Origin of the sequence: Parabacteroides caeci (assembly GCF_023656795.1) — a bacterium.
Lineage (GTDB): Bacteria > Bacteroidota > Bacteroidia > Bacteroidales > Tannerellaceae > Parabacteroides > Parabacteroides segnis.
In genome coordinates this window covers 1-57,671 of sequence record NZ_JAMOKT010000047.1, presented here as the reverse complement: position 1 = coordinate 57,671, position 57,671 = coordinate 1, and the positions used below count along the sequence as shown (strand labels likewise).

At 45.1% G+C, this 57,671-nt stretch carries 45 protein-coding genes and 3 tRNA genes (1 of these 48 running past the window's edge); 20 read left to right on the top strand and 28 right to left on the bottom strand.

Annotated elements, in window-relative coordinates; translation table 11 throughout:
- Positions 1 to 3,449: the 3' portion of a DUF1080 domain-containing protein gene (locus NBH15_RS20550; protein WP_186961575.1), read on the top strand. Its footprint begins 7 nt before the window's first position; the window shows 3,449 of its 3,456 coding nt (coding positions 8-3,456); its start codon lies off the left edge, out of view; it ends in the stop codon at positions 3,447 to 3,449.
- A 152-nt stretch (positions 3,450 to 3,601) separates the two neighbouring features.
- Positions 3,602 to 5,980 (top strand): sensor histidine kinase, encoded by a 2,379-nt coding sequence (locus NBH15_RS20545; protein ID WP_128134761.1) that lies wholly within the window; start codon positions 3,602 to 3,604, stop codon positions 5,978 to 5,980.
- Positions 5,981 to 5,989: 9 nt separating this feature from the next.
- Here NBH15_RS20545 and upp read toward each other — a convergent pair whose 3' ends face one another.
- The gene (gene upp, locus NBH15_RS20540; RefSeq protein WP_128134762.1) at positions 5,990 to 6,643 is read right to left on the bottom strand and encodes a uracil phosphoribosyltransferase; all 654 of its coding nucleotides are present in this window, start codon (positions 6,641 to 6,643) and stop codon (positions 5,990 to 5,992) included.
- A 341-nt stretch (positions 6,644 to 6,984) separates the two neighbouring features.
- Positions 6,985 to 7,275 carry an HU family DNA-binding protein gene (locus NBH15_RS20535; RefSeq protein WP_007652950.1) on the bottom strand — a complete coding sequence of 97 codons (291 nt, stop codon included), beginning with the start codon at positions 7,273 to 7,275 and terminating at the stop codon, positions 6,985 to 6,987.
- Between the two features lie 273 nt (positions 7,276 to 7,548).
- Between NBH15_RS20535 and NBH15_RS20530 the strand changes: the two genes are divergently transcribed.
- Genes NBH15_RS20530 through NBH15_RS20520 form a run of 3 tightly spaced genes read left to right on the top strand, consistent with a single transcriptional unit; the run spans position 7,549 to position 10,329 of the window.
- Positions 7,549 to 8,508, top strand: coding sequence for a hypothetical protein (locus tag NBH15_RS20530; RefSeq protein ID WP_128134763.1), 960 nt, complete (start codon positions 7,549 to 7,551; stop codon positions 8,506 to 8,508).
- Between the two features lie 40 nt (positions 8,509 to 8,548).
- On the top strand, positions 8,549 to 9,562 hold the full coding sequence (murB, locus tag NBH15_RS20525; RefSeq protein WP_128134764.1) for a UDP-N-acetylmuramate dehydrogenase: 1,014 nt from the start codon (positions 8,549 to 8,551) through the stop codon (positions 9,560 to 9,562).
- Positions 9,562 to 10,329, top strand: a complete 768-nt coding sequence (locus tag NBH15_RS20520; protein WP_128134765.1) for an MBL fold metallo-hydrolase — start codon at positions 9,562 to 9,564, stop codon at positions 10,327 to 10,329. Before murB ends, NBH15_RS20520 begins: the two co-directional genes overlap by 1 nt.
- Here the strand turns inward: NBH15_RS20520 and NBH15_RS20515 are convergent.
- The 7 genes from NBH15_RS20515 to gpmA form a co-directional block, all read right to left on the bottom strand.
- The gene (locus NBH15_RS20515; RefSeq protein WP_250823426.1) at positions 10,296 to 11,195 is read right to left on the bottom strand and encodes a hypothetical protein; all 900 of its coding nucleotides are present in this window, start codon (positions 11,193 to 11,195) and stop codon (positions 10,296 to 10,298) included. The genes NBH15_RS20520 and NBH15_RS20515 overlap by 34 nt on opposite strands.
- 3 nt (positions 11,196 to 11,198) lie before the next feature.
- Positions 11,199 to 11,840, bottom strand: coding sequence for an endonuclease III (gene nth, locus NBH15_RS20510; RefSeq protein WP_128134767.1), 642 nt, complete (start codon positions 11,838 to 11,840; stop codon positions 11,199 to 11,201).
- A 4-nt stretch (positions 11,841 to 11,844) separates the two neighbouring features.
- On the bottom strand, positions 11,845 to 12,231 hold the full coding sequence (gene crcB, locus NBH15_RS20505) for a fluoride efflux transporter CrcB (protein ID WP_007652957.1): 387 nt from the start codon (positions 12,229 to 12,231) through the stop codon (positions 11,845 to 11,847).
- 76 nt (positions 12,232 to 12,307) lie between these two features.
- The gene (gene pheS / locus NBH15_RS20500) at positions 12,308 to 13,327 is read right to left on the bottom strand and encodes a phenylalanine--tRNA ligase subunit alpha (RefSeq protein ID WP_128134768.1); all 1,020 of its coding nucleotides are present in this window, start codon (positions 13,325 to 13,327) and stop codon (positions 12,308 to 12,310) included.
- Positions 13,328 to 13,435: 108 nt separating this feature from the next.
- Positions 13,436 to 14,317 (bottom strand): DUF3078 domain-containing protein, encoded by an 882-nt coding sequence (locus NBH15_RS20495; RefSeq protein ID WP_128134769.1) that lies wholly within the window; start codon positions 14,315 to 14,317, stop codon positions 13,436 to 13,438.
- A 289-nt stretch (positions 14,318 to 14,606) separates the two neighbouring features.
- Entirely contained in the window at positions 14,607 to 15,167 is a 561-nt protein-coding gene (locus tag NBH15_RS20490; protein WP_443146953.1) for an RNA polymerase sigma-70 factor, read from the bottom strand.
- Positions 15,168 to 15,275: 108 nt separating this feature from the next.
- A complete protein-coding gene (gene gpmA, locus NBH15_RS20485; protein ID WP_007652964.1) occupies positions 15,276 to 16,028 on the bottom strand; it encodes a 2,3-diphosphoglycerate-dependent phosphoglycerate mutase in 753 nt (250 codons plus the stop codon).
- Positions 16,029 to 16,173: 145 nt separating this feature from the next.
- On the opposite strand from gpmA, the gene NBH15_RS20480 reads away from it, so the two are divergent.
- The 4 genes from NBH15_RS20480 to NBH15_RS20470 all read left to right on the top strand — a co-directional run bounded on the left by NBH15_RS20480 (position 16,174) and on the right by NBH15_RS20470 (position 22,387).
- The gene (locus tag NBH15_RS20480) at positions 16,174 to 17,202 is read left to right on the top strand and encodes a FecR family protein (RefSeq protein ID WP_046146769.1); all 1,029 of its coding nucleotides are present in this window, start codon (positions 16,174 to 16,176) and stop codon (positions 17,200 to 17,202) included.
- A 235-nt stretch (positions 17,203 to 17,437) separates the two neighbouring features.
- On the top strand, positions 17,438 to 17,575 hold the full coding sequence (locus tag NBH15_RS29565) for a hypothetical protein (protein ID WP_303228582.1): 138 nt from the start codon (positions 17,438 to 17,440) through the stop codon (positions 17,573 to 17,575).
- A 15-nt stretch (positions 17,576 to 17,590) separates the two neighbouring features.
- Positions 17,591 to 20,752, top strand: coding sequence for a TonB-dependent receptor (locus NBH15_RS20475; protein ID WP_443146955.1), 3,162 nt, complete (start codon positions 17,591 to 17,593; stop codon positions 20,750 to 20,752).
- A gap of 15 nt (positions 20,753 to 20,767) precedes the next feature.
- Positions 20,768 to 22,387, top strand: coding sequence for a SusD/RagB family nutrient-binding outer membrane lipoprotein (locus tag NBH15_RS20470; protein WP_007652968.1), 1,620 nt, complete (start codon positions 20,768 to 20,770; stop codon positions 22,385 to 22,387).
- A gap of 409 nt (positions 22,388 to 22,796) precedes the next feature.
- Here the strand turns inward: NBH15_RS20470 and NBH15_RS20465 are convergent, their stop codons facing one another.
- From NBH15_RS20465 to NBH15_RS20430, 8 genes are all read right to left on the bottom strand, one after another.
- Positions 22,797 to 23,405: a virulence RhuM family protein gene (locus NBH15_RS20465; RefSeq protein WP_007652969.1), complete on the bottom strand. Its 609-nt coding sequence runs from the start codon at positions 23,403 to 23,405 to the stop codon at positions 22,797 to 22,799.
- Positions 23,406 to 23,677: 272 nt separating this feature from the next.
- Positions 23,678 to 23,992: a hypothetical protein gene (locus NBH15_RS20460; RefSeq protein ID WP_250823425.1), complete on the bottom strand. Its 315-nt coding sequence runs from the start codon at positions 23,990 to 23,992 to the stop codon at positions 23,678 to 23,680.
- Positions 23,949 to 24,449 carry a hypothetical protein gene (locus tag NBH15_RS20455; RefSeq protein ID WP_250823424.1) on the bottom strand — a complete coding sequence of 167 codons (501 nt, stop codon included), beginning with the start codon at positions 24,447 to 24,449 and terminating at the stop codon, positions 23,949 to 23,951. Before NBH15_RS20455 ends, NBH15_RS20460 begins: the two co-directional genes overlap by 44 nt.
- A 183-nt stretch (positions 24,450 to 24,632) precedes the next feature.
- A complete protein-coding gene (locus NBH15_RS20450) occupies positions 24,633 to 27,065 on the bottom strand; it encodes a hypothetical protein (RefSeq protein WP_250823423.1) in 2,433 nt (810 codons plus the stop codon).
- Positions 27,066 to 27,099: 34 nt separating this feature from the next.
- Positions 27,100 to 28,032 carry a FimB/Mfa2 family fimbrial subunit gene (locus NBH15_RS20445; protein ID WP_187386436.1) on the bottom strand — a complete coding sequence of 311 codons (933 nt, stop codon included), beginning with the start codon at positions 28,030 to 28,032 and terminating at the stop codon, positions 27,100 to 27,102.
- A 2-nt stretch (positions 28,033 to 28,034) separates the two neighbouring features.
- Complete coding sequence (locus tag NBH15_RS20440; RefSeq protein ID WP_250823422.1) at positions 28,035 to 29,657, bottom strand: DUF3868 domain-containing protein; 1,623 nt, start codon at positions 29,655 to 29,657, stop codon at positions 28,035 to 28,037.
- 12 nt (positions 29,658 to 29,669) lie between these two features.
- The gene (locus NBH15_RS20435; RefSeq protein ID WP_044245647.1) at positions 29,670 to 30,230 is read right to left on the bottom strand and encodes a DUF3575 domain-containing protein; all 561 of its coding nucleotides are present in this window, start codon (positions 30,228 to 30,230) and stop codon (positions 29,670 to 29,672) included.
- A gap of 584 nt (positions 30,231 to 30,814) precedes the next feature.
- On the bottom strand, positions 30,815 to 32,068 hold the full coding sequence (locus NBH15_RS20430; protein ID WP_010799844.1) for a site-specific integrase: 1,254 nt from the start codon (positions 32,066 to 32,068) through the stop codon (positions 30,815 to 30,817).
- Positions 32,069 to 32,238: 170 nt separating this feature from the next.
- Between NBH15_RS20430 and nikR the strand changes: the two genes are divergently transcribed.
- The 4 genes from nikR to NBH15_RS20410 all read left to right on the top strand — a co-directional run bounded on the left by nikR (position 32,239) and on the right by NBH15_RS20410 (position 40,475).
- The gene (gene nikR / locus NBH15_RS20425) at positions 32,239 to 32,640 is read left to right on the top strand and encodes a nickel-responsive transcriptional regulator NikR (protein ID WP_007652978.1); all 402 of its coding nucleotides are present in this window, start codon (positions 32,239 to 32,241) and stop codon (positions 32,638 to 32,640) included.
- A gap of 93 nt (positions 32,641 to 32,733) precedes the next feature.
- The gene (locus NBH15_RS20420) at positions 32,734 to 34,644 is read left to right on the top strand and encodes a TonB-dependent receptor plug domain-containing protein (protein WP_122329419.1); all 1,911 of its coding nucleotides are present in this window, start codon (positions 32,734 to 32,736) and stop codon (positions 34,642 to 34,644) included.
- Positions 34,645 to 34,999: 355 nt separating this feature from the next.
- The gene (locus NBH15_RS20415) at positions 35,000 to 39,379 is read left to right on the top strand and encodes a T9SS type A sorting domain-containing protein (RefSeq protein WP_250823421.1); all 4,380 of its coding nucleotides are present in this window, start codon (positions 35,000 to 35,002) and stop codon (positions 39,377 to 39,379) included.
- Positions 39,380 to 39,389: 10 nt separating this feature from the next.
- A complete protein-coding gene (locus tag NBH15_RS20410) occupies positions 39,390 to 40,475 on the top strand; it encodes an outer membrane beta-barrel protein (protein ID WP_250823420.1) in 1,086 nt (361 codons plus the stop codon).
- A gap of 106 nt (positions 40,476 to 40,581) precedes the next feature.
- Here NBH15_RS20410 and NBH15_RS20405 read toward each other — a convergent pair whose 3' ends face one another.
- Positions 40,582 to 42,879 carry a cation:proton antiporter gene (locus NBH15_RS20405; RefSeq protein WP_250823419.1) on the bottom strand — a complete coding sequence of 766 codons (2,298 nt, stop codon included), beginning with the start codon at positions 42,877 to 42,879 and terminating at the stop codon, positions 40,582 to 40,584.
- Between the two features lie 102 nt (positions 42,880 to 42,981).
- Between NBH15_RS20405 and NBH15_RS20400 the strand changes: the two genes are divergently transcribed.
- Positions 42,982 to 45,000 (top strand): alpha amylase C-terminal domain-containing protein, encoded by a 2,019-nt coding sequence (locus tag NBH15_RS20400; RefSeq protein WP_007652994.1) that lies wholly within the window; start codon positions 42,982 to 42,984, stop codon positions 44,998 to 45,000.
- Positions 45,001 to 45,021: 21 nt separating this feature from the next.
- Positions 45,022 to 45,996, top strand: coding sequence for a type I phosphomannose isomerase catalytic subunit (locus tag NBH15_RS20395; RefSeq protein WP_010799839.1), 975 nt, complete (start codon positions 45,022 to 45,024; stop codon positions 45,994 to 45,996).
- A 184-nt stretch (positions 45,997 to 46,180) separates the two neighbouring features.
- Here NBH15_RS20395 and NBH15_RS20390 read toward each other — a convergent pair whose 3' ends face one another.
- Both NBH15_RS20390 and NBH15_RS20385 read right to left on the bottom strand, forming a co-directional pair.
- Entirely contained in the window at positions 46,181 to 47,113 is a 933-nt protein-coding gene (locus tag NBH15_RS20390; protein WP_250823418.1) for a ketopantoate reductase family protein, read from the bottom strand.
- A 79-nt stretch (positions 47,114 to 47,192) separates the two neighbouring features.
- Entirely contained in the window at positions 47,193 to 48,053 is an 861-nt protein-coding gene (locus NBH15_RS20385) for a pyridoxamine kinase (protein ID WP_250823417.1), read from the bottom strand.
- 396 nt (positions 48,054 to 48,449) lie between these two features.
- On the opposite strand from NBH15_RS20385, the gene NBH15_RS20380 reads away from it, so the two are divergent.
- Positions 48,450 to 48,653: a hypothetical protein gene (locus tag NBH15_RS20380; protein ID WP_229061568.1), complete on the top strand. Its 204-nt coding sequence runs from the start codon at positions 48,450 to 48,452 to the stop codon at positions 48,651 to 48,653.
- A gap of 176 nt (positions 48,654 to 48,829) precedes the next feature.
- On the opposite strand, the gene NBH15_RS20375 is transcribed toward NBH15_RS20380, so the two are convergent.
- From NBH15_RS20375 to NBH15_RS20350, 6 genes are all read right to left on the bottom strand, one after another.
- The gene (locus NBH15_RS20375; protein WP_250823416.1) at positions 48,830 to 49,063 is read right to left on the bottom strand and encodes a YecH family metal-binding protein; all 234 of its coding nucleotides are present in this window, start codon (positions 49,061 to 49,063) and stop codon (positions 48,830 to 48,832) included.
- 174 nt (positions 49,064 to 49,237) lie between these two features.
- Positions 49,238 to 49,310 (bottom strand) — tRNA-Lys (locus NBH15_RS20370).
- A gap of 19 nt (positions 49,311 to 49,329) precedes the next feature.
- Positions 49,330 to 49,402: transfer RNA gene (locus NBH15_RS20365), tRNA-Lys, on the bottom strand.
- Positions 49,403 to 49,517: 115 nt separating this feature from the next.
- Entirely contained in the window at positions 49,518 to 50,321 is an 804-nt protein-coding gene (locus NBH15_RS20360; protein ID WP_007653000.1) for an MBL fold metallo-hydrolase, read from the bottom strand.
- A 46-nt stretch (positions 50,322 to 50,367) separates the two neighbouring features.
- Positions 50,368 to 51,426, bottom strand: coding sequence for an asparaginase (locus tag NBH15_RS20355; RefSeq protein WP_443146954.1), 1,059 nt, complete (start codon positions 51,424 to 51,426; stop codon positions 50,368 to 50,370).
- 30 nt (positions 51,427 to 51,456) lie between these two features.
- A complete protein-coding gene (locus NBH15_RS20350) occupies positions 51,457 to 52,068 on the bottom strand; it encodes a trimeric intracellular cation channel family protein (protein WP_007653002.1) in 612 nt (203 codons plus the stop codon).
- A 160-nt stretch (positions 52,069 to 52,228) separates the two neighbouring features.
- Between NBH15_RS20350 and NBH15_RS20345 the strand changes: the two genes are divergently transcribed.
- Complete coding sequence (locus tag NBH15_RS20345) at positions 52,229 to 53,704, top strand: DUF3943 domain-containing protein (protein ID WP_129699100.1); 1,476 nt, start codon at positions 52,229 to 52,231, stop codon at positions 53,702 to 53,704.
- 75 nt (positions 53,705 to 53,779) lie between these two features.
- On the opposite strand, the gene NBH15_RS20340 is transcribed toward NBH15_RS20345, so the two are convergent.
- Positions 53,780 to 55,423 carry an ABC-F family ATP-binding cassette domain-containing protein gene (locus NBH15_RS20340; RefSeq protein WP_122329395.1) on the bottom strand — a complete coding sequence of 548 codons (1,644 nt, stop codon included), beginning with the start codon at positions 55,421 to 55,423 and terminating at the stop codon, positions 53,780 to 53,782.
- Positions 55,424 to 55,553: 130 nt separating this feature from the next.
- Between NBH15_RS20340 and NBH15_RS20335 the strand changes: the two genes are divergently transcribed.
- Entirely contained in the window at positions 55,554 to 56,102 is a 549-nt protein-coding gene (locus NBH15_RS20335) for a 30S ribosomal protein S16 (protein ID WP_007653006.1), read from the top strand.
- A 69-nt stretch (positions 56,103 to 56,171) separates the two neighbouring features.
- Here the strand turns inward: NBH15_RS20335 and trxA are convergent, their stop codons facing one another.
- Positions 56,172 to 56,645 (bottom strand): thioredoxin, encoded by a 474-nt coding sequence (gene trxA / locus NBH15_RS20330; RefSeq protein WP_010799832.1) that lies wholly within the window; start codon positions 56,643 to 56,645, stop codon positions 56,172 to 56,174.
- A 191-nt stretch (positions 56,646 to 56,836) separates the two neighbouring features.
- Here trxA and NBH15_RS20325 point away from each other — a divergent pair.
- Both NBH15_RS20325 and NBH15_RS20320 read left to right on the top strand, forming a co-directional pair.
- Positions 56,837 to 56,921 (top strand) — tRNA-Ser (locus NBH15_RS20325).
- A gap of 67 nt (positions 56,922 to 56,988) precedes the next feature.
- Entirely contained in the window at positions 56,989 to 57,564 is a 576-nt protein-coding gene (locus tag NBH15_RS20320) for a hypothetical protein (RefSeq protein ID WP_250823414.1), read from the top strand.
- Positions 57,565 to 57,671 lie beyond the last annotated feature (107 nt).

Here is a 57,671-nt window from a genome sequence, read left to right as displayed (position 1 = left end):
AAGCATATATATCGATTGCCAGCTTGCTATTATTCGGCAGCGTACTGATGGCCCAATCTCCGGCGAACCGTACAGCTAAAACAATTGCAGCTGACGTATTGGCACAGATGCCTGCTGAAAAACAGGCTGAATACAATAAAATGATCAATGACCTGAAAGGTACCGGCGAAGAAGGGGTACTGATGTTGGTCAACATGATAAATGCTCCCGGAAAGGGAAGCAATGCACAAGTGGATTACGCGTTGAGCGGCCTGACCCATTATGTGATGGCGAAAGGGGAAGAAAGCGCCCGTCTGGCTACGGCTAACGCTTATCTGAAGGCGCTTGATCTGGTGACTGAACGCGAAACGAAAGCATTTATCATCCGCCAGTTACAGATATTGGGACAGGATGAATGTATCGATGCGTTGTCGGCTTACCTGGGTGATGAAAGCCTGAGTGGCCCGGCTTCACGTGCACTGGCAGCTATCGGTTCTGAAAATGCCGGTAAAGCGTTGAAGGCTGGTCTGATGCGCCGTATGGGTACTCCGAAGACACAAAAAGATATCATCGTAGCGATCGGCGAAGCGCAGGTAGCTGATTCGGAAGAATTGCTGAAGGCGCTGCTGGGTTCGGGCGATGAAAATATGCAAAAGGCTGTCCTGCACTCATTAAGCCGTGTGGGAAGCAAGGCTTCCATCAAAGATATGGCTGAAGCTGCTGCCGCATCGGGTTACACAATGACCAAAACGAATGCGAACGAAGCCTATATCGCTTTATTGAAACGTGTTGCCGCACAGGGCGATGTGAAAGAAGTGGAAAAAGCGGCCAACGACCTGTTGAAGAAAGCTACCAAGGCTAATCAGACGCAGACCCGCGACGCTGCTTTGCAAATTCTTTTGTCACTGAAGAAAGAAAACAGTACCAAACTGCTGCTTTCCGCGTTGAAGGATGGCAATAAGGAATATCGGAATGCTGCATTGAACTTTGCTTCCGACTTTGCCAATAAGGAAGTTTATATCGAAGTCATGAAAGCGATGCAGAAGGCAAAACCGGAAGTGAAAGTGGATATTATCAACTGGATCGGCCGCGAAGCCAAATGCCCGTCAAAACATGATGTGATCAAGAGTTTGGAACTCCGTTTTGACCTGACTGCCATGCAGGTGCTGCTGGCTCAGTTGAAAGACAGCAACTTCGACGTAAAACAGGCAACCGTATGGACATTGGTGAAGATCGGTGACAAACAGGTGATACCTGTTCTTGCTGAACTGCTGACCAGCGATAATAAAGATGTAATCCTGCTGGGACAGGATGCCCTGGCTGCATTCAATGGTGATATCGACCAGGCTGTTGCCCGTGCCATTCCGTCTGCTACGGATGCCGGAAAGATTGCCGGTGCTGAGTTGCTGGCGATGCGTAAAGCGACTGCTAACCTGACTACAGTGCTCGAACTGATCAAGTCCGGTTCACCGGAAGTGAAAAAAGCTGCTTATACAGCGTTGAAAGATGTTGTGTCGGAAGGCGACCTGGTTAATCTGTGCGGTATGCTGGAAACAGCGGATGCATCGGCTGTTGCTCCAATCCAACAGGCTGTTATCTCTGCTATTTCTTCCATGTCTCCTGCGAAACAAAAAGAAACGATCACTCGCCGTATGCTTCAGGCTGGCGAGAGCAAGAAATATTTGTATTATATCGTTCTGGCAACAACCGGCGAGAAAGATGCGTTGGCTACTATCGTAGACGGTTTCCATAAGGGATCGGGCGCTGCTCGCGATGCTGCTTTCGAAGCGTTGTTGAACTGGAAAGGTATTGAGGCTGCCGACGAATTGTATGCTATCTGTAAAGATGCTTCTTCTTCCGCTTATTTGGATCGTGCTTTGAAAGCATATGTTAAGCTGGTTTCAAATCCTGCATTTACAGGTGAGAACCGTCTGCTGAGTTTGCGCAAAGCGATGGAAGTGGCAAAGACAGACGAACAGAAAAATATAATTCTGAAACAGGTTGAACGGACAGGCACCTTCCTGGGTATGCTCTATGCCGGCGAATTCCTGAATCAGAAACCTGTTCAGCAGGCTGCCGCCAATGCTGTTATGAATATAGCTTTGGGTAATAAGGAATATTATGGAGCCAATGTGCGTGAATTGCTGAATAAGGTAATGCAGGTACTCGACAATCCGGATGCCGGTTATCAGAAGGAAGCGATCAAGAAGCATCTGGCTGAAATGCCACAGGGAGAAGGTTTCATTTCTATCTTTAACGGCAAAGATTTGTCGGGCTGGAAAGGATTGGTACAGAACCCGATTGCCCGTGCGAAAATGAAACCGGCCCAGCTGGAGAAAGCTCAGGAAAAGGCTGACGAGATTATGCGCAGCGGCTGGAGTGTGAATGATGGCATGCTTGTCTTTAACGGTAAAGGTGATAACCTGTGTACGGATAAACAATATGGTGATTTTGAAATGTATGTAGACTGGATGCTTGATCCCGCAGGTCCTGAAGCCGATGCCGGTATTTATTTGCGCGGAACACCTCAGGTTCAGATCTGGGATACTTCACGTGTAAATGTGGGTGCCCAGGTAGGTTCAGGTGGTCTGTATAATAACTCGGTAAATGAAAGCAAGCCGTCTAAAGTGGCTGATAACAAGCTGGGTGAATGGAACAGTTTCTATATCAAGATGGTTGGCGACCGCGTAACAGTTATTCTGAACGGAGAGAAAGTGGTGGATGATGTGATCCTTGAAAACTATTGGGATCGCAAGCAGCCGATCTTCCCGATTGAACAGATCGAATTGCAGGCTCACGGCAGCAAGGTTTACTACCGTAATATATATGTAAAGGAACTGGAACGTAAAGAACCTTACAAATTATCTGCCGAAGAACAGAAAGAAGGTTTCAAACTATTGTTTGACGGAACAAATATGCATCAGTGGACCGGTAACACGGTAGATTATACGATGGAAGACGGTTGTATTTCCATGATACCGAGCAAGAGCTATGGTGGGAACCTGTATACAAAGGACGAATTCGGGAACTTTATTTATCGTTTCGAGTTCCAGCTTACACCGGGAGCCAATAACGGAGTCGGTATCCGCACTCCGATGGAAGGTGATGCCGCTTATGTAGGTATGGAAATCCAGATTCTGGATTGTGAACATCCGATCTATAAGAATATCACAAAATATCAGCATCATGGTTCTGTTTACGGTATCATTCCTACCAATGCCGATCATCACAAAGCGTTTAAGCCTGTCGGTGAATGGAATGAGGAAGAAATTGTTGCCAACGGCGACAATATCAAGGTAACGGTGAACGGTGTGGTGATACTGGAAGGTAACATCCGCGACGCTGTGAAGAACGGAACTCCTGATGGTAAGGAACATCCGGGCTTGTTCAATAAGAAAGGACATATCGGATTTCTGGGACATGGTTCTCCTGTGAAATTCCGTAATATCCGTATCAAAGAATTGAAATAACAGACTATATAGTCCGAAAGGAAGCGGGGATCGGTTTTTACTGGTCTCCGCTTTTTTGTGTGAATCTTTGAAAACCGTTGAATTTTAACAGTAATAAAATTGCTGATCTGATTTATTATAACGAATTTTGTGTGCTTACTAGTATTAAAAAAATGGATACAGCTCAATATAAGTTATTGCTGGACACGGCACAAGTCGGTTGGTGGGAGATTGACTTTGATAAGAGGATCTATATCTGTTCGGATTATCTGGTCAGTTTGTTGGAGCTGAAAGATAAAATTATCCCGACCAGAGATTTTCTTCAATTGATACGTGAAGATTACAGGGCCCGGATAGCCAATGAATTTGCTTATTTCAGGGAGGTCGGTATTTATGAACAAATATTTCCGATCAAGACTTGTTATGGTTTTAAGTTTGTACGTTCGAAAATTTGCAGGCGGGAGATCGAACCTTCCGGGCGTATCTATGTATTGGGCATTTTGCAGTTAGTACCTTATAGTGAAGAAGAAACGAATAAACCGGCAACGGAGGATAGCAGTCAGGTAGATGGTTTGTTAAGGCATTTAGGGAGTATTTCGCGTGCCTTACATTCTTTTATCCAGACAAACGATCTGGTTGAATCTATCCAGTTGGTGCTGACCGAAATTCTTTTTTCGATCGATACAAAGGGGCGTGCCTGTATTATGGAATATAGTGATGACAAGCAGACGCTTAGTTGTACATATGAAGTGTGCAGCCAAGGTGTTACGGCTGTCCGTCCCTCTTTACAGAACATACCTGTCTCAACGTTGAGCTGGTCGACGCGGAAAATACGGAATCTTTATCCGGTTATGATAAGCAATCTGAATGAGTTGCCGGCAGAAGCGGAATCTGAAAAAATGTATTTACAGAAGAGAGGAGTGCTTTCGTTTGTTCTGATTCCTTTGATCATAAAGAAAAAAGCTTTGGGATATATCGGGATCGATATTGTAGATAAATATCGCATATGGACGCTGGAAGACTATCAATGGCTTTCGTCCATCGCTAATATTATCAGTATTATTACGAAAATGGCGAGAATCAACGAGGCGCTCGACCATAGTGGAAAGTTGTTGCGTAATATTTATACGAATATACCGGTCGGCATAGAGTTGTATGATAAGGACGGATATCTTGTCGATATGAATAATAAGGATGTAGATATTTTTGGACTCGGTTCGAAAAAAGAGGCCCTAGGTGTTAACATCTTTGATAATCCTCAGATTCCCCCTGATGTGCTGGAAAAGATGAGAAAGAGGAAACCTGTCTCTTTCCGCCTGACTTATTCTTTTAGCGATATTATATCCAATGGGTATTATCCGACGAAGAAAAACGGAATTATAGACTTGATAACCAAGGTAAGTATGCTTTATGACAGTAAAGGTGAACTGATCAATTACCTATTCATTAATCTGGATAATACGGATAAAATGGTCGCTTATAACCGTATTGAGGAGTTTGAATATTTCTTCACCCTGGTTAGTCATTATGCGAAAGTAGGATATGCCAAATTCGATTTGCTGACACGCGAAGGATATGCCATCAGCCAGTGGTATCAAAATCTGGGGGAACAAGATGGCACGCCGTTGGAGCAGATTATTGGTGTATATAGCGCCGTGCATCCGGAAGACCGTAAAGTGATGATGGACTTCTTTGACCGGGTTAAGAGAGGAGAGGCAACCAGTATTCGCAAGGAATTACGTGTCAAGACGGATTCCGGTTGGAAGTGGATACGCGTAAATGTGATGCGTAATCCTCAGTCGAATGATCCGGATAAACTGGAAATGATCTGTGTGAATTACGATATCACGGAACTGAAAGAAACTGAACAACAGCGTGAAAAGGCAGAAGAACTGGATCGCTTGAAATCTGCTTTCCTGGCAAATATGAGCCATGAGATCCGAACTCCGCTGAATGCGATTGTCGGTTTTTCCACCTTACTGGTTGATACGGATGATAAAGAGGAGCAGTCGCAGTTTGTTGAGATTATCCAGAAGAATAACGGGCTTTTGTTGCAGTTGATCTCTGATGTGCTGGATTTGGCGAAGATAGAAGCGAATACAATTGAGTTCAAACCGAGTCGTATTGAACTTAAAGGTTTTTTGGATGATCTGGTGAAATCGCTGAGTATCAAACTTCATGAGGGGGTTGTGCTTGGCAGTCAGCCGGATTTGTCGCCTTGTACTTTTGATTTCGACCCTGTGCGCCTGAACCAGTTGTTTTCCAACTTCATAAACAATGCGATCAAGCACACGGATAAAGGTTCTATCATGTTGGGTTATGAAATAAAGCCTGATGAAGTTGTCTTTACGGTGACGGATACGGGAGAGGGGATGAGTGAAGAAGTGCAGGCCCATGTCTTCGATCGCTTCTATAAGGGAAATGACTTTAAGCAAGGTACAGGGCTGGGACTTTCTATCTGCAAAAGTATTGTCGAACAGCAGAAAGGAAAAATCGGAGTAAGTTCTGAGCCCGGAAAAGGTTCCTGCTTTTGGTTCTCCTTACCCCGATAAAATATTCTTTTATTCTTTTTCTCCGTAGGCAAGATCTCCGGCATCTCCCAGGCCGGGGATGATGTAGGAATGATCGTCCAGTTCGTCATCCAGTGCGGCGATCCAGATCGTTGTTTTGTCATCCGGCATTTTTCTTTGCAGATATTCCATTGCCTGTTTGCTGGCGATGATGGAGGCCACATGGATATGCGAAGGATGTCCTTTGGTCAACAATGCTTCATAGGCCAGTTCCATGGAACTTCCGGTGGCTAGCATCGGGTCGGTGATGATCAATGTTTTCTCTGTCAGTCTCGGGGATGCGATATATTCGATGTGAATATCAAAGTTCAGACGGTCTTTATATTTGCGATAGGCAGAGACAAAGGCATTTTCGGCATAATCGAGATAGCTTAAAAATCCCTGGTGATAAGGAAGTCCTGCACGTAATATAGTACTGATTACTATCCGGTCGTCGGGAGTATACATTGGTGCGATCCCTAAGGGAGTTTGAATATCTTTTTGGCTGTAGGCAAAATCTTTGCTGATCTCATAAGCCATGATTTCGCCGATGCGTTCAATGTTTCTACGAAAACGAAGGCTGTCCTTCTGGATATTTACATCTCTAAGTTCGGATACGAACTTGTTCAGTATGGAGTTTGACTCTCCGAGATTAACTATTTTCATGTGTATTATATTGTATATGCAGACTAAAATTTTCGGTGCCGAAATTAGATATAATTAGAGCATCATACAAATGTTTCTCTGTAAAATTCCAGGTATAGGGCAAAAGTTTCACATTCCGAAACAAGAGGTGCTGTTCGGATTCTAAAATTGCGATAATTGAATTGGGGACATGCTTGCGGTTGTTTAATTAGAACCTTGCGGTTTCGATATTCATTAAAAACACCCCTTTTTAGTGGATTTCTGTATGTATTTTTGCAGATATGATAAAGTAAACAGAAAAAGGAGGTGTAAAAAACTTCCTTCCTGCCGAAGCAAGAAGGAAGTTAAAGAAATAAATCATATTATTTTTTTTCGCCAGTGCCGTTCATAGCCTCCAGCAAGAATTTACCGGGTTTGAACTTTACCGTTGTTCTAGCTGGAATCTGTACCGGAGTACCCGTTTTAGGATTACGAGCCAGGCGACTAGTTTGCGGTCTAGGTATTAAAGTACCAAAACCGATAAGAGTGATTTCCTCTTTTTGCGACATTTTTTCGGTTACGATCTCGATGTAAGCATCTAATACTTTTTTTGCTTTTTGCTTTTGTAACCCTGCCTTATCTGCTAAGGCTTCGATAAGTTCTGCTTTGTTCATGAGTGTTTCTTTTTAATGATTATATACATTGCAAATGTAAGCATTGATTTTTTTATATGGTGTCTTTTTTCAGACAACAAAAATTGCTTGCATTTCTTATTAAACAATAGCTGTAGCCTTTTGTTACGATTTTAGAAACAAAAAACGTTAATTCACATTGGTTTGCGATAATCGAAACGAAGAAAGGCGTTAATGCTATTTGGCCACACTTTATTTTTATTGTATTGTGAGAAGAATATATGAGTAGAAATAGTAAATAACACACTAATAATTATGAAAGATGCATTGAATAACGGGCTGATAAAAGCCATGAGGGAACATCTCCCGGAGGAGACAAATTTGGCTAACTATATTATGGATATTATATCTATAGGTAAGGAAGCCGTTTATCGCCGGTTGCGTGGGGAGGTTCCGTTTACATTTTATGAAGTATCATTATTGTCTCAGAGTCTGGGGATTTCTCTGGACCAGATCGTCGGGACCAACCGGGCGGAAGGAGCCGTTTTTAATCTGAATGTCTCTAATAATATGAGTCAGATGGAAAGTTACCATGATATAATCAAGCGGTATCATAAATTATTTACTTTTGCCAAAGAAGACCCTAAGTCGATACTCAGTTCCGCATGTAATATCGTTCCGTTTACATTTTATTCTCCGTATGAGCGTCTGACCAAATTCCGTCTTTGTCGGTGGATGCATCAGAATAACGGGATGAAGATCACTGCAAGTATGTCGGATATCGTTGTGACGGAGAAAATACTGGAGTCCCAGCGTAAACTGATGCAGGAATGCCGTCAGGTTCCGTCTACCTATACGATTCTTGATAATAATATTTTTCAGTCGTTGGTTAGGGAGATCAAGTATTTTGCAGGGCTGAACATGCTGAGCGATGATGATATCGAAGTGATGAAACAGGAACTGAATCGTTTATTGGATGAAATGGAACAGATTGCAGCCCGCGGGGAATATCCGAATGGCAACAAAGTTTATTTGTATCTTTCCAATATCAATTTCGAGGCAACATATACATTCCTGGAAAAAGGGAGCTTCCAGTTGTGCATGTTCCGTCTTTATGCCATCAACTATATGGATTCGCAGCATCCGGAAATCTGCCGTGCCCAGAAAGAATGGATCCAGTCGTTGAAACGCTATTCTACTTTAATCTCGCAGAGCGGAGAGATACAGCGGATGATCTTTTTCACGAAACAACGTGAAATCGTAGATACCTTGTAAATAATTCTTACTTTTGTCCCGCAATAAATAAACAGATATTATGAGGATAGAAGAGAATTACTCCCTGGAGAAGCATAATACATTCCACCTGCCGGTTAAGACGCGGTGGTTTATGGAATATACGAATGAAGAAGAATTAGAACGGGTTTTACGGGACGAGTATTTTCAGGAGTGTTTGTCGCTGCATATCGGCAGCGGAAGCAATCTGCTGTTTATAAATGACTTCAACGGTATCATCCTGCACTCGGCCATCAAAGGTATCCGTGTGGAGAAGGAAACCGACGAACATATCTGGCTGCGTGTCGGTGCCGCCGAAAGGTGGGACGATGTTGTTGCTCATGCCGTTGCCAACGGGTGGGGAGGAATAGAAAATCTTTCCCTGATCCCGGGTGAAGCTGGTGCTGCCGCTATCCAGAACATCGGAGCCTACGGGGCGGAGATAAAAGATGTGATAGAAAGTGTGGAAACATACAACCAGTTGACTTTTGAAAAGCGGATATTTACGAACGAAGAATGCCAGTACGGCTATCGCAGCAGTTATTTCAAAAACGAACATAACGACCCGCACATTGTTACATATATAATAATACGGTTGGATAAACGCCCATCCTTTTCCATCAACTATGGAAACCTGAAGGAAGAGCTGGCTAAATATCCGGAAGTAACATTGGAAGCAATCCGCCGGGCCGTGATCACGATCCGTCAGGAGAAGCTGCCCGATCCGGACAAGCTGGGAAATGCCGGCAGTTTCTTTATGAATCCGGTTATTCCTGTTGCACAGTTTGAGAAACTGAAGGAGCAATATCCCGGTATGCCTTCTTATCCGGCTGGTGAGGGGAAAGTGAAAGTTCCTGCCGGCTGGTTGATCGAACAATGCGGCTTTAAAGGTAAATCGCATGGTCCGGTCGGTGTATATGAAAAACAGGCGCTGGTCCTGGTCAACCTGGGAGAAGCCCGGGGACACGAGATTGCTCTGGTGGCGGAAAGTATCCGTACTGCCGTAAAAGATCGTTTTGGCATCGAGATAATGCCTGAGGTTAAATATGTAGGATAATGAAAATTACATTTCTGGGAACGGGAACTTCAACCGGAGTTCCCGAAATAGGCTGTCAGTGTGAAGTTTGTACAAGCAAAGATCCCCGCGACTGGCGCCTGCGTACATCGGTATTAGTAGAAACAGAGGGGAAGCGTATCTTGCTGGACTGCGGACCGGATTTCCGCTGGCAAATGATACAAAGTAAAACATACCACTTGGACGCCGTCCTGATCTCACACGAACATTATGACCATGTCGGAGGACTGGATGACCTGCGTCCGTTCGGGCGGGAAGGAGACATACATCTATATACTGAAGAAAATGTGGCTGAAGCCATAGAGACGCGTATCCCGTATGTTTTCCGCGAAAATAGATATCCGGGTGTCCCCAATCTAAAAATCCACCGTGTAACGACAGAACCTTTTATTGCAGCCGGGATAGAGATAATTCCTATCCGGGTAATGCATGGAAAATTACCTATCCTGGGGTTTCGAATAGGGAATATGGCCTATCTGACCGACCTGAAATCTCTTCCGGAAGAAGAATATACCAAGCTGGAAGGATTGGATGTTTTGATTATTACTGCTTTGCGCTGGGATGAGCATCCGACGCATGAAAGTGTGGGAGAAGCATTAGAGCAGATCGGACGTATCCGTCCCAAAGAATCCTATCTGATTCATATGAGCCATCGGATCGGCTTGCAAAGCCAGGTAGAAAAAGAGTTGCCTCCGCATGTTCATTTGGCATATGATCAATTGGAAATTCCCAAACTGCAACCGGTATAATATACTTTCCCGTTTTCTTCATAAATCTGGCTGGAAATATGAAGTTGCGGGAAATGTTGTTCTAATCTGACCGACAGTGTATCGCCAATCGTCTTGAAAAGTGTGTCGGCTGGTTCATGATACGGCAGACTGCTAAAGTAACAGATATTCCCTTCGCTTTCAAAAAGGTCGGCTCCCAGCCATCTGTCGCTGATTCTCCATAGGGTAGAATCGTTCGCTTTCACATATAAGTCTAACAGTTTCGATTGTATCATCAGGTTAAGCGGAGCATTGCTGTCGAGTGTTTTACGGAGTAGCATTTGTTCCTTCGGCTGGTTGTTTTTCTGCTTTCTTTGTATGGCCGCTACTTCCTCCAGCAATTTCCTGCTGTAACTGGCAACCCATACGCCATTATGTTGGTAGTAGCCGAAAAAGCGGTTTCCGGCATCCGGACAATAGGTAAAAGTGATGCCTCCTTTGGTTTGCTGTTGAGGAGCGAATGATTTGAAAGCTGTTTTTAAAATATTTTCTTCTATATGTCGGGATATGCTTTTATCTGCTTTTACATACATTACAATACCCTGCGGATGGAATGAGAGATGTAATGAGGCAATTTCCGGATTCTTTCGGATGATAGTAAGATATATTTCAGGAATTTTAGAGGCGAATGCCTGGTAAACAGGCTCCTTGGTTAGTATTATCCGGGTAAAAACGGAAGGGCGGTTTACGGCAAGTATCGCTTCCGGTTCCGGTGCAGTCAGGGTATATAAATCTGTTTGCACCAGTTCTTTACTCTCTTTCATGTCACCGAAAAAGTAGTAGACTGCCGACAGCGTAGCGAGAGCAGTTAAGATGATGATTACTATTTCCCGCCTGTAAACTTTCATTTTTTAAATTTTTGCCTTCAGAAAATATTTGCACCAAGGCTTGAGTCCGCATTCCTCACATTTGGGTTTCCTGGCCACGCAGACGTATCGTCCGTGCAGGATCAGCCAGTGGTGAGCAATAGGTATCTGTTTCTCCGGGATGTTTTTCACCAGTTCTTTTTCTGTTTCGAGCGGTGTTTTGCTGTTGTTTGTCAATCCGATGCGGTTGGCAACGCGGAATACGTGGGTGTCTACGGCCATTGCCGGCTTGTTGTAGACAACGGAGGCGATCACATTGGCCGTTTTGCGTCCTACGCCGGGCAGCTTTTGCAGTTCATCTATATCAGAAGGGACTATGCCACCGAAATCAGCCATCAGCATTTTGGCCATTCCGACCAGATGTTTCGATTTATTGTTCGGGTAGGAGACACTACGGATATATTCAAATACGACCTCCGGTGTGGAAGCTGCCAGCACTTCTGCTGTCGGGAAATCCCTAAACAGAGCCGGTGTAATCATATTCACCCGTTTGTCGGTACACTGAGCCGATAGAATCACGGCAATAAGCAGTTGGTACGGATCGTCGTAATGAAGTTCCGTTTCTGCAACTGGTACGTTTGCTTCGAACCAGTCTAATACACCTTTATATCGTTCCTCTTTTTTCATTCTGTTATTTCATTAAAGATAATACATTTTTTCCGAGTAACAAACCCAGAAAAACGGCAATAAGTCCTAAAACGTTACTAGCCAGTATGTTTAAGAGTGCTAATTTATAATCACCGATTTTTATCAGTGACATAGTATCCAGTGCAAACGAAGAAAAAGTTGTGAATCCGCCAAACAGGCCGGTAAAAAGAAATGCCCTTGTGTTGGCTGAGAAGTTATAATTTTCGGCAAGACTCCAGCAGAAGCCGATCAGAAAAGAGCCGATTATATTAACGGATAGTATCCCAAAGGGAAAGGAGTACTGCAACGAACGCTGCACCCACATGGAAACTCCATAACGCAGTGCCGATCCGATTGCTCCTCCTGTAATTAAAATTAAAACCTTTATCATATTTCATCCTCCTTGTGTGTTTCCCCCGGGCTGGTTAAAGGCCCGGGGAAGATGGTAAATGATTTAGGTTTTCAATTTAATTGGCTGATTCGAATTGTTTCAGGAAACGAACATCGTTTTCTGAGAACATTCGTAGGTCTTTAACTTGGTATTTCAGATTTGTAATACGTTCGATACCCATTCCCAGTGCATATCCGGTATAAACATTGCTGTCGATACCGCAATTTTCGAGTACATTCGGGTCTACCATACCGCAACCGAGTATTTCTACCCAACCGGTATGTTTACAGAATGCACATCCTTTACCGCCACACAGGTTACAGGAAATATCCATCTCAGCAGATGGCTCTGTGAACGGGAAGTAGGAGGGACGTAAACGTATTTTCGTTTCCGGACCGAACATTTCTTTCGCAAAGAAAAGTAATGCCTGTTTCAGGTCGGCGAATGAGACATTCTTGTCGACATACAGGGCTTCTACCTGGTGGAAGAAACAGTGTGCGCGATAAGAAATAGCTTCATTACGATATACACGTCCGGGGCAGATGATGCGGATAGGAGGCTCCTGAGTCTCCATCACACGAGTCTGTACCGATGATGTATGTGTTCGCAATAACACGTCCGGATTATGTTGTATGAAGAACGTATCCTGCATATCACGTGCTGGATGGTCTTCGGCAAAATTCAAAGAAGAGAAAACATGCCAGTCGTCTTCGATTTCGGGACCTTCAGCGATGCTGAATCCCAGACGTCCGAAGATGTCGCAGATTTCCTTTTTAACGATTGAAAGCGGGTGGCGTGTGCCGAGTTCGATAGGATAAGATGTACGCGTCAGGTCGATGTCATCGTTTCCGGTCTGTACATTGTCGAAACCTTCTTTCAGTTCGTTGATTTTATTTTGAGTAGCTTCTTTCAGCTCGTTGAGGAATTTACCCACTTCACGCTTCTGATCAGCCGCAACGTTGCGGAAATCATTCATCAGCGCAGAAATTTCTCCTTTCTTGCTGAGGTATTTGATGCGTAAAGCTTCCAGCTCTTCGGCATTTGCAGCCTTCATATTCTCTACTTCCTGAAGCAGAGCCTTAATTTTATCGATCATTTCTAATCATATTTGTTTTCGACGTGCAAATTTACTCCTTTCTTTTGGATACTGCAACCGATTGCGGAAGGTTTTTTCTTAAAAACACAGGCAGTCTCCTTTCTATTCCTAAAAATTATAGGCAAGACCTACGCCGAGTATCTCTTTGAACTGTACTTTTGCCCCATGTTTCGTACCGTTGTCATCGAAGGTTTTCACGTCGTTATCGTATTTCAGTGTCGTGTTAAGCGTAGCCGACAGGAATTTGTTGATCTTCATACTAATGAGCATGTCCCAGTTGACATCGATGTTTCCGAACTGATTACTATACGGAGTGAAAAAATCGGCTGTAGTGATCAGGCTTACGTTCTCCATCACCGGCATTTCTGCACGGGCTTTGAGGTAAGCGCCACATTCGATCTTGAAACGGTCACCCGGATCGACACCGAATGCGCCCAGATCGGACAGGTAATCGTCCTCAACAAAAGTCATTTTTGCTGAAACGGGAGAGAGGTAGATCGAATAATTGCTTTTCGGGCGGTATTCCATACCCAGCGAGACGTTGGAATAGGCCGGCGCGAAAAAGTTGGAGATATAATGTTCCTTGTCCGGATAATTGTATCCTTTGGCAAACTGTGTGTTCAGGTCGCCCATTAGTGTATAGAACCAGACATTGTTCGTTGAATAGCCCAGCTGGGTGGAAAGTCCGATCTTATCGGTGCTCTTGCGCATCCCCTGCGATTTGGTTTTTGTCAGTCCGTAATCGAGAACCAGGTTGGTCACCCAGAGCCAGTTCCCGTTTTTATGTGTCAGCGAACCGTTCAGGTAGGCATTTCCGGCTACCGAGTTTTCGCCTCCGGCCGACCAGTTGGTCATTGCCGTTTGCGACAGGTTGAGGCCTGATACGCCTTTCAATACATATTTCCCTTCTTCGTAACCTTTATCGTCGGTTTGACTATATGCGATAGTTGCCAGTGAGGCAAATGCTATCATTAAAAATGTACGTTTCATATACTGTTATATTTTAAGTTGTTTTTTATAAAGAGGACACTTTATTATTTAAACATGATTCATTTATTTTTGTTTAAGGATGGATTAAGATTGTCCTGTCATATTCTCCGTTTTTCCGATTATCAAAATGACACTACCCAACCGGGTAAATCGGATTAATATACCGGGTAAAATAAAATACCCCAGCGGGTAATATTTTTTAACGTATCGTTTTGTTTAAAATGAGAAGCTATTTGCGTTAAAATGTAAATGATAGCTTTGTGGACAAAATGTCGATATTGCTATGTTGTCAATGTAAGAGAGCTAGAAAAAGCGGCATGTATTCTTTCAGTTCCGTGCGTAGTATTTTCAAAGACTGTGATATGCGGTAAGCGATAGTTTTGGGTGATACACCGGTACGCTCGGCTATTTCGTTGTAGGTTAGATGTCCGAAACGATTCATTTCGAATGCTTTCCGGTATTCTTCAGGGAGCTCCCTGATCGCCTTGGTTGCCAAGGCGATCAATTCTCCTTCTATGTAAAAATCCGGATCTTCGAATTGATTTTCAAATTTGGCATACAACTTTTCGTGTACCCGTTGTTTGATTTGATTGTGGGTTATATTATTCAGGCATTTATTTTTGACAATAGTAAACAGCAATGATTTGAGGGACATTTGAGGAACCAGCATCGCGCGGTTTTCCCAAAGCCACATCATCACTTCCTGTACGATTTCTTCCGTTTCCGTCTCGGCTACATATTGGGAGGCGAAGGCGCATAACCCTTTATAATATTGTTTGTAGACCGTATCGAATACACTCTCGTCACCGGCTTTAAGTCTATTTAAGGTCTCTTCATTGCTTGTTATCACTGATATGAATGTTTTGATATAGTGCAAACTTAAACAAATATTTTAAGAATTAACAATTAACGCCCGGGTTTTTGTGAAATATTTCCGGGCGTCAGCTATGATAAATAATTATTTCTTTGTTTTTTTCCCCTGGTTGGCAACTGCTTCCATCAGTTTTTTGATCTCTTCCGGATCCCCCAGGAAATAATCTTTTACAAGATTCAGGTCGTCATCGAATTCGAGTACGTAAGGGACGGCTGTCGGAAGATTCAGGTGTACGATCTCTTCATCCGGTATGTTACGTACATATTTAATAATACCTCTCAGGCTGTTGCCGTGGGCTGTCACTAAAATCTGGTCGGCAGTTTCGAGCGAAGGAAAAATGATGTCTTTCCAATAAGGGAGGATGCGTTCGACAGTATCTTTCAGTGATTCCGTACGTGGCAATTCGGCATCGGGTACATCTTTATAACGTATTTCGAATCGGGGGTTACGCGGATCGTCCTCTTTCAATGCATGCGGAGCCACATCGTAACTTCTGCGCCAGATCAGGACCTGTTCATCACCATATTTTTCGGCTGTCTCGCTTTTGTTGAGACCTTGTAAGGCTCCGTAATGTTTTTCATTCAAACGCCAGCTTTTCTCTACCGGAATCCAATCCTGGTCCATGCGGTCGAGTACGCAATTTAATGTTTTGACGGCACGTTTCAGGTAGGAGGTGTATGCTTTATCGAACACATATCCTTCTTTTCTTAGTAATTCACCTGCTTTATATGCTTCTTCAATCCCTTTTTCTGTCAGATCAACATCCGTCCAACCCGTAAACCGGTTTTCTTTGTTCCATGCGCTTTCGCCGTGGCGAAGTAAAACAATCTTTTTCATATGCTTTTTATTTATTATAACTATCTGTTTATTAGATAACAATCGAGAAGCAGGAAAAGATATTGAACTTTTTCTAAAAAAAATCACATTTTCGTTTAGTATATCTTTTTTCTGAATTGTATTAATTATAGAAACAGGAAAAAAGATGATAGTAGACGAAAACATACTGATAAAATATCTCGACGGAACATTGACTGACGAGGAACGTACCCGGGTTGACGACTGGGTTGCCGAGTCGACCGAGAACGAGAAACTACTGGAACAGGTCTATTTCACCTTGCAGGTGACTGACCGTTTGCGGGTAATGGAATCGGTCGATCCCGAAATGGCTTTGGTCCGTTTCAAATCGAGAGTACGTAAACAAAATAAAAAGGTTAGTTTCCGCCGCTCCCTACAGTTTATGCAAAGAGTTGCAGCGATACTGTTCATTCCGGTATTAGTTTTATCTGCCTATTTCTTTATGCAGACGGGTAAAGAGAAGGTGCGCATGGTAGAAGTGCGCACCAATCCCGGAGTGGTTTCGACTTTCGAATTGCCTGACGGATCGAAAGTTTGGTTGAATGCCGGAAGTTCTTTGAAGTATCCTGAAAATTTCTGGCCTGAGTGCCGGCTGGTTGAATTGACTGGGCAAGGTTATTTTGAAGTGACGAAGAATCCGGAAAAGCCTTTTATCGTGAAAGTCGATCCGGTCTATTCTGTGGAAGTGCTCGGAACGCGTTTCGATGTATCTGCCTATAATGATGACGATGTTGTTTCCACAACTTTGGTGGAAGGCTCTGTGAAATTGAATATAGCACAGGCAGGAGGTAAAATCGTTCATCAGATTCTGAAACCCGACGAGAAAGCGGATTTTACGAGGGTAGGTGGAAAATTATCTATCACTTCGGTCAACGCAGATAATAAGGTAGCCTGGCGTAATGGTGAGATCATTTTCAAGAATACTCCGATGGGGCAGGTCCTGAAGACGTTGCGACGCCATTATAATGTACAGTTTAACGTGAAAGACCGGGACGTGCTGAATGCCATCATTACCGCAAGGTTTAAAAATGAGCAATTGCCGCAGGTCATGGAATATATCAAGCTCGCCTCGGATATCAAGTTTAAGATCGATAAGCCGGTCATAACGAATGATAATCGTTTGGAAATGTCTGTTATAGAAATATCGAAAGAATAAATAATAGTGTAGAACCTTTTTAAATCAGAATGCCTATGTGGAAGTAAAAAAGAGTCCAAAAAAACATGCAGAAAGATGTTGACGCATCTTCCCGCATGTAAAAGTCCAAGCTGTTGACGCAGCTATAGTTAACTTTATATTAAATAATAAGCATCACAAAATTATGAATAAAATTGTAACCTTAGAAATTATCGGTAAGAAAAGTTATTCTCTCTTCCGAAAAATACCATTAGTTATGAGATTGAGCGTTGTATTCTTTTTCCTTAGTCTTGGTATCGCAGTAGCGGGTAATACGTATGCACAAAATGCTACGCTTTCGCTGGATATGTCGAACAGTACGATCGCCAGTGTGCTCGAAGCTGTTGAAAATTAAACGGACTTCTCGTTTATCTATGATGCCAACATTGTAAACACCAGCCGTAAAGTATCTGTAAAAGTAGACGAAAAGAACATTTTCGATGTGCTAAACAAACTGTTCGGTGATTCCGATATCGCTTATACGGTAGTAAACACAAAAATTATCCTTAATAAAAAGGAAGCGATCATGCAACAGGCCGGAAAGACGGTAACAGGTGTTGTTACTGATAAAACGGGCGAACCGATCATCGGTGCCAACGTGTTGCAAAAAGGTACAACCAACGGTACGATTACCGATATCGATGGTAAATTTACATTGACCGTTCCTCAAAATTCCGTTATCGTTATATCTTATATCGGATATAACCCGCAGGAAGTTAAATATGCCGGCCAGTCTTCTCTGAATGTACAATTGGCAGAAGATACCCAGAATATCGAAGAAGTGGTAGTCACGGCTTTGGGTATCAAAAAGAAAGAAGCCTCCCTTACTTATTCGACCCAGCAGGTGGGTGGCGATGAGCTGACACGTGCGAAAGACCCGAATATGATTAACGCTCTGGCTGGTAAGACAGCCGGTGTTCAGATCAACAAAAGTTCTTCCGGATTGGGTGGTTCAGCCAAAGTATCTATTCGTGGTAACCGTTCGGTAAGCGGAAACAACCAACCTTTATATGTAATCGATGGTGTACCGATGTTGAATAGCAGTAACGAACAGGCTGTCAGCGCAATCGGTGGTACGGCAGATGCCGGTAACCGTGATGGTGGCGATGGTATTTCCAACCTCAACCCGGACGATATCGAAAGCATGAGTATCCTGAAAGGTGCTTCCGCTGCCGCTCTTTACGGTTCGCAAGCAGCCAACGGTGTTATCCTGATCACAACGAAGAAAGGGAAAGCTGGCGTGCAGAAGATCACTTTCTCTTCCAACCTGACGGTCGATCATGCCATGAGTTTACCGGAATTTCAGAATGAATACGGGATGGATAAGGAAACGAAGACCAGTTGGGGACCGAAGGGGAGTCTGACCCCTTATGATAATGTCGGTGATTTCTTCCAGAATGGAGTGACCGCTATCAACTCCCTGTCTCTTACGACCGGTAACGAAAAGATGCAGACTTATTTCTCATATGCCAACACAACCGCAAAAGGTATCGTGGAGCATAATAAGATGCAGAAGCATAACCTGAATTTCCGCGAAACCGCCAGTTTCTTTGATGATTACCTGAAACTGGATGCGAACGTGAATTTACTGTCGCAGAGTATCAAGAACCGTCCGGCCTCCGGTGGTTATTACATGAACCCGTTGGTAGGTCTTTACCGTTTCCCGCGTGGCGAGAATATCGGTGAGTATCGCACGAACTTTGAAACTTTCAACGACACCCGCAATTTGATGGAACAAAACTGGTATACAGATGCCGAACGTGATATGGAACAGAATCCGTATTGGATCACTAACCGTATTAAAAGTAACGACAAACGTACCCGTGCCATCACTTCTTTGACGGCCAGCCTGAAGATTACAGATTGGTTGAGCCTGCAAGCTCGTGGAACAGTCGATTATACACACGATACATATAACCAGAAAATGTATGCATCGACTGCACCGGCTATTGCCGGATCGAACGGCCGTTATATAGACCTGAATCATACGGAAACGTTGTATTATGGAGACTTTATGGCTATGTTTAATAAGAAATGGGACGACTTTGCTTTGACAGGCGCTATCGGTGGTAGTATTAATAGTACGACAGTCAACTCCCTGAGGCTGGATTCAAAGACTGCTTCCCTGTATTATCCGAACCAGTTCTCGGTAGCTAACATCATCATGTCTACGGCTTCTTATATCGACCAGCAGATCGATCAGAAACGTGTGATGCAGTCTGTCTTTGCAACCGCCCAGCTGGGATGGAAAGAAAGTTTATATCTGGACCTGACCGCCCGTAACGACTGGTCGTCGACGCTGGCTTATACAAAACACAGCAGTTTCTTCTATCCGTCGGTTGGCTTGTCATGGATCATCAATAACTCGCTGACGATGCCGGAATGGATCAACTTCGGTAAGGTAAGAGGTTCATGGAGTAAAGTAGGTAATGACCTGCCTCTTTTCATCAGTAATCCGGTTGCTGGAAGCAACGACCTGATCGTGGCTGGCGGAGCTATCCAGACGAATTCAAAAGCTCCGTTCGATGAACTGAAACCTGAAATGAGTACTTCATGGGAAGTAGGTACGGAATGGAAATTCTTCGATTACCGTTTGGACTTCGATTTCACTTACTATAAGACAAACACGAAGAACCAGTTGTTTACTTTGCCTTCTTCTGCTGGTGCAGCTTATAAATATTACTATGTGAATGCCGGTAACATCCAGAATCAGGGTGTTGAAATCAGCTTGGGTATCACACCGGTAATGACAGAAGATTTCCGTTGGAAGACTTCATTCAACTTCTCAACGAATAAGAACAAAGTGATCGAACTTCATCCTGACCTGAAGACATTTGTCTATGGCGACGAAGGTTTCTCTTCCTCTTACTCCATGCGTCTTGTAGAAGGCGGTGCACTGGGTGATATCTATGGCAAGGCGTTCGAACGCGACGAAGCGACAGGCCAAATTGTTTTCTCGAAGGATGAGGATGGTGATTTGGTTCCTAACGTAGTCGGTTCGGGTAATACGGTCAAAGTAGGTAATAGCAATCCTGATTTTATGTTGGGCTGGGGAAATACCTTGACTTATAAAGGATTTAGCCTTTACTTCCTGATCGATGGCCGCTTTGGTGGCGATGTTTTGTCGCAGACACAGGCCGATATGGACCAGAAGGGTGTGAGCGTCGAATCAGCTGCAGCACGTAATGCCGGATTTGTAGACCTGGAAGGTACGCAAGTGAAACCGGATAAATTCTATACGGCTGTCAGCGGTCGTAACGGATGTACCGAATATTATATGTATAGTGCAACCAATATCCGCCTGCGCGAACTATCTTTAGGTTATACGTTCCCGAAGAGATTGCTGGAGAAAACGAAGGTTTTCCAGGATGTACAGTTGTCATTTGTCGGTCGTAACTTATTCTTCTTCCACAAATCGGCTCCTTTCGATCCGGATGCAGTCCTTTCAACGGGCAACGACAACCAGGGTATCGATGTATTCGGTATGCCGACTACCAGAAGCTTAGGTTTCAATGTTAAATTTACATTCTAATAAAGACAGTATATTATGAAAAAGAATTATAAATATATAGCCGCAATTTTTCTGGGTGGATTGATCGGTTTTTCAGCTTGTACGGATGATTTTGAATCTTATAATACGAACCAGGCCGGTTTCCCGGATAAATCGAAAGAGCAGGAGTTCAATAAATACGGTATTCCTCTGGGAGTAGTTCAGCAGGGTATTTATTTTAATTACGACTGGGGTGGTGGTAAGAACTGGCCGTTCCAGGTAATGCAGAACTTGGGTGCCGATATGTTTTCCGGTTATGTGCACGACTTCAATCCGTTTAATGAAGGGCGTGGGAACACAACCTATAATATGCAGGACGGATGGAACGGTTCGTTTTGGGAAAACACCTACGGATATATCATGACGGAGATTCAGAAATCCGAAGATCTGACGGAGAAAGATTATCCTTCTTTCTATGGTATTACCCAGATATTGAAGGTTGAACTGATGCACCGTGTATCTGATTTGTATGGTCCTATCGTCTATACACAGTTTGGTTCGAAGACTGGTTCCATGCCGGATACACAGGCTGAGGCTTATAAGGCATTCTTTGAAGACTTGGATGCCGGAATCGGCTTGATACGTGCCTATATGGAAGCAAATCCGGATGTGGAAAACTTTGCCAAATTTGATATCCTGATGCCGCAGGGCAAACGTACGTATGCCGAATGGATACGGTTTGCTAATTCGTTGCGCCTCCGTCTCGCTATCCGTATTGCCATGGCCGACCCCGTACTGGCAGCCTCAGAAGCCAAGAAAGCTTTGACGGATGCAGGAGGTTTGTTGGAAGAAGATAACGATATCGTGGCTGTTTCTACCGACGGAACCGGTTATAATAACCCGTTCGGTGAAATCAATAAAGGCTGGGGTGAAGTATTTCTGAATGCGAACATGGAATCTTATTTGGGTGGTTATGATGACCCCCGTTTGCCGAAGTATTTTGATAGAGCGGCTGGTGGCGAAGGCACTGAAATTGTTCCGGTGAAGGGAACTTATAAAGGAATCCGCCAGGGAACAGGGTTCAACCATAAAAATTACAGCAAGCATTCGAAAAGTACTATTTCACAGACGTCTAATGCTATCTTGATGACAGCAGCCGAGGTATGGTTTCTGCGTGCAGAGGCCGCTTTGAGAGGTTGGTCTTCCGAAAATCCGGGTTCTTGTTATGAAAACGGCGTTAAAGCCTCTTTTGCACAGTGGGGAGCTAAAGATGTTGCCGTATATCTGGAAAGTACGAAAACGCCGAAAGGCTATCAGGATGCTTTCAATGCTGCTTTCAATGTAGAAGCTATGAGCCAGGTAACTCCTGCATGGGACAACGCTGCTTCAAACGAAGAAAAACTTGAAAAGATTATTACCCAGAAATGGATTGCCTGCTATCCCGAAGGCTGTGAGGCTTGGGCCGAACAAAGGCGCACTGGTTATCCTAAGCTGTTCCCGGTTTTGGTGAACGACAGCCAGGGAACAATCGATACAAATCTGGGACCGCGCAGACTAAACTTCTTTGTCGGCATCCAAACAGCCAATCCCGAGCAGTATGCTGCTTTGACAAAGGCATTGGGTGGCGCCGACAATTGTGGAACCCGTCTATGGTGGGATACCGGAAGAAACTTTTAGATGATATACAGTTATTAGATTAAGGTAAGAGTATAAGATGATGGAAACGGAAGTCGTGGTATGAGCGGCTTCCGTTTTTTTAATGCTAATTCTTTATTACTTTCAGCCTCTACACGTATTTCGTAGAGGCCTTTTGTAAAAGCACATGTTATTATGGATAAATCTTTATCTAAACGAAAACAATAGGTTTTACCTAATAATTGTTCAGTAGCCACCTCCGCCCACGAAGCGGAACCAGATGTCGCCCTCGGGCGGAACCTGTCCGGGAAACTGTCCCGGGGTGGCTGTTTACACAAACGCACACAAAAAGCTGCGCAACCCCTTGCTGGGGGCTGCGTAACGATTGGTGCATCTGTCGTTAGGTTACAGATGCGATTCAGGGAAAAGAAATAAGAAGGGAGTTTCTGTTTTATAAATGATTTAGTAATTCTTTTATATCTAATTGTATTTTAGAGAAAGCGAACCATTTCTTTCCTAAATCTTTCAAGGAAGTACCGATATGGTAAAGTTCTTTTTCATCTATGATCAGGAAACGGTCGTGCGACTGTCTAAACAATTGGATGTCGATTGGATCATATTGAGCGTTGTGACGCTGCAAATCCAACGATAACTGTTTCGGTATCTGGTTTGTGTAAATAGTCACTTCTATTTTGTTTATGCGTTGATTAATAACATATCCTTTAAACATATATTCTTTAAGTACTTTGTTCGCCCATATCCTGAATTGAGTACCTCTTTGTGACTTTACTCGATAGCCAACAGAGATAATAACGTCGAGGCTATAGACCTTCACCGGTTTATCTGAATTTGCAATATGCAAAAAATGCATATTGCTTTTTTCATCCAACTCTTTTTCTTTGAAAATGTTTCCGATGTGTCTGGCTATAACTGATTGATCTCTTTGAAATAATTCTATCATTTGTGCCTGGGTCAGCCAAACGGTTTCATCTTCCATTCTAACCTCTAATTGTAAGGTGTTTTCAGATTGATAAACAATAATTTCTCCTTTGTCTTTCATAATTAATATGTTTTGATTGTTGAATTATGTAGGCAAAGGTATTGTTTTCAATTGATATAGAATACAAGTTGATTAAAATATTTTCAAAATAGAATCAGTTTAGTCTCATTGTTTTTACAACACTTGATTAGAAACAGATTTATCTTTTTCCTATCAATCCCATCATGTCAAAGATTGCTCAGGCGGAGCCTGCTTGCCGTTTTTGTTATTTGTTTTCTATTTATCAGTGATACAACGAACGTGTCCAATTGCATTCTGATTATTTTCAGTAGCTACATTCGCACCTCCTGAAAAAATCTCATCGTTTCAGAATCAGAACTGAAATAACTGGTCATAGAAGCATATGCTCCCGGGGTCAATACAAACAGATTCTTATTATACCAATCTTGCCATAGAGCAGATGATGATGGTAATGCATTTGTTCCGCTGGTTCCCAATATTGTTCTCCACTCGCTCGATGTCGGAATGCGCCAAGTTGCACCAGTCTGTTTGGAACAGATTGTTTTATCGACATCTTTTAGGGCTACACTATTTGCTGCATCTTCAGGAGCAATCAGATAATTGCCATATATATGCAGTTTTTCCATTGTAGTTCTTTGATGCTTTTACTGTTAATGTATAAGTAGACGTTAGATCTGTACTGGATGCATTGGCGATGGTAATAACTGTACTACCTTTATCCTTTAATGTAATGGTATACTTGTTGTTACTTTTTGAAATTGATGCCACACTTTCATTTGTCATCTTGACGTAATTAGAACCTCCGGGTGAGGAGACAGTAAATGTTGTAGTCGTCGAGTACGATTTACTAAAATTATCGAATGTCTTGGAACTTTCTGATAATTTAGGCGCTACAAATCCATTCGGAGTCACTGTAATATCTTTAGATGCTCCTCCTGCTATTTTATTGGTCAGTCGGATGGTAACAGATTTCATTATCGCGTTTATATTATTGCGTTGGGTGATTACAATATTTTTAGCACCGCTTCCAGTAGTTTGGTCTGTTGAGATGTCAAACCATTGATCGCCTTTGTTCCAATTCAATACAGTTGCCTTAACTCCTTCAGGAGAAGTGACGGATATGTTTGTATTTCCAGAGTTAGCCGCTTTTACATAGAGGTTTGATGCCTCAATTGTCGTAGCCGGTGCATTTACCGTATACGTAGTAGTAGCCTTTGTCTCGTCCGATTTGTTAGCAATCTGGAAAGTGGCAGAGTTACCGCTCTTTCAGGTGACTACATAGGTCTTTTCTACAGCATAATCATCGGCCGCCTCAACGGTAATGTCGCCTTCGATATTTTTGACGCAGGTACCACCCAGTGCATTTGCTTTGATGCTAACTTGCGATCCTTTCACCTGATACAATTTGATGTCAGTGCCCGTCATCGTGTTTTGGGTGGGCGAGTTGCTTCCGCTGACAAAAGTGACGGTGGGGACGGGGAATATCGGTGATACGGTGAAGACGGTGTTTTCGCCGCCAATCTTGTTTTTGAGTGTGACGGTCGCCTTTTTCGCTCCTCTCAGCTTTGCATTGTCTAACGAGAAGGTCAACTGGGTATTTTCATTGAGAGTTTTTGTGACGGGAGCGCCTTTTACTTTTAGCCATTCGGAACCTCTGTCGAAGTCCAAGCCGATCTCGATGCCCAGCATGGATTTACACCCGATAGAGAATTCGTTATTGTCCGAAATCTGCATATTGATGTTTCCCGGCGTGTCGCCTGCAGGTGCTTCGTAACTGTTTTTTCCATCATTCAGACTCGGATAGGTGAAGTCCGGTTTGAGAGTGGCATCGAGCAGTTGTACGACAATATCCGTTTTTAGATCGTTCGCTTTTTTATTGTAGAAAACGACAGTGCCTTTATCGTCAGTAACGCCGGTAACATCGCGGTCGTTGAGTGTAAAGGAATAGGTAGTTTCTGCTCCGCTTTGTTTGTAGACGGCGACATCGAGCCAGTCGGGTTTACTTTCCACCTCTGACCCGTCCGGGCAGGTAATACGCACATGTGCATTACTGCCGGTAATGCGGTAGAGGTTTACTAGCTTGTTTTCAGCATCGAAAGAGTTAGGGTTGTTATCGCCTACCTGCGGTGTTACGTTAGCCTGTGGTACAGAAACAGCTTCTACGAAGAAGGTAGTTTCCGAGCCGTTCATGGTGTTGGTGAAACGTAATACGGCACGTGGGTAACGTCCCAGGGTATAATCATCTTTGAGTGAGAAGGTATAATTATAATTCATTGAAGCCGCTTTGGTGGAAACGGCTGGTTCTGATATTTCCAGCCAGTCGTATTGCTGTGCGTCAATTCCGCCTACATATTTCTTATAAACTGTGAGATTAGCCGTGGCGGTAGTAGTCACGGTGAACTGGCTTTTGGGCTTAAGCGACATGCTGACCGAGCGCGTGTCAGGGTCGTATTTAGTGTCGTCCGTGAATTCGGCGGGAATTGTCACGTCGATTTCTCCCGAATCCTGGTCGGGTTTGAAATCGTCGATGCTACCGTCGTCTGTCCAGTCTGCCACGTAGAGTGTACAGTCGAGATGGTATTCGTCTGCTGCCGTGATGGCGATGGTGTAGCGGTGGTTGTTGGCAATCTCGAGGAAAGTCTGGTTGCCGTCCGCCGCTTGCTGTGTGAAGGGTATCTGGTAGGAAACCTCTTTGCTTTCTGATTCGTTGATCTTATACATACCTTTCAGAATTAAGAAACCTTTGTCTTTAAGTGGTGAAGGATAGGAGTAGAAGGCTCCTGCCTGTATCCCCTTGTTTGCATTTTCTCCGTAGAATCGTCGCTCCGGAGTTGTAATGAGTTCGTCTGGTTTCGCTTCGGGCATATCGCCGTAAGGTCGTATTGGGAATAAGTCCGAGCCGCGTCGTGCGTTGCCCATCGAGACTGTCTCGATGGTGAAGCGGGAACTTCCCGCTTCATTGATAATATCATAGCGTGCGACGAGTCGTGTGAGGCGTATTCCTGCCTGAACGCGTGCCGCGCTACCGAAATCGGTCAGGTCGAGCGGAGTTGTGAGTGCGCCTGTCATGGCCAGGGGTGTAGCCAGCGTATCGGCCTGAACCGTGCTTGTCAGCAGATGTGTATGCCAGGTGGCGAAGGTTGTTTCCAGCGGAGTGCCGACAGCCGTTACTTTTGTTTTATTATCGTCGGTAGTAGAGAGTTCGAGCGGGACGAATGCCGCATCGTCTACCGGCTGGCCTTCGTGTGCAGGGTCGACCAGTGTCGTGTTGTTGGCAATGCAATATAGTTTGACGAACAGTCCTTTCTTCACTTTCAGTAGGCCGGTTGTTTCTTTGGCGTCGGCATCGGTCGGCGTCAGTTGCAATTCCGAAGCTCCGGCAGGCAGGACAGCGTCTGGAGTGTTGCGGTAGGCGAACCGTTCCATGAAAGAGTAATCGCCGTTTTCCGTTTCGGAAGCGAACACATATACATCGAGGGCCGAGATGGCATTCTCTTCGGCGGTAGCGATTGTTTCTCCTTTGGTTTTCTCCCGGTCGAGTACCAGTTTGTTTTTTAAATTGAGCGTCACTTCCTGCCGTGTAATGGCATCGCTTCCGCCCTCCGGTGCAGGTTGTTCGCCTTTTTGTTGTACCTCTTCCGTACAGCTCCCCAGCAGTACGAACAAACAGGATAACATCATGTAATTAATCTTTTTCATTTCACTATATTTTTAATATTACGGTAACTTTCAATTATCCAATCGCTCCCCCTTCATCCCAGTCGGATGCCGTGGCCTGTGTTACAACGATCTTATTCTCATACACCGTGACCAGCAGATCGAACTCCTGTTCCATGTTTGTATCCATATCCATAGGCAGTTTGTTGAAAAACAGGTTCAGGTCGATATCCTTGACGATCTGCTCTCCGTCGCGCCAGAGGCTCCATAACTGATGGGTGGAGGAGGTGTAGCGGAAGGTGACGAATTCGCCGATCACTTCGCCCTCGTAGTTCATGGCGGCACGGGTTTCATGATAGGTGATCTTGTTGCCTATATAAGGTAAGGAATAAGTGCCGTCGCCCGAAGGCACGGGATTTGCTTCGCTGCCGTTGAAGCTGTAGAGGGCCGGAATACCTTTCAGCCGCATCCGGAAAATACCGTCTGCCGGTTCGTCGGTCATCCAGCGGACAGTAACGGTCATGGCGGCATGGGCGTGCGACAGGTATATCCGCCGGCGTTGGGCGGCTCCGTTCTTTACTTCGACGGTTGCGGTGCCGTAGTAAAGCCGGTCGGTGTTGCCGCGGTAACCCGGCGGGATACCTTGCTGCTCGGCGCTTAGTGTCATTTCGTTTATATTCATATTGCTTTTTGTCGTTATGATTTGTTCGTTTGTTCCTCCCAGATTTCCCCAAAGGACGAAGGTATAGGTGCCGTCTTTCAGTTCTCCCTGCCATCCGCTTATGCTGTCGCCCCTGAGGGTGATTTCGGAGAGCAGCTGCCCGTCGGCATCGAACAGGTATTGGCGGAGGTTGTCTACATAGGTAGGCAGCATATTTTGTGTACCGCTTCCGGCATACCAGTATTCGAGGCGCGTGTTGTACGGGCAGATGGCAGGCTCGTCGCCAAACGAACAGGCTGTCAGTACAATCGACAGTAATCCCCGGATAATATGTATGAACCGTTGCATGCTCATTTATACATTCCCTCCGCGATTTGTAAATTTCTTCTTGCTTTCCGCGGTTCTATGCCTACCGCTTTGCGGAACCAAAGGGCTGCACCTTCGGGATTACCTTCCATCAGGGTGAGCACGCCCATATTGTTCCAGGCACGGGGATCGGCTTCCACTTTTCGCAGGTAATTCCAGGCCGAGATCAGGTCGCCTGTCAGCATCACGGCAGAGGCGGCGTTGACATTGGCCGTTACATCGTCAGGGAAATGGAAGGCGGCTATCTCGTAAACCTCGCGGTACTGGTCGGTGCCGGGACGGTAGTAGCGTGCCGTTTCGTACATCTCTTCCAGGCTCAACAGGTCGGGATGGGTATAGATCAGTTCGGAGGCATCCTGGTGGTCTATCTCATTAATATTGTATTCTACCACAACTTCGATACGGCGCAGTTTCGGGAAGAAACGGCGCAGCATATCTTTGTAAGGCATTCCTCCCTGCAGGTCCATCAGTTGTTTTTCGCGACCGTTGAAGATGCCGTATTTCCTGATGATGCGGAGTACCGCATCGGCATAGGGCGGTTGGGTCTGCTGCAACAGCTCTTTCAAACCTTCCCAGTCTTCGGCTACCGACGATACTTCAATGCGGTGGCGCGGCAGGTCGTAAGCGTCGCGGATATAGCCGGCAAACAACCGTGAGCGTGCCTGTGCCAGACGTTCGTTTTCCCCATAAGGACCGTCGGGCGAGGAGTAGCCCCGTACCTGTATCCGCTCGAAAGTGGAGAAGCGATTGTTGGAAAGCGGCGAGAGGATACGGTCTATTTTATCGATTTCTTTCCTGTTGTCTTTGTAGTCCGGATATATGTCGTCTTTTCCCAGTGGGTAGTCGATATAGAGTATGGCACTTTCCGTATGGTGCTTGTCAGACCCTGTGAGATCGGGAGTGAGGAAAGAAACCATCGGAATGTAGAGGTCGAGATCGGAATTGCTCCATACTATTTTTTCAATATGTTGAGGAGCGGGAAGAACGGGCGTAGCGTGATTACCGGTTTTTGCAGGACGGACTGTATGGGGAAGTACGCGTTTCGTTATTGCTTTATTTTCATTCTGCTCCTTTGTGACGGTGGCTGTTTCTGTGTGAAGCGCCGATGCGAAAGGCAACCGGTATCTTAGTGTGTCGATGCCTAATGTTTGTGTATCGCAGCAATCTTTTAAATCCTGACGTAATAATAAAGACGACTGTTGCATCCAGGCAGCATAGGGAACCGTGATCAGATAATCTACTTTTTTACTACCGGCAGTGTGCCGGTTTTCAATGATTGTCAGGAAAGGAGCGGCCTGTCGGTTTTTGTTTGTCTGCAAGGCCTGTTCGCGTCTGTCGAACCGGTGGCGGCTTCCGCCTGTCAGTATGACGGCCGGAAGTTCAAGCGTACTTTGTTTGTTTTTTAATACCGGTGTGAAAGTAACGGCTGTATACGTATTCACCTGTACATCTTCCAGGTCCATTAGGATAGAAAGATGCAGGCTGTCGTTTTTCACCCAGGCGGAGCGCGGCACGATACGGATACCTTTTGTTGCCGCGGTTCCGGACAGGGGAAATAAAAGCATAACACCCAGTATTAATATTAATGTATATATCTGTCGTCTCATAAGCCGGAAATATTAACGTAAGAAATAGATGAATGAAATACCGATGCGGGTGGGACCAAAGTAGGTGCGGGTGTAACTGCCTTCGCGTTCGCCGCATTCGGCACAGCGCAGTTTGTCATATTTCATGTAAGCATAACCTGCCCCGATCATTGCTTCAATCCCCCAGCGTTCGCCGAATGCCCAGTGATAGCCATAGCTTACGCCTCCTCCATAGAGATCGCCACGTAATGTATATTCTTTTAGCCCTGAGATGAAGGGGATCTGCCCGATATTGAAATGACCGTAATGACCATGCATGCCGATGAAGTGTCCTTCGAATTTACGGCAGAACCAATAACGGGCTTCCGGCTGCAAAAGGTATAAATTCAGCTTCATGTCATCCGGATATTTCCAGGCGTTGTATGCTCCCCATAATTCAATGGTTATGTTGTGGGAAATACCCACTTCAACTCCGATATTGGGAGTTGTTGTTGCCCAAAAGAGAGCATTGGTTTTTAATGCAGTCTGTTGTCCGGCAACAAAAACTGGTAAACCAATGAGCAAAAACAATAGGAAGTGGAATTTTCTTCGCATATACCCTATATTACAATATCGTATTTTCCGGTTCTGTCTCTTGGTAAGAGACGGGAAGAAAGTATGATTTGACTCAAAAAACAGAGATTTGAGTTTGATTTCATAAAACCAGCAAAACAAGTTGTAAAACATTTGAAAGGTTATAGTGTATTCGTACAGGGTAAAATTGATGTTCGATAAATCTCTTTTACTGTTTTCTATTTTGTTGGATTTGAATGTGATAGATACAATGAAAATGATGGATTGCAGGAGTCCGGTGTGGAAAAATGAGGCTTTGAAAAAGAGCTAAACATTGCTAAAACACGAATCAAGGTGTTGATAATAAGTAGATTAATGCTCTTTGTGCAACCAGAAAAAAAAGTAAAAACAACTAAGTCGAAAGATTTGTATTCTTTGGCAATTTCTTAAAATATGTGTAATAGTATTCTTATATTCGTTGAATACTATAAGCTTTTTACGTCAAAAAACATCATAAAAGATTTGTTGTGTTAGAAAATGTTACTACTTTTGTATCGTTTTAATAATTAATAAAAGTGTCTTCCCGTCTCTTACCAAGAGACAGATTTCCCGTTATAGAATTATTTTCAGATACCCTTGATTTTTCTGCTTTTTCCCGTAATCAATTTCTTATTGATCAGATCAAGCATGTTACATTTGGTAAAGTCGATATAAATATGTGTCGTTTTTACTGAGGTATGTCCCATCCCTTCTGAAATGAGATTGTCGGGAACTCCCAGATTTTTTACATGTGTAGCCCATGAATGACGTGCAACATATGAAGAAAGATGTGCATTGACCAGTAACCCCAGTTTTTTCAGTTCACCATTGTAAAGACGAAGTTTCTTTTCGTATTCTCTGTATGAAGCATCTGGTCCGGATAATATGGGAAATAAAAGTCCTTCTTTGTTCTGCCGGACATACCGGATGATCTTTTTCATGACAGGCAGTAGTTTGATACGTATTTTTTCCCCTGTTTTATGTCGTGTATAGATCAGGTAGTCGCCTTGAATATTTTTGTCGGTCAGGTGTGCCAGGTCGATAAATGCCATACCTTGTGCGTAGTAGCAAAAAAGAAAGTAGAGACGGGCAAGGATTACCTTTTCAGATAGTTTTTTGCTGTCCAGCTTTTCTATGCTGAGTATTACATTCTTGTCTACTGCTCTTTTGGTGCTTTTCCCTATACCGGTATTAATATGCCTGAATGGTGAGGGACGTGCTTCGATAATTCCGTCATTAACGGCACGGTTCCAGAGCGCTTTCAGGTTGCGCATGTAAAAAGAGACCGTATTGGGATGCAATTTTCTTTCGATCAGCCATGATTCATATTTTTTTATCAGCTCTTCGTCGATATCGTTCAGTAGGATATTCTCTGTCGGCAGGTATTTAAGAAAACTGTTATGCAGGCTTCGGTAATGCCTTACACTGGCATTTCTGTCTTCTGCCGCAAATTGTTTAATGATTTGTTCGATATAAGCGATAAAGGTATTCCCCCTGAGAAGTGCCTTATAACTCTCTATGATCATATCGGCTGTTATTTCCTTATTTTTCGGAAGCCGGGTAATAACTGTTTGCATACGCTGTTTTTCTTCACTGGTTTTTTGGTTTATTTCCATCAGATAAAGATACCGCTCAGGAAGGCATCCTGGGGGGACTATTGCCAGTTGTCTGTTTTCATCCCATTCATCTTCATGCAGTTTGTATGGGAGACTTATTTGTCTGACTTTACGGCGGTAAATCACTTGCAGGTACAAAGCGGTTTCCCGGTTGTTGTCTGTTCCCTGTCGTCGTTTCAGGTTGACAGAGATGGTCGTTTTGTTTTTTTCTTTGTTCAGTTCCATAATTTTTTTAATGAATAATGTTTATAAACGTGCCTGTATTGGCGGTTAATAAATCTGTAATATAGGTACAAATTACCGTAATTTGTATAATGTTATATCTTTATTATCGTACTACTTTTGTACCGGTAAGAAAATATATATCTTTACCGCTTGAAATAAATAAACACTATATGGCTATAAAACGTTTTGGTGTCTCTCTGGAAGAGAATCTGTTGGAATCGTTGGATAAGTATGTGGACGAAAATGGCTTCGCCAATCGTTCGCAAGCGATCCGGTTCCTGATAGAAAAGAACGTGGCCGAAAGGAAATGGCAGTGTAACCATATCGTTGCCGGTACTATTATTATAATGTACGATCAGGAGAAGAAAGCGATAGCTTCCAAGATTGTCGGTATCGAGCAAGACTATCAGGACGTGATACTCTCGTCTTCCCAGTATTATATCAATCAGCATTTTTGTCTGCACATCGAAACTGTGATGGGCACGGCTCACCGTTTGACGGAATTGGCCGATAAACTGACTGCTATAAAGGGAATTAAACATGGTAAATTGGTGATGAGCCGGGCGGATTAAGCCTATTTTTTTGCCGGTTTGGTGACACGATTATTTAAATAGGTGTTACCTTAGATGGGGAAACAGATGACAAATGTTATACAAGAATAAATGATGAAGAAAGGATTTTTACTTATTTCAGGACTGCTGGCGGGTTCGGCAGTCTTTGCCTCCGGGCCGGTTGATCCGGTCGAACCGATTGAGCCGTTGGGAATAGATAGTCTGATTAATTTGCAGGGTGTAGTGATTTCTGCAAATAAGATACAGGTAAACCGAAATAGTGTTCCCCTTACTATTTCAGTGATAGACCGGGATCAGATAGAGGCTAGCAGTGAGTCGGCTTTGTTACCGGTGTTATCGGAGCGTGTTCCCGGATTGTTTGTAACGGAAAAGGGGATTACCGGATTTGGTGTTTCAAACGGGTCGGCCGGTACGGTAAATATTCGTGGAGTAGGTCAAGGGAATAAAGTGTTGATGTTGTTTGACGGACAGCCGCAATGGGCTGGTGTTTTTGGACATTCGTTGCCTGATACATATGTGGCTTCTGATATTGAACGGGTTGAGGTGATCCGTGGACCGGGTTCGTTATTATACGGTTCAAATGCGATGGGAGGAGTAGTCAACATTATCACCCGCCAGCATAAACAGGAAGGCCGTCGTACGCAGGCACGTGTTATGTTTGGTTCGTACAATACGCAGAAGTACATGATTAATAATGGCTATAATATCGGAAATTTCAGTAGTTTCGTTTCTGTGAATCACGACCGTTCAGATGGTCACCGGCCTGATTCCAAATTTGATATTACAAATGGTTTTGCTAATTTGGGATATCGGATCAATAACCAATATAAAGTAACCGGAAATTTGAGCTTAGCTAAATATAATACGGAAGATCCGGGTGCGATTACCAGTCCGTTGCTGGATCATATCATGCATATTCTTCGTGGAACAACATCTTTCGCTTTGGAGAACCATCATGAGAAGTCTAGCGGAGCATTACGTGTTTTCTATAACTGGGGACACCATAAGATAAATGACGGCCATGCCGTTAATGCCGACCCGCGCTCATTCCTGTTTTATTCGGATGATCATAATACCGGTGTTCAATTATACCAGTCTTTCCGTTTAGTGGAGGGAAATACATTTACCGCTGGTGTCGATTATAAGAATTGGGGAGGGCATGCCTGGAATGATACGATTAACGGCCCGGTCGGAGAAATTGTTAAGAAATCGGTCAATGAAGTAGCCGGTTATGCAATCATGCAGCAGGATCTTTTCGATATTTTGAGTCTGAATGCCGGCGTACGTTACGAACATAGTAGCGCTTATGGAGGCGAATGGGTTCCACAGGCTGGTTTTGCGATTCGTCCGTTTCAGGGTAATACGATCAAGGGTTCTTTTTCGAAAGGATATAGAAGTCCGACACTGCGTGAGTTGTATATATCCTATCTCCCTTATTCAAAGGCGAATCCGGATTTGAAACCGGAAAGTATGCTGAGTTATGAACTGTCTGTGGGGCAGTACTTTTGGGACAATCGTTTGCATGCTGAACTGACGGCTTTTTATATTGAAGGGAAAGATATGATCTCTGTAGTGGATCGTCAGATGTCGAATATCGGGCGCTTTTATAATAAAGGGATTGAGTTTGAGACTGGATATCAGATCTTAAACAACTTGAATCTGGATATGAATTATAGTTATCTGTATACGAATAAAGCTATAGTGGCTGCTCCGGCTCATAAATTTTATGCCAGTGCCACTTATATGCCCGGCCGCTTTACTTTTAACCTGAGTGTGCAGTCTATTTTCGATTTGTATACGACTGTTGGAAATACACCGGATAAAAATAAGAAAGAAGATTATACCGTATTGAATGCCCGTGCTTCTTACCGTTTCGGTTCGCAGGCTAAAGGATTGAAACTGTTTGTGAAAGGAGAGAATCTGACAGCTACACGATATTCTATTAACGAAGGTTATCCGATGCCGAAAGCGGTATTTATGGGAGGGATAGATGTGACGTTTTAAGTCTATAATAAATACATTGTTGGAAGAGACTGTTTCGAAAGGGGCAGTCTCTTTTGTTTTGATAAGCGACATTTTATGTAGATGTGTTAAATATATTGAATTTGCGAGCCTGTTGTCATGGCTGCTTCGTTCTTTTTGTAAACATAAATGGTGGATATGTAAAGCATGCTTCCATTGTATTTCAAAGCCGAGTTAATGTATTAAAATTAATGCTCAATTCAGTTCTTAATTTATAAATTTGCCTCGATTTGATAATGGTTTTTAACTGTCGGTAGAGAGTGGAAATGATTCCCTTTTGATTTTGGGATGAAGATATTTTGAACTTTATTTTATTAGAATTATGAGTAAATGTATTATGAAAAAGATCGTACATGTTCTATTTCAGTTGGTATTATGGGCGACGTTGCCTGCAATAGCCCAAACGTCGGTTGATGTGAATACGGTAGCAGAGTTAAAAACGAAAGTCAGTACTGCTACTGAGAATAGTGTGTTTGTGCTGACTGCGGATTTTGTGGAGGACTTTGACACGCAGGCTTCTTCTATTGATCTGACAATCAATTCGTCTGCAAAGATCACTATTGACGGGGCAAATCAAACCCTGAAAGCTGCTTTAAACAAACAGCATTTTACAGCCAACGGATCAGGAGAGGGAACATTGACTATTCAAAACCTGACTCTTACCGGATTAGTAAAAGACTCGGAATTAGTAGGTGGAGAATTTCCAAAAGACTGGAATCCGGATGCTTCGAATATTGGAGGAGGAGTAACTGGTAGTTTCCCAGGAGAATTAAAGATAATTAATTGTCTTTTTTCTAAAATGAGACCACCGGGAGCCGGCGTAAATGTTTCTTCCAAGAAAGTAACAATCAAGGAATCATCGTTTATCTCTTTAGGTATAACAAATTCGTATAATGGTGGATCTGTTATTTATACGAGGGGAAGTACTTCTTATGAAGTGGAAAACTGTACATTCGCTTATAATTATGCCAAAGGTGCCTGGGCGAATGCCTCAGCGATTATTTATATAACAGTGAATGTGGCCGATCTTATTTCTTTTAAGAATAGCCGTTTCTACAAGAATACGAATAATACAGCTGTAAAAGATGGTGCTGCCGGTGGCGGTGTCATCTCATTGAAAGATGCTTATCCGGAAAAGCTTATTGTGGACAATTGTGAGTTTGTTGGAAATGAGATAGACTCTTATGGTGAATTAGGAAATACAGCCGACGGAGGTGCTCTCTATTTTTATGTGCATAATGGAGGAGGAAGTTATCCGAACAGACCGGCAGTCGAAATAACAAATAGTACGTTTATAGAGAATACCGCTTTCGATGAGGGCGGTGCGATTGCTCTTGTCGGCCAATACCTGCTGAATGCGCAGGTGAAGAATAATACATTTTATGCTAATGTAGCAAGGGGGGAGCAGCGCAAAGGTACGTATGTTGCCGATGGATTTGACGGAGGCGGTGCAGTTGAAGTTGATACCAAAGCGACGGCTGTTTTCGAAAATAACACAGTTATCAAGAATAATGCTTTGAAAGGAACTGCCTCTTCCGGAAATGCAGGAGGAGGTATTTCTGTATATGGCAGTGGTAAAGCTGCATTAAAGAATAATATTATCAGTGGGAATGTGAGTTCTTATAGCTATTCGGGAGGGTATCCTGATATTTATCCGGCAATCACTTCTTCTTCATGGTCATCAAAAACCGGTAATAATGTTATCGGAGAATCATTGGAAGATATCTTTGGCGTAGCCGATCCTAAACCTATCGCCTACGGCAACAAAAAGGCTGGCGATCCGAGATGGGATACTGCGAACGATGCTTTTTACGGTGTTATTAAAACGATACCGATCCTGCCGAATGACAAGAGCCTGGCCGACATACAACCAAGTGGTCTTGCCGATGATACTGTCGATAACTCTACTTTGAGTGAACTCATGGGCAAAGACCAGAACGGCAATCCTCGTATTACGACCAGTGATGGCTTTTCGGATTCGGGCGCTGTCGAAATTCTCTGGGTACGTTTTAATGCCAATGGCGGAAACTGGACAGGTCTGGAGGCCAATACCTACGCCGGTGCTGATTATTACAACCAGAAAGATGGCAAGACCTCCTATTATTACAAGGTTATCAATAATGGAGGTAAAGTATCCAGCCCCACAACAGTCCCGGATAAATTGGTGCATCCCGAAGGTAAGACGTTCGTTAAATGGGTAACGGATGATGCGGAAGAAAAAGATTGGGTCAGCTCGGCCGCCGTGACGAAGAATGCGATGTATAAAGCCATATGGAAAGAAAATGCCTTGGAAGTAACCTATCATTCAAACTTCGAGCCCGACAAAACCTATAAGCATTCATATGATGAGGGAAAAGTAACTGTCGCCACCTATCCGGCAACCGCCTTGCCCATCCGTCCGAACCATATTTTCCTGAGATGGACGACGAATGCCGACGGCACAGGTACGGCATACCAGCCCGGGGCGACTTTCACGATTACAGAAAATACCGACCTGTACGCCCAGTGGGAACCCAACTCTACCCTGAAGTTGCAATGGTCAGTCTCTAAAACAACTCCGGAGATATTCGAATTCAACGATGTGGAGGACAACTCTACCACTTCTGTGATGGTCGGAACTCCTGTTTACGTCCAGATCAGACCGATAGAGCTTGACTACATAGATTACGACCGCTGGTCCATCGAATACACCGCAACGCCGGCAGACTACCACTATCCGATGGAAGAATCTATCGCAAAAACCCTTCGCTACGATTTCAACAAAGGGGAAGCTCATACGCTGGAAGGAACTTATTATTATAATGTAAGCAAACTGATCCTTTACAAGGATGGGGTAGAGGTTGCCACTTATATCTATCGTAACGCCACCTGTACCCACACCGTGATCATCCAGGCGAAGCCGATAGCTAAAATACCGGCTTTGCAATGGTCGGTATCGACCACCACTCACGAGCAATCTAACTTCCGTGACGTGGACGACCAGACAACAACGTCCGTGAATTATGGAACTCCTGTCTTTGTACAAATCCGCCCGATCGGACATGAAGACATCACTTTTGAACGTTGGGATGTTGAATACTCCGTGACTCCGGCGGAACATTATTATGGCATGAATCCAACCGTCAAGACCGAACGTCATAATTTCAATAACCGCGAAGCACATACGGAAATCGGCACATATGTCTACACTGTCACCAAACTGACATTGTATGACCTGTATGGAAACAAAATCGTCGAGACATACGATTATAACGACTCGCCCTACCGGCACACCATCGTCATCACAGACTGCGAAGACCCCGGTCCCGGCCCCGGTCCGCACGGCGCCCTGCAATGGTCGGTCTCCACGGCGTCGAACCAGCTTCAGGACTTCCGCGATGTGGATAATCTGACTACGACAAGCGTGGTGAAAGGCACACCGGTCTACGTCCAGATCCGTCCGGTCGGTTTCAACAACATCACTTATGACCGCTGGGAGATCGAATACACCGCCACCCCCGCCGGTTACCACTATCCGTTGGAGGAAGCCGTTCCGAGAACCGAGCGTTACACCTTTAACCGGGGCGAAGCCCATACGCTGGTCGGTACCTACGTGTATACGGTGACCAAGCTGACACTCTACAACGGTGAAAGCGTGGCCCTGACAGCCTATTACACTGAGCCGCCTTACATCCACACCATCATCATCCGCGACGGCGGTATGATCGAACTGGGCGACATCGCCTCCCATTGCGGTTCGGAAAGTGAATTCAGAATACCATTCCGCCTGCTCGATCCGGACAATATCCTGGAATATTCCGTCCGCTTCTCCGACGAAGCGCTCAAAGCCGGCTTTACGGATTCCGACTATAAAGATGTGACTCCCGACTATCTCACAGTGCCCGTTTATCGGATAATTGGCAAGGGCGTTTACACCGGAAACGTGTATGTGCGCAAGAAAAGCGACCCGGGCCTGGTGGAACTGCATCCGTTCGAAATCGAGATGCTGGAAACCACGATGATCACCAAACAACCGCAGTCCGTATACGTTTGTGACGGCGACGCCTTCACCCTGAACGTAGAAGCCCGTGGCCTGAACCTGACCTATCAGTGGTTCTTCAACAAAGAGGCGATCGAAGGAGCGACCTCGGCCACCTACCAGGCTGCCCTGACGTCCGACAAGGAAGGCTCTTACTACGTAGATGTATACGGCGACTGTGGGATGGAGAGCAGTGTGACGGTGACGGTGCGCAAGAACAGCTTGAGAGTCCTGGTGAAATGGAACGAATTCCTGTACATCACCAATCCGGACAACGAGTTTGTCCGTTTCCAGTGGTATCATGACGGGCAGAAAATCGAGAAGAACGGCACTTCGATCTACTACTCCGTGCCCGAGGGCCTGTTGGGCAGTTACTTCATCCAGGCCTACCGTGCAGACGACAGCTATGTGGTGAGTTGCCCGATCACGTTCGATACGCTGACACAGTTCCCCGTAACCACCGTTTACCCGACGATGGTGCAGAAGAACAGTCCGATAACCGTCAAGCTGGGCATGCCTGGCGAAGCCTCGGAGACGGCAGTCATCGAGATCTATAACCTGAACGGTCAGCTGGTCGAAAAGCAGTCGACCACGACAGTCGAAACCACCATCCCCGCGAATATGGCTTCAGGCAGCTACATCGTGAAGGTGACCACCGATTCAGGAAGAACAACAACCCATAAAATCATCGTAAAATAAACTAACAGATATGTCAACAATAATTTCAAACATAAAGAAAACAATCTTTTTATTCGCAGCAGGCTGCCTTGCCACCACCGTTTCGGCCCAGCAGGAAACGGGTGGCAGAGAGCATAGCCAGTATAACAACGGCCAGCAGCAACAGCGCCAGCGTCAGGAATACCGCGAGGACTACCGGGAGGAAAAGAAAGATACAACGAAGACCTCTTACCTGACGGTATCGGGCGGCGTCGGCTCCTCTTCCTTCCGTTACAAGCTGAACTACCAGATCGAAGGTTTTGAAGAGAAAGGCAAGCGCAACGCAAAACTGGGGTATGAAATAGATCTCCGTTACAGCTACTTTTTCAACCGTCATTGGGGCTTCTCGACGGGGGTAGGTATCTCCCGTTATGCAACGACAGGCAAATTGATAGGTGATATGTCCGACGATAAATACATGAAACTGGGCAATATGACCGACGACGATGACTTCTCCGGCCACCCGCGTGAGTTCGAACTGCGTGCCCGATTGAAGAACCTGGAAGAGAAGCAGACCGCCTTCCTGCTGGATATCCCGCTGTTGGCAATGTACCAGACCCATTTCGGCGAAGAGGAAAAATGGGGCATGTACGCCGGTCTGGGAGTGAAGTTGCAGATTCCTGTCAAAGCCAAATACAAGGTCGAAGGCAATACAGCCAGCGAACTGAATGTTTCGGGTTACTACCCCCATATCCCTTCCGACGTGGGTTCTCCGTCGGAGGCGCCTGTTCCTCACCACGGCTTCGGCACGATCAACGATCCCGGCCGCGAGTTGGACTGGAGCGGAAAGAACAAACTGAAACTGGGCGTAGCCGGAACTGCCGAACTCGGTTTCCTGTTCACCCTGGGCGAAGACACCGACTTGTTGCTGGGCGGCTACATCGACTACGGTTTCACCAACATGAAGAAAAAGAAAGACCAGGGGCTATTATCCACTCCTGTATCTTATCATCCGGATGGGAACATGACGGTAGGAAAGGGTATTCCTTATAATGGCATGATGAATTCAAACGTAACAGATAAAGTGAAGGTTATGTCTTTCGGGGTAAAATTAGGGGTTAGGTTTAAATTGAATTAACGTCGCAATAAAAAAGGATGCATCCTCTTCGTCAAAAGGGTGCATCCTTTTTGAAAATAGGGTGCGTCCTCTTGTTTGGGGGAACGCATCTTCCGAAATATCTTCTTTATTTCTCCTTATGATTCATAATCAGCGTCGACGGCATCTTCTGCAACGCTTCGCGGCGGTGTTCAGAGACGTCGTTCCAGGTATCGTAGCTTATCAACATGAAATTATAGTTGCTGAATATCGCCGCTGTCATATCCTTGTCTGCCAGCAGCGACGCCTGCTTGGTCGTATCGACGAACTGGCGGATGGCATGTTTTATCTTTTCGCTGCCCGGAGTCGTCGAACTGCTGCGGTCGAGGATGCTGACCGATCCGTGGGTTGTCTTTAGCAACGTCGAAGCATATTCCAACAGGAAGAGATCCTTCTCCGAGTCGACCACCACGATCACATTGCTCGCTTTCACGAAGCCGCGGTTCACGAATACCCCCACGTCGCAATTACTTTTTCCGATAAACATTTTCGTCTTGTCTTTCAATAGCGCACCGGGGTAAAACCACGATTCGGGCGCCTTGAAACGGCGGAAGAAACGATTGTAGAAAGAGGTGCGGTAACGGTTCGCCTCGATGTCGTCCGGCTGGTTACTCATCGAAATGCCCGAACCCACGAGCAGGAAGTCGAAACCCTCCGTGTTTACGATGTCCGTGATATCCTGTCCGGCGTTGTTCGACACCTCGTAGCGCGTTTCTATATTGATTCCCAGCTTTTTCGCCCCATAGAGAATAGGCCCGAAGCTGATTTCCTCGAAGTTATCCGTGTGCAGCGGGTTCACATCCGAACCGACGGTGAGATGAAGCGCCGTAAGGTCCACCTGATGCCGGATATGAGCGAACATCTGGTAGGCTACGTCGAGCATGATCTGCCCGTTACCCGCACGTCCGAACGAGAGCAACACCTTGAACGTGCCGTCGGCTACCTCCACCGCTTTGTATTCTTTGATCTTCTCGCGTGTCTGGAAGCAGAACTTGATGAACGAAACGAGCGGGATAGTCATAAATGTAGTCACTAGCGTCATCAATACCAGCATCACGAAGATGGATGGGGGCAGGATATGCATTTCGTAACCGATCGTAAGCACGACCAGCTCCATCAATCCCCTCGTATTCATCAGTGCGCCGATATAGAGGCTGTCTTTCCAGCTCTCGCCCACGAAACGAGCTGAAAACATGGCACCGCCGAATTTACCGATGATGGCCACCAGTATAAAGACGCCGCACATCCACCACAGGTCGGGACTATTCAGCAGCCCGATCTCTGTGCGTAACCCCGTCGAAACGAAGAACAAAGGGAGAAACAGGGCCAGCGATACATCTTCCACCTTTTCGGTCATGATCTTGCGGAATTTCACGTTACTTGGCATCACCACCCCCGCGATGAACGCGCCGAACAACGCATGCAACCCTAACATCTCGGTCAAATAAGCCGAAATGATGAGCAGGAGGAACATAAAAGCGACCAGGCCCTTGTCGATCACTTCCTTATTATGGTAAATATGTCCGATCATTTTCAGGAACGGACGGACGGCAAAGAACATGAAAGCGATATAAATGGCGGAGAAAAGAATATTATAGACCGCACTCAGCATTGACCCCGCCTGTGCGATGGCTATCACGACGGCCAGCAGGCACCAGGCCGTGATGTCACCGTTGGCTGCGCTGGCGAGCGAGATCGTCCCCAGATGCGTCCGCGTCAATCCGCGTTCCTGTATGATACGTGCCAGCACCGGGAAGGCAGTGATACTCATGGCGATACCTATAAACAGGGCGAACGATAGGAAGGGAGTGCCTTTGTCGGCATACGTGTCGTAAACGAAGTAGGCAGTAAGCATCCCGCAAAAGAAGGGCACAATCGTGCTTGTATGGCTGATTAGGATCGTTTCCTTTAATTTCTTCCGAACCTCGGTGATATCCAGCTCCATACCGATGGCAAACATAAACAGGATCAGCCCGAACTGGCTCAGGATAGTGATGTTGGCCAGCGACTCGACCGGGAAAAGGAATCCCGAAGCCTCTGGTAGCAAATGCCCCAGCACTGATGGCCCCAGTACGATACCGGCCACAATCTCCCCGATGACCGTAGGCTGGCCAATCTTCTGAAACAACCAGCCGAACAGGCGGCAGGTAATCAATATCGTAATGATCTGCAACAGCAGGATGCCGATAGGCGACTGGATATGATGCATCATCAGTTCCCAAAATAAGGAAAAACCTTCACTGAGGTTTTTAGGGGCGTCGTAGGCCGATGTCATGGCGCTTTCAATCTGTTGGCTCTCTCCTTCTTTGGCGATAAAATACATCAATGAACCGAATACAAGGATCATCACTAAATAAAAGGCTATACTCTTTGTTCCTCTACTCATATATTGCATGGGGTTTGATGCAAAAGTAAGAAATATCCCGGGAATATCAATACGGTATCTTTTTTTCTTTTATCTTTGCGCTAAACCAATCTCAAATAAATCATGGAGTCGCTGAATCTAATAAAGAATGACCCTTGGCTTGCCCCTTATAAAGAGGCGATAGAAGGACGGTATCAATACGTGATTGACAAGGAAAAGAGCCTGACCAACAACGGGAAACAGACGTTGGCCGAGATGGCTTCCGGCTATCTGTACTTCGGTTTGCATAAAACCAACAAGGGGTGGGTGTTCCGCGAATGGGCCCCGAATGCCACAGCTATCTATCTTATCGGTACATTTAATGACTGGAAGAAAGACGAACGATATAAAATGAGACGTCTCGGATACGGTGTCTGGGAGATTGCGCTCGAAGAAGAGCTGCTCCGTCACGAAGACCTTTTCAAACTGCTGGTTGAGTGGGACGGAGGAAGCGGTGAACGCATCCCGGCCTGGATACGCCGTGTCGTGCAAGACGAACAAACTAAAATATTTAGTGCACAGGTGTGGAACCCAGTCAAGCCATATGCGTTCAAAAACAAACGCTTTAAGCCTGACACCGCCCCGCTGCTGATCTACGAATGCCATATCGGTATGTCGACGAACGAGGAAAAAGTCGGCTCATACGATGAATTTCGCCGCAACGTGCTACCCCGCATTGCCCGCGAAGGATACAACGCGATACAGATCATGGCGATACAGGAGCATCCTTACTACGGCTCGTTCGGTTATCACGTCAGCAGCTTCTTCGCCGCCTCGTCCCGTTTCGGTACGCCCGAAGAGCTGAAACAGCTGATAGACGACGCCCACGGCATGGGAATCGCTGTCATCATGGATATTGTACACAGCCATGCTGTTAAGAATGAAGTGGAGGGCCTCGGACGTTTCGACGGTTCCTATAATCAATATTTCCTGAGCGGTACACGCCGCGAGCATCCCGCCTGGGACTCGCTTTGCTTCGATTATGGCAAGAACGAGGTGTTGCATTTCCTGCTCTCGAACTGCAAATTCTGGCTTGAAGAGTATAAGTTCGACGGTTTCCGTTTCGACGGTGTCACTTCCATGCTCTATTACAGTCACGGATTGGGCGAGGCTTTCTGCAATTACGGCGACTACTTCAACGGACATCAGGACGGCGACGCGATTGCTTATCTCACCTTGGCTAACAAACTGATCCACGAGGTAAATAAGAACGCCATCACCATCGCCGAGGAAGTGAGCGGCATGCCCGGACTGGCTGCCAACTATGAAGACGGCGGCTATGGTTTCGACTATCGCATGGCAATGAACATTCCCGACTACTGGATCAAGACGATCAAGGAAAAGAAAGATGAAGACTGGCATCCCTCGTCCATCTGGTGGGAAACGACCAACCGCCGTGCCGACGAAAAGACAATCAGTTACGCCGAAAGCCACGATCAGGCACTGGTGGGAGATAAGACCATCATCTTCCGGTTAATAGATGCGGACATGTACTGGCACATGCAGAAGGACGACCACAACGCTGTTGTTGAACGCGGTGTGGCGCTCCATAAGATGATCCGTCTGGTGACCGCCTCGACCATCAACGGCGGATACCTCAACTTTATGGGCAACGAGTTCGGACATCCCGAATGGATCGACTTCCCGCGCGAAGGCAACGGATGGTCGCACAAATATGCACGCCGCCAGTGGGAACTGGTAGATAATATGGATTTGAAATATCACTATCTGGGCGACTTCGACCGCGAAATGATCGAACTGCTCCGTAGCGTGAAAAACTTCCAGTCTACCCCAATACAGAAGGTGTGGGATAGCGATGGCGACCAGATTCTGGCCTACATGCGCAAAGACCTGGTATTTGTGTTCAACTTCAGTCCGACGAAATCGTACACCGACTACGGCTTCCTGGTTCCTAAAGGCGAGTATGAAGTGATTCTCAACACAGATGCCCCCCGTTTCGGTGGTTTCGGCCTGGCGGACGATTCGGTGCGTCATTTCACACAATTCGACCCATTATTTAAAAAAGACAAAAAAGAATGGCTTAAACTGTACATTCCGGCACGCAGTGCTGTTGTACTGAGAAAAGTAAAGATAAAGAAGTAATCAAACAACAAAACACACAGTATGTTATATCCAATGACTTTTAAGCCTATCCTCAAGAAGATTATTTGGGGAGGCTCAGACATCTGCCCATTTAAGGGCATCACACCGGTTGAAGAAGGTATCGGTGAAAGTTGGGAACTTTCGCATGTAGAGGGTAACTATTCCATCGTCGATAACGGTGACTTGGAAGGCAAGTCGCTCGATGAACTGATTCGCACTTACGGCAAGCAGTTGCTCGGTGAGAAGGTAATGGACCAGTTCGGCTCTACTTTCCCGCTGCTGATTAAGTTTATCGACGCCCGTGATGACCTGTCTATCCAGGTGCATCCCAACGACGAGCTGGCTATGAAACGCCACAATTCTTTTGGCAAGACCGAAATGTGGTACGTAATCAACGCCGCGGAGGGAGCTGGCCTCTATTCCGGTTTCTCCCAACAAATTGACGCAGAGGAGTATGTGAAACGGGTAGGCGATAACACTATCATGGACGTTCTCCAGCGTTATGAAGTGTCGCCGGGCGATGTGTTCTTTCTGCCTGCGGGGCGTGTTCACGCCATCGGTGCCGGATGCTTTATCGCAGAGATACAGCAGACCAGCAACATCACTTACCGCATCTACGACTACGATCGTAAGGATGCCAACGGTAACGGGCGTGAACTGCATACCGAGCTGGCCAAAGATGCCATCGACTATACCATGTCTCCCGACTACCGCACGCATTATAAGGCACATACCAACGCGACAGTCGAACTGGCCAACTGCAAGTATTTCACGACAAACCTGCTCGACCTCGATACGATGATGGTGCGCGACTTCTCCGAACTCGATTCGTTTGTCGTATATATATGTATGGAGGGTAAGGCTTCTATCCGCGACAATAAAGGAAACGAAATATTCGTTCATCAAGGTCAGACGGTGCTTATCCCGGCAGATACAGAGGTGGTGACGATTTCTCCGGCTCCGAATGCCAAATTCATGGAGACTTATATCGGATAATTTTCCGGGAAAAGATAACAGTTTTTCCTGAAAAAAGGAATTAGGAAACAGAAACGACGCAGAAAACGCAGAGTTTCGCAGAATATTTTATTAATAATCAATATAATATCTGCGTTTCTCTGCGTTTTCTGCGTCGTATGCGTTCCCTGTTATTTTGTTAGGCTATGCTGATTTCCTAATGATCTTATTGGGGATAGGGGAATTGTGTCAGCCCGTTGTACATGAACCGGTAGGTGGGGACATCCAGCCCCAGGGCTTCCGCCTCGCGGATTACGTAGCCGGTCAGTGTCTCGATTTCCGTCTGGCCTCCGCGCTTGAAGTCACTGTGCATTGAAGTGGTCGCACCGTTCGGCATCATCTTTTGGGCCTGGATAGACGAGAAAACAATATCTTCCGGCAGTTTGATTCCTTTGGCTTCGGCAACGTCTTTCAACTCGTATCCCAGCGTGATGAACAGGTCGATATGATTTTCTATCACACTGTTAATCGGTTCGTTGAAGTAAGAAGTGATGGTTGCTGCCGTGGAGATCATAAAGAATTTCTTCCATATCTCGAGGTCGATGTCCTCCGGGTTGGTCGATAACACGCGGGCGGAGCTCAATATATTCCTTAACTCCAGTTGTTGTTCCTTATCCTTGCCGTTGAGTCCGAAAAACAAACGGTCCTTGAGGGTGAATTTCTCGATATATCCGGGCGAAACGAGCCGCGCACCTATGTAAACACAGCCTTTCCATATTCTGCTTCCGGGCAGTATTTTTTCTATCCGTTCGGCGATGTCGGCCCCGTTGAGCAGGGGTAGGATGACAGTCTCCGGACTGATGATCGGCTTCAGGTGACGGATATTTTCTTCCAGATCGTAGCTTTTCGTGCAGCAGAGCAGGTAATCCACCGGACCTATCTCTGCCGGATTGTCGGTTGCGAGGGTTGGTATGGCTATTGTTTTCTTGAAAGATTTTTTTATTTCCAAGCCAAATTCTTTGATAGCCTTCAGGTTCTCGCCGCGGGAGATGAAGAAGATGTCCACATCCTCCGAATCCTGGTAGTGGGCAGCGAGCAACCCCCCGTAGTAACCCCCTACAGCCCCTATTCCGGAAATAGCAATTTTTATTTTACTCATATCAATTGTATAGGAGTTTTGAAGTTTATATTCTTATATAATATGATGCCGCAAAGATGAAAAATAAAATCGAAACCCTTTATACGAGTTTGAGTTCTTTTAGAAAGTCGGGAAAACTTTGTTCAAAATTAACACCGAAGCGATAGTCGGTCTTTGCCTTGTAAGTCCCCCGGATGCTGTCGGTCGTAAAATGAACGGCAATGGCCGCCGCGTCGATCAGGCTGAAGTCGTTGAGCAAGGCCGACAGCAGGGAGCTGGCAAACACATCGCCTGTCCCGTGGTAATAACCGGGTATTTTCTGGGTGAAGACGTAGTCTATCGTGTCGGTCGTCCGGTCGTAGGTGGCGGCCCCCAGTTCGTCTTCCTTGAAATAAACGCCGGTCAGTACTACTTTCTGCGGACCCAGTGCGCCGAGCTTCCTCAGCAGGCTTTCGATATATGCGTGGGTGTAAGGCCCCGGATGGAACGGTTCGTCGAGCAGCAAGGCCGCCTCGGTGAGGTTGGGCACGATGATGTCGGCTTTTTGGCAAAGCATCCTCATGCCGGCTGCGAACTCGTGAGTGAAGACGGTGTACAGTTCGCCGTTGTCGCCCATAACCGGGTCAACCAGTATCAGGTTGTCTTCCTGCCTGAATGCGTCGAAAAACTCCTTAACGATATCGAGCTGTTCGAACGAACCGAGGAAGCCGGTGTAGATGGCATCGAACTTTATGTCGAGCGACTTCCAGTGTTTCATGACCGGGCGCATATCTTCCGTCAGGTCGTGGTAGGTGTATCCGCTGATACCTCCGGTATGAGTAGATAGGATGGCTGTGGGGAGAGCTGATGTTTCAATGCCTGCGGCAGATAAAATAGGTAATGCGACGGTGAGTGAGCATTTTCCGAATCCGGACAGGTCGTGTATGGCTGCGACCCTTTTCTGATGTGTTTTATTTTTCATTCTGTTCATTTTTATATCAATACAACAATGGGTGTGCGGGAAATGTTGGAAGCCTGTATCGGGCCTTTTCCGCCAGCCGTTGCAAAATAAGCTGATTTTATCATAAAATGGGCCGGATTGTTATGAAATGAGTAAATTTCTTCTTTTTCGGTCTGTTTCCTCCTTTTCGGAGGGTTTGCTTCCGTATTGGGTCTACATTTATAAATATCGTAAATAAAATAGCCGGAGATTGTCGCAAAACATTGCGTCGGGCGGGATACCTTTACATCAAAGTTTTTAAGAGATGTTGTTTTGTGAGTTTGATTAGATGTATATAAATATTTTAGGTTAATGACTTTGGCTGAAACTAGTATCCTCCCCTTGGCGTGGGGAAGGACTGAAAAAAAACAGAGATCGATGTATGCCGTTCGCGCAGGCGAGCGTGGAACTTCACTTGTATGGGGTTGCGACGATTCATCGAATGGAGATAAAAAAGACCGTGAGGTGAGTTACAAATCTGATTATACAGGTGCTTTTATAACGGACTGGGAAGTCCCTATTGAGCCGAAGAGTCCTGGTGAGGGCCCGCGAGCTGATTTTATTGTTGATTGGATTAACTAGTATATCAATAAATTCAATGTAATTGGTGAAATCATACTTTTTACTCTATAACGTTAATCCTCATATCTAATAACGTTGTATCCCAAGCCCTTCAGTGGGCAAACAACCGCTCTGTTCGTGAGAATAGGGCGGCTTTTGTATTTTAAAAGGCTCGGGTAAAAATAATTTGTATCGATTTAATGACTGCAAACCTTGCTGACATCTACCGTAAAACCATCATTCATAGGCATGAATTTCCCTTTTTCTTTCAAGAATTCGATTAATTCATCCACATTCATGTTATCGGCCGAGCAGGCATAAAAACGTTGTTCCGAACCGAATTTATTAATGATAGCTGTTCTCAGGCTGCTCTCTGAGTAACTGTTCCCTTCCATCATGAAAAGAACTTCATGTGCATGTAACTGTTCCATAAACTGATTATTAAATGATTTGAGACAAAAGTACACCATCTGTCCTTTTCAAATTGTAACATATGTGACAGAAAAGAATAAATTAAAATGATTAACAATTTATTAGAATCGGGATATCAGGAGGATAGAAATACAAAACAGCCTGTCATAGAACTTTCTATAACAGGCTTTTTGTGACCCGGGAGGGGCTCGAACCCTCGACCCAATGATTAAGAGTCATTTGCTCTACCAGCTGAGCTACCGAGTCAGTCGGTTTTTTCTTTGAGTGACCTGGGAGGGGCTCGAACCCTCGACCCAATGATTAAGAGTCATTTGCTCTACCAACTGAGCTACCAAGTCAATCTGTTGCAATCCTTGTTTCCTGCTTGTGGACTTTGTTTCTCGATTGCGGGTGCAAAGATAGAGGTTTAATTTTTCTTTGCAAACTTTTCGGTCGCTTTTTTCTAACTATTTTTTACTCGAATTCAAAGATATCAGACGGAGTCGTGCGCTTAAGTGCTATCAGAGAGACATCTTTGCCGACACGGACCCCTTCTTGAAACAATCGGATGTCGACTGTCTTATAGGCAAGTTCCGGGTGGTTGTTGTCGCGGCTGAGGTGGCACAACCAAATGTCCTTCAGCTTCGGGTCATAGTTGGCTGCCAGGAATTCGGCAGCTTCACGGTTACTCAGGTGGCCTGTCGGACTCGCTACACGTTCTTTCAGGAAAGCAGGGTAGGTGCCGAACTTCAGCATTTCCTCGTCGTAGTTGGCCTCGATGATCAGATGGTTAGCCATTCGCATATAACGACTCACTGTATCCGTAATATGGCCCACGTCGGTCGCAAAAGTAAACTTATGCTCTCCGTATTCGATATAGTAGCCTACGTTGTCCGTGCTGTCGTGGGGCACTTCGAAAGCGATGATATTGAAGTTGCGGATGGTAAAAGGTACTTCTTTTTCGATGACCCGGCGTGAACCGATCAACGTCTCTTCCACATAACGGCTTTTTTCTATTCCCCGGTGGACGGCAGCGGTAGTGTATACCGGGATATTCATTTTCTCTCCCAGGCAACCCACCGTCTTGATATGGTCGGCATGGTCGTGCGTTATCAGGACTGCCACGATTTTGGAAAAGTCGATCGCTTTATCTTTCAACACCTTCTTTATGGTACGTATTCCGATACCAGCATCAATCAGTATCCCGAATTCGGGAGTACCCAGATAATAGCAGTTGCCACTGCTTCCACTTGCTAAGCTAAGAAATGATAGTTTCATATTTTTCTATTCCGCCTCGCGGCCTATTCTGTTTTATATTGTATAATCAGGAACGGAACGTATCAGGGATCGTCACTTCCCCGATAAGCGAACAGTTCATGTGGTCCTTCACTTCCTCGGGCGATAACCCGTGGCCGAAAAGGAACATCAACTTGGCGACAGCGCTTTCCGTCGTGCTGTCGAACCCGCTTATAACGCCGGCTTCCAATAATTTATGGCCCGTCTCATACCGGTGCATCTCAACGCTTCCGACGCTACACTGGGTTACATTGACGATTACGATACCCCGGTCTACTGCATCTTTGAGCATGGTCAGAAACCAGTCGTAACTCGGGGCATTCCCGCTACCGAAAGTTTCCATCACGACCCCTTTCAGGTCGGGAATGTTGAGGATGCTTTCCACCACCTGCGGCGAGATGCCCGGAAACAACTTCAGGATAGCGATGTTCCGGTCCAGTAGATAATGCGGTTTCAGCGGCTTACGCGAAACTGGGTGATAAATTTGTCCCGTATCGTATTTAATGTATATCCCGGCATGTGCCAGGGCCGGATAATTGTATGAACGAAATGCATTGAAGTTGTCGGCATTGATCTTGCTCGTACGGTTGCCTCGCAGCAAATCGTTTTCAAAGAAGATGCAGACTTCGGGTACAATAGGTATTCCGTTTTCTTTGGCAGCAGCAATCTCGATCGCCGTGATCAGGTTTTCCTTCCCGTCCGTGCGTAACATGCCGATGGGCAATTGTGAACCGGTGAAAATGACCGGCTTGCTGAGGTTTTCGAGCATGAAACTCAGGGCAGAGGCGGTGAACGACATGGTATCGGTGCCATGCAGCACCACGAAACCATCGTATTTCGCATAATTATCTGCGATGATTTTCACAATCTTCATCCATGAGTCAGGCCCCATTTCGGACGAGTCCATTACCGGATCGAACTGATAAGTCGATACTGAGTAACCGAGCTTTTTCAGTTCCGGCATATTGTCTCTAAGATGTTGGAAATTAAAAGATTCCAATACTCCGGTTTCAGGATTTTCAATCATTCCGATTGTTCCGCCTGTATAGATAAGCAGGATAGAAGCCTTATCGCGCTGATCGTTCATGTTTACTGTCATAATGCAAAGGTAATAAATTTATTCTTCTCCCTTCAAAACGGGAACGCTTATGTGATATTTTACGGCTATGATACGTGCCAGGAATATCCCCAACGCTGCAGCGAACTGGGTGATGGAGGGTGTTAACCCGGCGAGCATACATAAATAATATACACCGCCACCGAACACGCATGCCAGGGCATAGATGTCTTTTCGGAAGATTAGCGGCTCCTCATTGATTAATATATCGCGCATCATTCCCCCGAATGATCCGGTGATCGTTCCCATTACGATAGCTACCCACATAGGGAAGCCGAATTCGAGTGTTTTAGCGATTCCGACCACGCCGAACAGACCCAGTCCGATGGCGTCGAATATAAAGAACGTGTTATTCAGCCGGATCACATATTTACGGAAGATGATAACAAACAATAAAGCTAGTGCGGAAACAGTTAAATAAGATGTTTGTTCCATCCAGAAAGGGGTTGCATTCAGCAGGATATCGCGTATTGTCCCTCCGCCCACGGCAGTAACCAGTCCGACCACATAGGCGCCAAACCAGTCAAATTGTTTTGCAGAGGCCAATCTGATCCCACTAATTGCGAATGCAAACGTCCCTGTATAGTCGCAAAAGGTGATAAAATCTATCATTTTGTTTTTTTCTGCAAAAGTAAGTATTTCCTTTGAATTGTGTTTGTTTCTAGCGACACAACCTAAGAATAATTTAAACCAAACGAATCCTTTACTGTTAATTATATATAAGTTTGCATGAGTAATAGGTATAAGGCTCAGGCCAAAAGATTGTTAGATGATGAAGAGATTTATATGGATAGGATTGCTGGCTTTGCTTTCAGCACAGTGGATGCAGGGGCAACACTTCCCTAAAATGGATACAAGAAATTACGTGAGCGACTCGACTGTTTTCATGCCTAAAAAGCCCTGGCTGGCAGCCGGCGAGGTGTTCGGCTTGAATGTCGGGATATGGGCTTTCGACCGTTTTCTGATGAACGAGGACTTTGCTCATATTAATGGTCATACGATTAAGAACAATTTCAAAACCGGCCCTGTCTGGGATACCGACAAGTTTTCGACCAATCTGGTGGCGCATCCCTACCACGGCTCGCTTTACTTCAATGCCGCACGCAGCAACGGGATGAATTTCTGGCAGTCTATCCCTTTCGCCGCCGGTGGGAGTTTGATGTGGGAATTCTTCATGGAGAATGAACCGCCCTCTATCAACGACCTGATGGCTACCACGTTCGGAGGGGTGGAGTTAGGTGAAATCACTTACCGTCTGTCCGACCTTTTTATCGACGACCGGTCGAGTGGGGCGGAGCGTGTAGGGCGTGAGATACTTTCTGGACTGATATCGCCCGTGCGTGGCATAAACCGTCTGATAACCGGTGAGGCATGGCGTCACAGGCCGCATAAAGGTAGGGCATACTCGTTTGTGCCCGTGAACTTTATCGTGAGTGCCGGTCCTCGTTTCCTGGCGGAGCAGGAGCATTCGAAACATGGGACGACTAGTATGCATCTTTCGCTGCGTCTGGATTATGGCGACCCTTTTGAAGACGAGTTTTATTCGCCCTACGAATGGTTTCAGCTACGTGCCGGATTTGATTTCTTTTCCAGTCAGCCGGTCATCACGCAGGTGAATGCTATCGGCACCTTGTGGGGTAAACGGGTTTGGGAGAAAGGGCCGCGCACGCTGACGGCCGGTGTCTTCCAGCACTTCGACTATTACGATTCGCAGTTGCGCTCCAGCGACGGTGGCAAGGTGTCGCCCTACCGCATTTCGGAGGCGGCGGCTGTAGGAGGTGGCTTGATCTATTACAAACGTTCGGAACCCAGCGACAAGGTCGATGCCTACGGCGAATTTTATGTGAACGGTGTTGCCCTGGGAGGTGGCTCGTCAGACTATTTTCGTCTCGATGAACGCGATTACAACATGGGAAGCGGTTATAGTGTAAAAGCCTTTACAGGTTTGACTTACAACAAGCACTGGACATTTTTGCTGAATATGGAGAACTACCATATTTTTACCTGGAAAGGCTACAATCCGGACATAGACCTGAGCACGGTCGACCCGAACACTTTCAGCGTACAAGGTGACAAAGGTCATTCCCGCTTGACAGTGATGGGCATCAAACTGGTTTATCTTTCCAGCAAAAAATGGAATATATCGCTCTCGAACCGCTACTTTTCCCGCCGTACGCATTACAGCTACCACGACGACGTGAACCGAGCTACCTACGATTTGATGCTTTCTTTGGGAGTGAAGATTTAATACTTTGCTATTGATTATTACTTCATTACAGTTTCCTGAAAGTGGGACTACGAGGAAACTGTAATTGACTGATTGTTATCTTGTTTTGTTTCTTTCGAGTTCGTTGAGATTCTCCATCTTCTTCCGTTGGAGGAATTCGTAAATGCCTTCAAGATGTTCAGTGACCCGCTGGTTGCCGAATTCGTAGACTTTCGTCACCAGTCCGTCCAGGAAATCACGGTCGTGAGACACCACAATCAGCGTACCGTCGAAGTCGAGCAACGCCTGTTTCAGGATATCTTTCGTTTTCATGTCCAAATGGTTGGTCGGCTCGTCGAGAATCAGCAGGTTGACTGGTTCGAGCAGCAGCTTGATCATCGCCAGGCGCGTGCGCTCTCCACCCGACAAAACCTTCACTTTCTTGGCTGAATTTTCTCCGCCGAACATGAACGCGCCGAGCAAATCCTTAATTTTATTACGGATATCACCTTGGGCGACATCGTCTATCGTTTGAAAGACGGTCAGGTTCTCATCCAACAGCGAAGCCTGATTCTGAGCGAAATAACCGATCATCACGTTATGTCCGATGGTCAGCGTGCCGTCGTGTTCGATCTCTTTCATGATACATTTCACCAGCGTGGACTTTCCTTCGCCATTCTTTCCTACGAAAGCGATTTTGTCGCCCCGTTCAATCATCAGGTTGGCATTGCGGAACACCGTATGGTCGCCGTATGTTTTTGCCACGTTTTCGATAATCACCGGATATGTACCGGAGCGGGGAGAGGGCGGGAACTTCAGGCGGAGTGCCGATGTGTCTTCCTCATCCACTTCAAGTATCTCAAGTTTTTCAAGCATCTTGACACGGCTTTGTACCTGTAGCGTTTTGGAGTATGTCCCTTTGAAACGTTCGATAAACTCCCGGGTTTCGGCAATCATCTTCTGTTGTTCGTCGAACGCCTTTTGTTGTTGTACGCGGCGTTCCTGGCGGAGTTGCAGATAACTACTGTAATTCACCTTGTAGTCGTAGATGCGGCCCATGGTGACTTCGATTGTGCGGGTGGTGATATGGTCGACGAATGCCCGGTCGTGGCTGATGACAACCACCGCCTGCCCGTTATCGATCAGGAAATCTTCCAGCCACTGGATTGATTCGATGTCCAGATGGTTCGTAGGCTCGTCGAGCAGTAACACGTCCGGTTTCTTCAAGAGTAACTTCGCCAACTCGATACGCATGCGCCAGCCACCGCTGAACTCGCTGGTCTGCCGGTTGAAATCTTCGCGCTTGAAACCCAGTCCGAGCAATGTCTTCTCGATATCGGCGTCATAATTGATCTCCTCGATGGAATAAAATTTCTCGCTGAGCGTGGAGACGCGCTCGATCAGCTCCATATAACTGTCCGAATCGTAGTCAGTACGTGTCTCCAACTCTTTGTTGATCGTTTCGATCTCGGCCTCCATCTCATGCAAGTGGGCGAAAGCCTGTGCCGTTTCTTCAAATACGGTACGCCCGTCTTCCGTCATCAGATGTTGCGGCAGATAGGCTATGACCGTATCTTTGGGTGCCGAAACCTTTCCGCGTGTCGGTTCGCGTACCCCGGCAAGTATTTTGAGCAAAGTTGATTTGCCCGCACCGTTTTTCCCCATCAGGGCAATTCGGTCTTTCTCGTTTATAACGAAAGATATATCAGAAAAGAGGGCACTTCCGCCAAACTCCACTGTCAGTCCATCAATAGAAATCATACGTACATTATATATATGTGTAAAAAGAAGGCGCAAAGGTAGGAAAAATGTTTGGAATATTTGTTTTATGTTTTGAAACAACTTATCTTTGCACCCGCTAATACAAACAGCTTAAATTAATTATTCAAACATGGCAACAAAAATTAGATTGCAAAGACACGGTCGCAAAAGCTACGCTTTTTATCAGATCGTAGTTGCAGACAGCAGGGCTCCACGTGATGGAAAGTTTATTGAAAGGATAGGTTCTTATAATCCGAACACTAATCCTGCTACAGTAGATTTGAACTTCGAAAGAGCTTTGTATTGGTTACAGGTAGGTGCACAGCCTACAGACACAACTCGCAACATTCTGTCACGCGAAGGTGTATGCATGAAAAAGCATTTACTGGAAGGTGTTAAGAAAGGTGCATTCGACGAAGCTACAGCGGAATCTAAATTCCAGGCTTGGTTGAAAAACAAACAAGCTTCTGTTGAAGCAGTAAAATCGAAAGACAGCGAAGCGGCTAAGGCTGCAGAAAAAGCTCGTCTGGAAGCTGAAAAAGAAGCTAACAAGGCAAAAGCAGAAGAAGTAGCTAAAAAGAAAGCTGAATTAGCAGCCGCCGCTGCAGCAAAGGCAGCTGAAGAAGCAGCAGCAAACGCTCCTGCTGAAGAAGCTCCAGCAGCAGAAAGCGCTGAGTAATTCGCTTAATGCCAAATAAAAAGAGGACATTTCCTATGTGGAGTGTCCTCTTTTTTATTGTGTGTCCCCTTATTTCTTTCCCAGCAGGAAACCGTTGATTTGTTCAACGAACTGTTCCTTTGAAAGTGCTCCCTGTGCCAGTTGCGGTTTTCCTTTAGCAGGAATAAACAGTAGGGTAGGGATGCTCTGTATGCCGAAAGCGGCAGCCAGTTCCTTTTCGTTATCGACATTGATCTTATAAATGATGATGTCGTTTTTGTATTCTCCGGCCAATTCCTTTAATATAGGAGAAATCTTCTTGCAAGGTCCGCACCAGTCAGCATAGAAGTCGACGATGCAAGGCTTGGTGCCTTCATAGACCCATTCTGTTTGGTTTTTCTCGTAATTATATACTTTGGTCAGAAAGTCAGCTTTGTTAAGTACTACAACTTCGCCCTGGGCAGCTACGTTTCCTGTTTCGTTTTTATCCGATTTGGCAGACATGGAGCAACTAACCAGCAGCAACACCACCGAAATCAGGAATAAATCTTTCAACTTTCTCATATAAAACTTATTACTTCATTGATAATTATAGAATACAAAAATAGTAATAAAACGGATACGACTCCCCATCCTGAGTGGTTAAAAGAAAAATAATAGCTTAAAAAGAAAAAAATGCTTCGTAAAATTAGGAGATATAAAAAATATCACTACCTTTGCACCGCAATCGAGAGAAAACGATAGCAAAACATACTGGAGAGATGGCAGAGTGGTCGATTGCGGCGGTCTTGAAAACCGTTGAACTGAAAGGTTCCTGGGGTTCGAATCCCTATCTCTCCGCTGAGTATAAGAAGTCCTTGTAAACTTAGGTTTATGAGGATTTTTTATTTATTAATACATTGATAATATGAAGCAGTTTGATTTTGAAGCAATATTCAATTATTATTCTGATGATCCTTATATCTTTACACCTTCCGTTTTAGAAGATTTCAAAAATGGGAATATTGAATTATCTGATAATTATAATATATATTTTATAACCTGGACTAACAGAGCATGGTTTCTTGTAGATAGTTTGACCTTTGATAATAAAAGGAATATTGTTCAAATATGTATTGTTATTATGAATCAATATGACAGGAATATTATGTGTGTTCAATTTGAAGTACCAAACGAGGTGAAATCAATAAAAGTTTCAGACTTTCCCCATAAATATCTGATATTTAAAAACTCGGAAAATGAAGAAATACAGACATTCCATATACATGAGTTTTTGCTTAAACATACTTCTATATTATTTGAAGTCCTTTATATCGGTCGTTCATATGGTGTGAAGAAAAAATTGAATATTGTGGATAGATTGTATAATCAAAATCATAAAGCCTTGAAATCTATATTGATGAATATCACAGAGTTGAACCCAGATAAAGAGGCACTTATTATGGCTTTTAATTTTAGACATAAACACATTACTGTCCCGTAAAAGTGGATAAATAGTTCTTTGAAATAATTGAAATATAGTCTATTAGATACTACTTTTTAGGCGCGACGATTTGAAATCATACCTTTGAGGTCAATTAAGGTGACCTC

What these genes read in the sequence shown, in the direction of transcription:
- NBH15_RS20545 (WP_128134761.1), top strand. Translation starts at nt 3,602, where the DNA reads ATGGATACAGCTCAATATAAGTTATTGCTGGACACGGCACAAGTCGGT.
- upp (WP_128134762.1), bottom strand. Translation starts at nt 6,643, where the DNA reads ATGAAAATAGTTAATCTCGGAGAGTCAAACTCCATACTGAACAAGTTC.
- NBH15_RS20535 (WP_007652950.1), bottom strand. Translation starts at nt 7,275, where the DNA reads ATGAACAAAGCAGAACTTATCGAAGCCTTAGCAGATAAGGCAGGGTTA.
- NBH15_RS20530 (WP_128134763.1), top strand. Translation starts at nt 7,549, where the DNA reads ATGAAAGATGCATTGAATAACGGGCTGATAAAAGCCATGAGGGAACAT.
- murB (WP_128134764.1), top strand. Translation starts at nt 8,549, where the DNA reads ATGAGGATAGAAGAGAATTACTCCCTGGAGAAGCATAATACATTCCAC.
- NBH15_RS20520 (WP_128134765.1), top strand. Translation starts at nt 9,562, where the DNA reads ATGAAAATTACATTTCTGGGAACGGGAACTTCAACCGGAGTTCCCGAA.
- NBH15_RS20515 (WP_250823426.1), bottom strand. Translation starts at nt 11,195, where the DNA reads ATGAAAGTTTACAGGCGGGAAATAGTAATCATCATCTTAACTGCTCTC.
- nth (WP_128134767.1), bottom strand. Translation starts at nt 11,840, where the DNA reads ATGAAAAAAGAGGAACGATATAAAGGTGTATTAGACTGGTTCGAAGCA.
- crcB (WP_007652957.1), bottom strand. Translation starts at nt 12,231, where the DNA reads ATGATAAAGGTTTTAATTTTAATTACAGGAGGAGCAATCGGATCGGCA.
- pheS (WP_128134768.1), bottom strand. Translation starts at nt 13,327, where the DNA reads ATGATCGATAAAATTAAGGCTCTGCTTCAGGAAGTAGAGAATATGAAG.
- NBH15_RS20495 (WP_128134769.1), bottom strand. Translation starts at nt 14,317, where the DNA reads ATGAAACGTACATTTTTAATGATAGCATTTGCCTCACTGGCAACTATC.
- gpmA (WP_007652964.1), bottom strand. Translation starts at nt 16,028, where the DNA reads ATGAAAAAGATTGTTTTACTTCGCCACGGCGAAAGCGCATGGAACAAA.
- NBH15_RS20480 (WP_046146769.1), top strand. Translation starts at nt 16,174, where the DNA reads ATGATAGTAGACGAAAACATACTGATAAAATATCTCGACGGAACATTG.
- NBH15_RS29565 (WP_303228582.1), top strand. Translation starts at nt 17,438, where the DNA reads ATGAGATTGAGCGTTGTATTCTTTTTCCTTAGTCTTGGTATCGCAGTA.
- NBH15_RS20470 (WP_007652968.1), top strand. Translation starts at nt 20,768, where the DNA reads ATGAAAAAGAATTATAAATATATAGCCGCAATTTTTCTGGGTGGATTG.
- NBH15_RS20465 (WP_007652969.1), bottom strand. Translation starts at nt 23,405, where the DNA reads ATGAAAGACAAAGGAGAAATTATTGTTTATCAATCTGAAAACACCTTA.
- NBH15_RS20460 (WP_250823425.1), bottom strand. Translation starts at nt 23,992, where the DNA reads ATGGAAAAACTGCATATATATGGCAATTATCTGATTGCTCCTGAAGAT.
- NBH15_RS20450 (WP_250823423.1), bottom strand. Translation starts at nt 27,065, where the DNA reads ATGAAAAAGATTAATTACATGATGTTATCCTGTTTGTTCGTACTGCTG.
- NBH15_RS20445 (WP_187386436.1), bottom strand. Translation starts at nt 28,032, where the DNA reads ATGCAACGGTTCATACATATTATCCGGGGATTACTGTCGATTGTACTG.
- NBH15_RS20440 (WP_250823422.1), bottom strand. Translation starts at nt 29,657, where the DNA reads ATGAGACGACAGATATATACATTAATATTAATACTGGGTGTTATGCTT.
- NBH15_RS20435 (WP_044245647.1), bottom strand. Translation starts at nt 30,230, where the DNA reads ATGCGAAGAAAATTCCACTTCCTATTGTTTTTGCTCATTGGTTTACCA.
- NBH15_RS20430 (WP_010799844.1), bottom strand. Translation starts at nt 32,068, where the DNA reads ATGGAACTGAACAAAGAAAAAAACAAAACGACCATCTCTGTCAACCTG.
- nikR (WP_007652978.1), top strand. Translation starts at nt 32,239, where the DNA reads ATGGCTATAAAACGTTTTGGTGTCTCTCTGGAAGAGAATCTGTTGGAA.
- NBH15_RS20420 (WP_122329419.1), top strand. Translation starts at nt 32,734, where the DNA reads ATGAAGAAAGGATTTTTACTTATTTCAGGACTGCTGGCGGGTTCGGCA.
- NBH15_RS20415 (WP_250823421.1), top strand. Translation starts at nt 35,000, where the DNA reads ATGAAAAAGATCGTACATGTTCTATTTCAGTTGGTATTATGGGCGACG.
- NBH15_RS20410 (WP_250823420.1), top strand. Translation starts at nt 39,390, where the DNA reads ATGTCAACAATAATTTCAAACATAAAGAAAACAATCTTTTTATTCGCA.
- NBH15_RS20405 (WP_250823419.1), bottom strand. Translation starts at nt 42,879, where the DNA reads ATGAGTAGAGGAACAAAGAGTATAGCCTTTTATTTAGTGATGATCCTT.
- NBH15_RS20400 (WP_007652994.1), top strand. Translation starts at nt 42,982, where the DNA reads ATGGAGTCGCTGAATCTAATAAAGAATGACCCTTGGCTTGCCCCTTAT.
- NBH15_RS20395 (WP_010799839.1), top strand. Translation starts at nt 45,022, where the DNA reads ATGTTATATCCAATGACTTTTAAGCCTATCCTCAAGAAGATTATTTGG.
- NBH15_RS20390 (WP_250823418.1), bottom strand. Translation starts at nt 47,113, where the DNA reads ATGAGTAAAATAAAAATTGCTATTTCCGGAATAGGGGCTGTAGGGGGT.
- NBH15_RS20385 (WP_250823417.1), bottom strand. Translation starts at nt 48,053, where the DNA reads ATGAAAAATAAAACACATCAGAAAAGGGTCGCAGCCATACACGACCTG.
- NBH15_RS20380 (WP_229061568.1), top strand. Translation starts at nt 48,450, where the DNA reads ATGTATGCCGTTCGCGCAGGCGAGCGTGGAACTTCACTTGTATGGGGT.
- NBH15_RS20375 (WP_250823416.1), bottom strand. Translation starts at nt 49,063, where the DNA reads ATGGAACAGTTACATGCACATGAAGTTCTTTTCATGATGGAAGGGAAC.
- NBH15_RS20360 (WP_007653000.1), bottom strand. Translation starts at nt 50,321, where the DNA reads ATGAAACTATCATTTCTTAGCTTAGCAAGTGGAAGCAGTGGCAACTGC.
- NBH15_RS20355 (WP_443146954.1), bottom strand. Translation starts at nt 51,426, where the DNA reads ATGAACGATCAGCGCGATAAGGCTTCTATCCTGCTTATCTATACAGGC.
- NBH15_RS20350 (WP_007653002.1), bottom strand. Translation starts at nt 52,068, where the DNA reads ATGATAGATTTTATCACCTTTTGCGACTATACAGGGACGTTTGCATTC.
- NBH15_RS20345 (WP_129699100.1), top strand. Translation starts at nt 52,229, where the DNA reads ATGAAGAGATTTATATGGATAGGATTGCTGGCTTTGCTTTCAGCACAG.
- NBH15_RS20340 (WP_122329395.1), bottom strand. Translation starts at nt 55,423, where the DNA reads ATGATTTCTATTGATGGACTGACAGTGGAGTTTGGCGGAAGTGCCCTC.
- NBH15_RS20335 (WP_007653006.1), top strand. Translation starts at nt 55,554, where the DNA reads ATGGCAACAAAAATTAGATTGCAAAGACACGGTCGCAAAAGCTACGCT.
- trxA (WP_010799832.1), bottom strand. Translation starts at nt 56,645, where the DNA reads ATGAGAAAGTTGAAAGATTTATTCCTGATTTCGGTGGTGTTGCTGCTG.
- NBH15_RS20320 (WP_250823414.1), top strand. Translation starts at nt 56,989, where the DNA reads ATGAAGCAGTTTGATTTTGAAGCAATATTCAATTATTATTCTGATGAT.